Origin of the sequence: Mesorhizobium erdmanii (genome assembly GCF_013170725.1) — a bacterium.
GTDB lineage: Bacteria > Pseudomonadota > Alphaproteobacteria > Rhizobiales > Rhizobiaceae > Mesorhizobium > Mesorhizobium erdmanii.
This window is the reverse complement of the sequence record NZ_CP033361.1, coordinates 112,922-170,592: the sequence shown is the minus strand read 5'-3', so window position 1 is coordinate 170,592 and position 57,671 is coordinate 112,922. Positions and strand designations below refer to the sequence as shown.

Annotated in this window: 50 protein-coding genes (2 of these 50 running past the window's edge); 22 read left to right on the top strand and 28 right to left on the bottom strand. The window is 63.6% G+C overall.

Annotated elements, in window-relative coordinates:
- From fdhF to EB233_RS00785, 4 genes are all read right to left on the bottom strand, one after another.
- On the bottom strand, positions 1–34 hold the beginning of the coding sequence (fdhF, locus tag EB233_RS00800) for a formate dehydrogenase subunit alpha (protein ID WP_064990458.1). 2,879 nt of this gene lie to the left of the window's left edge; 34 of the gene's 2,913 nt are visible here — the first part of the coding sequence; its start codon is at positions 32–34; its stop codon lies beyond the left edge, outside the window.
- 10 nt (positions 35–44) lie between these two features.
- Entirely contained in the window at positions 45–1,601 is a 1,557-nt protein-coding gene (locus tag EB233_RS00795) for a formate dehydrogenase beta subunit (protein WP_064990459.1), read from the bottom strand.
- Positions 1,598–2,077, bottom strand: coding sequence for a formate dehydrogenase subunit gamma (locus EB233_RS00790; RefSeq protein WP_027052599.1), 480 nt, complete (start codon positions 2,075–2,077; stop codon positions 1,598–1,600). Before EB233_RS00790 ends, EB233_RS00795 begins: the two co-directional genes overlap by 4 nt.
- Before the next feature lie 134 nt (positions 2,078–2,211).
- Positions 2,212–3,111: a LysR family transcriptional regulator gene (locus EB233_RS00785; protein ID WP_027052598.1), complete on the bottom strand. Its 900-nt coding sequence runs from the start codon at positions 3,109–3,111 to the stop codon at positions 2,212–2,214.
- Between the two features lie 169 nt (positions 3,112–3,280).
- Here EB233_RS00785 and EB233_RS00780 point away from each other — a divergent pair, with 169 nt between their 5' ends.
- Together EB233_RS00780 and EB233_RS00775 are read left to right on the top strand one after the other, a co-directional pair.
- Positions 3,281–3,922 (top strand): DUF47 domain-containing protein, encoded by a 642-nt coding sequence (locus tag EB233_RS00780; RefSeq protein WP_064990460.1) that lies wholly within the window; start codon positions 3,281–3,283, stop codon positions 3,920–3,922.
- A 3-nt stretch (positions 3,923–3,925) separates the two neighbouring features.
- Positions 3,926–4,930, top strand: a complete 1,005-nt coding sequence (locus EB233_RS00775) for an inorganic phosphate transporter (RefSeq protein ID WP_064990461.1) — start codon at positions 3,926–3,928, stop codon at positions 4,928–4,930.
- A gap of 39 nt (positions 4,931–4,969) precedes the next feature.
- On the opposite strand, the gene EB233_RS00770 is transcribed toward EB233_RS00775, so the two are convergent.
- Positions 4,970–5,347, bottom strand: coding sequence for a VOC family protein (locus tag EB233_RS00770; protein ID WP_064990462.1), 378 nt, complete (start codon positions 5,345–5,347; stop codon positions 4,970–4,972).
- A 177-nt stretch (positions 5,348–5,524) separates the two neighbouring features.
- Between EB233_RS00770 and EB233_RS00765 the strand changes: the two genes are divergently transcribed.
- Complete coding sequence (locus EB233_RS00765) at positions 5,525–6,694, top strand: Mrp/NBP35 family ATP-binding protein (protein WP_244277738.1); 1,170 nt, start codon at positions 5,525–5,527, stop codon at positions 6,692–6,694.
- A 9-nt stretch (positions 6,695–6,703) separates the two neighbouring features.
- Here the strand turns inward: EB233_RS00765 and EB233_RS00760 are convergent, their stop codons facing one another.
- Entirely contained in the window at positions 6,704–7,153 is a 450-nt protein-coding gene (locus EB233_RS00760; RefSeq protein WP_027052593.1) for an SRPBCC family protein, read from the bottom strand.
- 149 nt (positions 7,154–7,302) lie between these two features.
- Between EB233_RS00760 and EB233_RS00755 the strand changes: the two genes are divergently transcribed.
- From EB233_RS00755 to EB233_RS00740, 4 genes are all read left to right on the top strand, one after another.
- A complete protein-coding gene (locus EB233_RS00755; protein ID WP_064990463.1) occupies positions 7,303–9,108 on the top strand; it encodes an IlvD/Edd family dehydratase in 1,806 nt (601 codons plus the stop codon).
- Positions 9,109–9,339: 231 nt separating this feature from the next.
- Complete coding sequence (locus tag EB233_RS00750; RefSeq protein ID WP_064990464.1) at positions 9,340–10,164, top strand: chromate resistance protein ChrB domain-containing protein; 825 nt, start codon at positions 9,340–9,342, stop codon at positions 10,162–10,164.
- Positions 10,161–11,552 carry a chromate efflux transporter gene (gene chrA / locus EB233_RS00745; protein WP_064990465.1) on the top strand — a complete coding sequence of 464 codons (1,392 nt, stop codon included), beginning with the start codon at positions 10,161–10,163 and terminating at the stop codon, positions 11,550–11,552. Before EB233_RS00750 ends, chrA begins: the two co-directional genes overlap by 4 nt.
- Before the next feature lie 65 nt (positions 11,553–11,617).
- Positions 11,618–12,016: a hypothetical protein gene (locus EB233_RS00740; RefSeq protein ID WP_081294159.1), complete on the top strand. Its 399-nt coding sequence runs from the start codon at positions 11,618–11,620 to the stop codon at positions 12,014–12,016.
- A 12-nt stretch (positions 12,017–12,028) separates the two neighbouring features.
- Here EB233_RS00740 and EB233_RS00735 read toward each other — a convergent pair whose 3' ends face one another.
- Together EB233_RS00735 and pdxR are read right to left on the bottom strand one after the other, a co-directional pair.
- Entirely contained in the window at positions 12,029–13,618 is a 1,590-nt protein-coding gene (locus tag EB233_RS00735; RefSeq protein ID WP_064990466.1) for a trimethylamine methyltransferase family protein, read from the bottom strand.
- A gap of 191 nt (positions 13,619–13,809) precedes the next feature.
- Positions 13,810–15,303 (bottom strand): MocR-like pyridoxine biosynthesis transcription factor PdxR, encoded by a 1,494-nt coding sequence (gene pdxR, locus EB233_RS00730; RefSeq protein ID WP_064990467.1) that lies wholly within the window; start codon positions 15,301–15,303, stop codon positions 13,810–13,812.
- Between the two features lie 300 nt (positions 15,304–15,603).
- Here pdxR and pgi point away from each other — a divergent pair, with 300 nt between their 5' ends.
- A complete protein-coding gene (pgi, locus tag EB233_RS00725) occupies positions 15,604–17,247 on the top strand; it encodes a glucose-6-phosphate isomerase (protein ID WP_064990468.1) in 1,644 nt (547 codons plus the stop codon).
- A gap of 5 nt (positions 17,248–17,252) precedes the next feature.
- Positions 17,253–17,975 (top strand): HAD family hydrolase, encoded by a 723-nt coding sequence (locus tag EB233_RS00720; RefSeq protein WP_064990728.1) that lies wholly within the window; start codon positions 17,253–17,255, stop codon positions 17,973–17,975.
- Here the strand turns inward: EB233_RS00720 and EB233_RS00715 are convergent.
- Entirely contained in the window at positions 17,972–18,661 is a 690-nt protein-coding gene (locus EB233_RS00715) for a class I SAM-dependent methyltransferase (protein ID WP_064990729.1), read from the bottom strand. The genes EB233_RS00720 and EB233_RS00715 overlap by 4 nt on opposite strands.
- A 56-nt stretch (positions 18,662–18,717) precedes the next feature.
- Positions 18,718–20,760 carry a long-chain fatty acid--CoA ligase gene (locus EB233_RS00710; RefSeq protein ID WP_064990469.1) on the bottom strand — a complete coding sequence of 681 codons (2,043 nt, stop codon included), beginning with the start codon at positions 20,758–20,760 and terminating at the stop codon, positions 18,718–18,720.
- 498 nt (positions 20,761–21,258) lie between these two features.
- Between EB233_RS00710 and EB233_RS00705 the strand changes: the two genes are divergently transcribed.
- From EB233_RS00705 to EB233_RS00685, 5 genes are read left to right on the top strand one after another with little or no spacing between them, the layout of a single operon-like run.
- Positions 21,259–22,857: an ABC transporter substrate-binding protein gene (locus EB233_RS00705; RefSeq protein WP_027052583.1), complete on the top strand. Its 1,599-nt coding sequence runs from the start codon at positions 21,259–21,261 to the stop codon at positions 22,855–22,857.
- A 45-nt stretch (positions 22,858–22,902) separates the two neighbouring features.
- The gene (locus tag EB233_RS00700) at positions 22,903–23,910 is read left to right on the top strand and encodes an ABC transporter permease subunit (protein ID WP_027052582.1); all 1,008 of its coding nucleotides are present in this window, start codon (positions 22,903–22,905) and stop codon (positions 23,908–23,910) included.
- Entirely contained in the window at positions 23,910–24,821 is a 912-nt protein-coding gene (locus tag EB233_RS00695; protein ID WP_027052581.1) for an ABC transporter permease subunit, read from the top strand. The genes EB233_RS00700 and EB233_RS00695 overlap by 1 nt, the downstream gene beginning before the upstream one ends.
- Entirely contained in the window at positions 24,821–25,687 is an 867-nt protein-coding gene (locus EB233_RS00690; protein WP_081294160.1) for an ABC transporter ATP-binding protein, read from the top strand. Before EB233_RS00695 ends, EB233_RS00690 begins: the two co-directional genes overlap by 1 nt.
- Entirely contained in the window at positions 25,684–26,511 is an 828-nt protein-coding gene (locus EB233_RS00685; protein ID WP_064990470.1) for a dipeptide ABC transporter ATP-binding protein, read from the top strand. The genes EB233_RS00690 and EB233_RS00685 overlap by 4 nt, the downstream gene beginning before the upstream one ends.
- Positions 26,512–26,547: 36 nt before the next feature.
- On the opposite strand, the gene EB233_RS00680 is transcribed toward EB233_RS00685, so the two are convergent.
- The 4 genes from EB233_RS00680 to EB233_RS00665 all read right to left on the bottom strand — a co-directional run bounded on the left by EB233_RS00680 (position 26,548) and on the right by EB233_RS00665 (position 30,681).
- Positions 26,548–27,837: a cysteine desulfurase-like protein gene (locus EB233_RS00680; protein ID WP_064990471.1), complete on the bottom strand. Its 1,290-nt coding sequence runs from the start codon at positions 27,835–27,837 to the stop codon at positions 26,548–26,550.
- 46 nt (positions 27,838–27,883) lie between these two features.
- On the bottom strand, positions 27,884–28,558 hold the full coding sequence (locus EB233_RS00675; protein WP_027052578.1) for an amino acid ABC transporter permease: 675 nt from the start codon (positions 28,556–28,558) through the stop codon (positions 27,884–27,886).
- 162 nt (positions 28,559–28,720) lie between these two features.
- Complete coding sequence (locus EB233_RS00670) at positions 28,721–29,518, bottom strand: ABC transporter substrate-binding protein (protein ID WP_064990472.1); 798 nt, start codon at positions 29,516–29,518, stop codon at positions 28,721–28,723.
- Between the two features lie 401 nt (positions 29,519–29,919).
- Positions 29,920–30,681, bottom strand: coding sequence for an HpcH/HpaI aldolase family protein (locus EB233_RS00665; RefSeq protein WP_064990473.1), 762 nt, complete (start codon positions 30,679–30,681; stop codon positions 29,920–29,922).
- Between the two features lie 121 nt (positions 30,682–30,802).
- Between EB233_RS00665 and EB233_RS00660 the strand changes: the two genes are divergently transcribed.
- Positions 30,803–31,894, top strand: a complete 1,092-nt coding sequence (locus EB233_RS00660; RefSeq protein WP_064990474.1) for an LLM class flavin-dependent oxidoreductase — start codon at positions 30,803–30,805, stop codon at positions 31,892–31,894.
- A gap of 10 nt (positions 31,895–31,904) precedes the next feature.
- Here EB233_RS00660 and EB233_RS00655 read toward each other — a convergent pair whose 3' ends face one another.
- The 13 genes from EB233_RS00655 to EB233_RS00595 form a co-directional block, all read right to left on the bottom strand.
- Positions 31,905–32,300, bottom strand: coding sequence for a RidA family protein (locus EB233_RS00655; protein ID WP_064990475.1), 396 nt, complete (start codon positions 32,298–32,300; stop codon positions 31,905–31,907).
- Positions 32,301–32,365: 65 nt separating this feature from the next.
- Positions 32,366–33,514, bottom strand: a complete 1,149-nt coding sequence (locus EB233_RS00650) for an acyl-CoA dehydrogenase family protein (protein ID WP_064990476.1) — start codon at positions 33,512–33,514, stop codon at positions 32,366–32,368.
- A 236-nt stretch (positions 33,515–33,750) separates the two neighbouring features.
- Entirely contained in the window at positions 33,751–34,563 is an 813-nt protein-coding gene (locus tag EB233_RS00645; protein WP_064990477.1) for an enoyl-CoA hydratase family protein, read from the bottom strand.
- The gene (locus EB233_RS00640) at positions 34,560–35,030 is read right to left on the bottom strand and encodes a MarR family winged helix-turn-helix transcriptional regulator (protein WP_027052571.1); all 471 of its coding nucleotides are present in this window, start codon (positions 35,028–35,030) and stop codon (positions 34,560–34,562) included. The genes EB233_RS00645 and EB233_RS00640 overlap by 4 nt, the downstream gene beginning before the upstream one ends.
- Complete coding sequence (locus EB233_RS00635; protein WP_064990478.1) at positions 35,024–35,797, bottom strand: SDR family NAD(P)-dependent oxidoreductase; 774 nt, start codon at positions 35,795–35,797, stop codon at positions 35,024–35,026. Before EB233_RS00635 ends, EB233_RS00640 begins: the two co-directional genes overlap by 7 nt.
- Positions 35,794–38,088, bottom strand: coding sequence for a bifunctional salicylyl-CoA 5-hydroxylase/oxidoreductase (locus tag EB233_RS00630; RefSeq protein WP_064990479.1), 2,295 nt, complete (start codon positions 38,086–38,088; stop codon positions 35,794–35,796). The genes EB233_RS00635 and EB233_RS00630 overlap by 4 nt, the downstream gene beginning before the upstream one ends.
- Before the next feature lie 265 nt (positions 38,089–38,353).
- Positions 38,354–38,953 (bottom strand): VOC family protein, encoded by a 600-nt coding sequence (locus EB233_RS00625; protein WP_064990480.1) that lies wholly within the window; start codon positions 38,951–38,953, stop codon positions 38,354–38,356.
- A gap of 78 nt (positions 38,954–39,031) precedes the next feature.
- Positions 39,032–39,868, bottom strand: coding sequence for an ATP-binding cassette domain-containing protein (locus tag EB233_RS00620; protein ID WP_064990481.1), 837 nt, complete (start codon positions 39,866–39,868; stop codon positions 39,032–39,034).
- Entirely contained in the window at positions 39,861–40,739 is an 879-nt protein-coding gene (locus EB233_RS00615; RefSeq protein ID WP_064990482.1) for an ABC transporter ATP-binding protein, read from the bottom strand. The genes EB233_RS00620 and EB233_RS00615 overlap by 8 nt, the downstream gene beginning before the upstream one ends.
- Positions 40,736–41,578, bottom strand: a complete 843-nt coding sequence (locus EB233_RS00610) for an ABC transporter permease (protein ID WP_064990483.1) — start codon at positions 41,576–41,578, stop codon at positions 40,736–40,738. The genes EB233_RS00615 and EB233_RS00610 overlap by 4 nt, the downstream gene beginning before the upstream one ends.
- Positions 41,571–42,578, bottom strand: a complete 1,008-nt coding sequence (locus EB233_RS00605; RefSeq protein ID WP_064990484.1) for an ABC transporter permease — start codon at positions 42,576–42,578, stop codon at positions 41,571–41,573. Before EB233_RS00605 ends, EB233_RS00610 begins: the two co-directional genes overlap by 8 nt.
- Positions 42,579–42,668: 90 nt before the next feature.
- Positions 42,669–44,198 carry an ABC transporter substrate-binding protein gene (locus EB233_RS00600; protein ID WP_064990485.1) on the bottom strand — a complete coding sequence of 510 codons (1,530 nt, stop codon included), beginning with the start codon at positions 44,196–44,198 and terminating at the stop codon, positions 42,669–42,671.
- A 108-nt stretch (positions 44,199–44,306) separates the two neighbouring features.
- Positions 44,307–45,881 (bottom strand): phytoene desaturase family protein, encoded by a 1,575-nt coding sequence (locus tag EB233_RS00595; protein ID WP_064990486.1) that lies wholly within the window; start codon positions 45,879–45,881, stop codon positions 44,307–44,309.
- Positions 45,882–46,000: 119 nt separating this feature from the next.
- Between EB233_RS00595 and EB233_RS00590 the strand changes: the two genes are divergently transcribed.
- The 7 genes from EB233_RS00590 (at position 46,001) to EB233_RS32320 (ending at position 56,953) form a co-directional block, all read left to right on the top strand.
- A complete protein-coding gene (locus EB233_RS00590; RefSeq protein ID WP_064990487.1) occupies positions 46,001–46,792 on the top strand; it encodes a cyclase family protein in 792 nt (263 codons plus the stop codon).
- Positions 46,793–47,074: 282 nt separating this feature from the next.
- Entirely contained in the window at positions 47,075–48,646 is a 1,572-nt protein-coding gene (locus tag EB233_RS00585) for a phytoene desaturase family protein (RefSeq protein ID WP_064990488.1), read from the top strand.
- On the top strand, positions 48,646–49,128 hold the full coding sequence (locus EB233_RS00580) for a MarR family winged helix-turn-helix transcriptional regulator (RefSeq protein WP_064990489.1): 483 nt from the start codon (positions 48,646–48,648) through the stop codon (positions 49,126–49,128). Before EB233_RS00585 ends, EB233_RS00580 begins: the two co-directional genes overlap by 1 nt.
- 44 nt (positions 49,129–49,172) lie before the next feature.
- Positions 49,173–51,326, top strand: a complete 2,154-nt coding sequence (locus tag EB233_RS00575; RefSeq protein WP_064990490.1) for a thiamine pyrophosphate-dependent enzyme — start codon at positions 49,173–49,175, stop codon at positions 51,324–51,326.
- A complete protein-coding gene (locus EB233_RS00570) occupies positions 51,319–52,908 on the top strand; it encodes an indolepyruvate oxidoreductase subunit beta family protein (RefSeq protein ID WP_064990491.1) in 1,590 nt (529 codons plus the stop codon). Before EB233_RS00575 ends, EB233_RS00570 begins: the two co-directional genes overlap by 8 nt.
- Positions 52,909–53,178: 270 nt before the next feature.
- Positions 53,179–56,586 carry an acyl-[ACP]--phospholipid O-acyltransferase gene (locus EB233_RS00565; protein ID WP_064990492.1) on the top strand — a complete coding sequence of 1,136 codons (3,408 nt, stop codon included), beginning with the start codon at positions 53,179–53,181 and terminating at the stop codon, positions 56,584–56,586.
- Between the two features lie 154 nt (positions 56,587–56,740).
- Positions 56,741–56,953 (top strand): GCG_CRPN prefix-to-repeats domain-containing protein, encoded by a 213-nt coding sequence (locus EB233_RS32320; RefSeq protein ID WP_425487732.1) that lies wholly within the window; start codon positions 56,741–56,743, stop codon positions 56,951–56,953.
- An 88-nt stretch (positions 56,954–57,041) separates the two neighbouring features.
- Here the strand turns inward: EB233_RS32320 and EB233_RS00560 are convergent, their stop codons facing one another.
- Positions 57,042–57,671 carry the 3' portion of a DUF1501 domain-containing protein gene (locus EB233_RS00560; protein ID WP_064990493.1) on the bottom strand. It continues 624 nt past the right edge of the window, so 630 of the gene's 1,254 nt are visible here — the last part of the coding sequence; its start codon lies off the right edge, out of view — the gene reads right to left on this strand; the stop codon is at positions 57,042–57,044.

The following is a 57,671-nucleotide window of genomic DNA, read 5'->3' as shown; positions in this document are numbered from 1 at the left end:
CGACGAGTGTCGGGAAGTCGGCCTTGATGTTCATCTGCCAGCTCCTATTCAGCAGCCACGCGCGCCGGCGCGGGCTTGAAATCCTCGGGGAAATGCGTGATCGAGCTCATCACCGGGTAGGGGGTGAAGCCGCCCAGCGCGCACAGCGACCCGAACTTCATCGTGTTGCAGAGGTCGGTGACCAGCGCGAGGTTCTTTTCCGGTTCGATACCCGCGGCGAGCCTGTCGATGGTCTCGACGCCGCGCGTCGAGCCGATGCGGCAGGGTGTGCACTTGCCACAGCTCTCGATGGCGCAGAATTCCATGGCAAAGCGCGCCTGCTTCAACATGTCTGCGGTGTCGTCGAACACGGTGATGCCGGCATGGCCGATCAGCCCGTCACGCTTGGCGAACTCCTCGTAGTCGAACGGCGTGTCGAACAGCGCGCGCGGGAAATAGGCGCCAAGTGGCCCGCCGACCTGCACCGCCTTGACCGCCCGGCCCGTTGCCGTGCCGCCGCCGATATCGTCGACAATCTCGCCCAGCGTCAGACCGAAAGCCGTTTCGAACAGGCCGCCTTGCTTGACGTTGCCGGCGATCTGGATCGGGATCGTGCCGCGCGAGCGACCCATGCCGAAATCCTTGTAGAAGGTGGCACCCTTGTCCATGATGATCGGAACGGACGCCAGCGAGATGACGTTGTTGATCACCGTCGGCTTGCCGAACAGCCCCTGGATGGCCGGCAGCGGCGGCTTGGCACGAACCACGCCCCGCTTGCCTTCCAGGCTGTTCAACAGCGAGGTCTCCTCACCACAGACATAGGCCCCGGCGCCGACGCGGATTTCCATGTCGAAGGCATTGGGCGAACCCAGCACGTTGACGCCGAGCACGCCAGCCTTGCGGGCGATTTCGACGGCCTTGTTCATGACGGCCACCGCATGCGGATATTCCGAGCGGATGTAGACGAAACCCTTGGTCGCGCCGGTGGCGACGCCGGCGATCGCCATGCCTTCGATCAGCACGAAGGGGTCGCCTTCCATGATCATGCGGTCGGCGAAGGTGGCGCTGTCGCCCTCGTCGGCGTTGCAGACGATGTATTTGCGCTCGGACGTCGTATCCAGCACCGTCTTCCATTTGATGCCCGTCGGGAAACCCGCGCCACCACGACCGCGCAGGCCGGACTCGGTCACCTGCTTGACGATCTCGGCCGGCGCCATGGCCACCGCGTTCTGCAGGCCCTTGAGGCCGCCGAGCGATTTGTACCCGTCGAGCGACAACGGGTCGTTGATGCCGCAGCGCGCGAAAGTCAGCCGCGTCTGCTTGGCCAGGAACGGGATCTTGTCGGGCGCGCCCAGCCAGCGCTTGTGATGGCCGCCGGTGAGGAAGCCGCTGTCGAACAGGCTCTTGACGTCCGACGGCTTGACCGGCCCGTAGGCGACGCGGCCGTTGGCGGTCGCCACCTCGACCATCGGTTCGAGGAAATAGGCGCCGCGCGAGCCATTACGGACGATCTTGGCCTCGATGCCACGCTCGGCGAGCTCGGCGCGAACAGCCTTGGCGACCTTTTCCGCACCCAGCGCCAGCGCGCCGGAATCGCCGGGAATGTAGATGCGCGGGATCATGAGCGTACCTCCGCGACGATCTCATCGATCTTTTCGTCATCGAGCCGCCCGATCACCTCGCCATCGAGCATTGCCGACGGCGAACAGGCGCAGAGCCCCAGGCAATAGACCGGCTCGAGTGTAACCGATCCGTCGCGGGTGGTCTCGTGAAAATCGATGCCGAGCAATTGCTTGACCTTGGCGGCGACCGCATCCGAACCCATCGACTGGCAGGCCTCCGCCTGGCAGAGCTTGAGCACATGGCGGCCGGCCGGGCGGGCCCGGAAATCATGGTAGAAGGTGACGACACCGTGCACCTCGGCCCTGGACAGGTTCAGCCCATCGGCGATGACGGGCACGGCGTCCTGTGGTACGTGGCCGAATTCTTCCTGGATGCCGTGCAGGATCGGCAATAGCGGGCCTTCAAGGCCCTTCATCTCTTGAACAATCGCGGCGGTGCGCGATGCGATCTCGGTACTTGCGGCCTGCATCGTCATGCAGTGCCCTCCCTGGGTCGTTGCGTCTGGCGCTAAGTGCTTAAGAAATCAGAGGAAACCTCTGAAATCAATAAAGCTGTTCCGTTGCTTGATAGAAATCTTCTATCAAGCGCCGTCAGCTATCCTGTGTAGCGCTAGCGGTGGGTACGGAAATCGTCTGCCAGCGCCATTGCCTCGTCCAGCAGCGCCTGCACCAGCGGCGTATGCGGCTCGCGTGGCGCCGCGACCAGGCCGACCGTGTGGCTGGCGTCGGGCTCGACGATCGGGATGGCCCGGATCGGCTCGGAAAAGCCGAATGTTTCCGCAAGGTTAAGCGGCATGATCGATGACCATTTGCCGGTCCGGATATGCGAGAACAGCACGATCATCGAGTTGGATTCGAGCGTCGGCCGCACTTGCACGCCAGCCTCCGCCAGGTGCTGGTCGATGATGCGGCGGTTCTGCATGTCCGGCGTCAACAGGCAAAGCGGCAACTGGCTGATCTCGGCCCATGTCACTTTGTCGCGGTCGGAATAGGGGTTTCCGATGGCGGTGATCAATTGATAGCGCTCGTCATAGAGCGGCACGCTGGTCACCCGCCCGAGCGGCTCGTTGTCGAGATAGGTAATGCCGGCGTCGACATCGAAATTACCGAGCAGCGACAGCACCTCGATCGAGGTCCGCGACAGGATCGAGAAGGTGACGCCCGGATGCTTGTCGCGAAACGGCGTCGTCAGACGCGCCACCATGGCCAGTGCCGTCGGGATGGCGGCAATGCGGATGCGGCCGGACAGGCCGTGGCGGGCCGCGCGCATTTCCTCGCGCATGGTCCTCGAATCGCCGACGATGCGGCGCGCCCACTCCAGCACCTGCTTGCCTTCTGGCGTCAGCCCCTGGAAACGCGATCCGCGGTTGACCAGCATGACGCCGAGCTGGCCCTCCAACTGCTTGATGCCGGCAGACAAGGTCGGCTGGGTGACGCCGCAGACTTCCGCCGCACGGCCGAAATGCTCCTCCTTGGCCAGCGCAATGAAGAATTCGAGTTTGTCGATCATGCCATCCATCCGGTCGTCACGTACAGGCTCGGGGAATTTGTCCTTTGCCGCAAGCGGCATACGCAATTGCTCCGCATCCACATCTTTCAGCTGGCTTACTGTTTCCCACTGCATCACGCGGCGCTATGTCAATGAAACGGTCGTGAACTAGGCGCGATGGGAGACTGACATGCTGGGCTGGTTCCGCAAGCTGTTGCCGCGCGAAGATCGTTTCTTCGAGCTGTTCGAGCGCCATTCCCGCACCGTGGTCGGCGGCGCGGAGGCGCTGCAGCAGCTTCTGCAGGGCAACGATATCGAGCGCTGGTGCCAGAAAATCGTCGATCTCGAGGACGAGGCCGATCATATCACGGCGGAAGTCCTGCTTGCGGTGCGGCGCTCGTTCATAACGCCTTTCGATCGGGGCGATATCAAGGATCTGATCCAGTCGATGGATGATGCCATCGACATGATGCACAAGACCGTCAAGACGGTAAGGCTGTTCGAGAAGCGTGAGTTCGACCCGCTGATGCAGGAAATGGGCGCCGTCATCGTCGACGCCGCCCGACTGGTCGCGGAGGCGATCCCGCTGCTTGCCAAGGTCGGCGCCAACAGCGCACGTCTCAATGCCCTCGCCGAGGAGGTGATGCGTGCCGAAGGCCGCGCCGACGATCTGCATGAGCAGGGCCTGAAGGATCTGTTCAGGCGGCATGGGCGCAGTGACGCGATGGCCTATCTGATCGGTTCGGAGATCTATGGTCAGCTGGAGAAGGTGGTCGACCGCTTCGAGGACGTCGCCAACGAGATCAGCGGCATCGTCATCGAGAACGTTTAGGCAATGGAAGCCACCATCGCCTTTCCTGTGCTGGCCGGCCTCGTTGTCGTCGCGCTGTTCTTCGATTTTCTGAACGGCCTGCATGATGCGGCAAATTCCATTGCCACCATCGTCTCCACGCGCGTGCTGAGGCCGCAATATGCGGTTTTGTGGGCGGCATTCTTCAACTTCATCGCCTTCATGTTCTTTGGTCTTCATGTTGCCGAGACCGTGGGCAAAGGCATTGTCGACGTTACTATTGTCACGCCGGCGGTGATCTTTTCAGCTCTCGTCGGCGCCATCGTCTGGAACATCGTCACCTGGATTGCCGGGATTCCCTCGAGCAGTTCGCACGCACTGATCGGCGGACTGGTCGGCGCTGGCATCGCAAAGGCGGGCATCGGCGCAATCGTCTGGTCGGGACTTGGCAAGACGGTTGCCGCGATCGTGCTGTCGCCGGCGACCGGCTTTGTCCTGGCGCTCGCCCTGATCCTGGTGGTTTCGTGGCTGTTCGTGCGCCAGACGCCGTTCGCTGTCGACAGCGCCTTTCGCGTGCTGCAGTTCTTTTCCGCTTCGCTCTACTCGCTCGGTCATGGCGGCAACGATGCGCAGAAGACCATGGGCATCATCGCCGTGCTGCTGTATTCGCAAGGCATGCTCGGCACCACCTTCTACGTGCCGCTCTGGGTCGTCCTGACCTGCCAGTCGGCGCTGGCGCTTGGTACGCTGTTCGGCGGCTGGCGGATCGTCCATACAATGGGTTCGAAGATCACCCGCCTCAATCCGATGCAGGGCTTTTGCGCCGAAACCGGCGGCGCCATCACGTTGTTCGCCGCCACCTGGCTCGGCGTTCCCGTATCGACCACCCATACGATCACTGGCGCCATCATCGGCGTCGGCGCCGCCCGCCGCGTCTCGGCGGTGCGCTGGGGCATCGCCGGCAACATCGTCATCGCCTGGATCGTGACCTTGCCCGCGACGGCGGCGATTTCGGCTCTCACCTACCTAGCCGTCAACCTCGCGGGGTGAGGTGGGCGGCACCCGGCGCGCCGGCAATCGCGATATGGCCTATCCGTTGACAAGATTGAGGATGTTGCCGTCCGGGTCCTTGAACCATGCGACCTTCATGCCTTGGCCGACATGGACATCGCCCTCGATTTTCAGTCCGGGCATTGCGTAATGCTCAAAGGCGACGCCTTTCGATTTCAACGATTTGACGACAGTCTCGATCTGGTCGCCGACCGTCCATGTGACCGCCGTCGCCTTGTTGGTCCTGGCAAACTCGGAATGATAGACATTGATGAAGGTGTCGCCGCTTTTGTAGACGATCAAGTCGCCACCTATATCGTCTACCTGCTTGAGGCCCAGCGTCCCTTCATAAAACGCCTTTGCTCTCGCCAGGTCTTTCACCGCCACATTGGCCGTTGCGTTGCTGTTCGCGAGCATGACCGTATCCTTCCTTGATTGTCTTCCCTCATGCTGCCCACTGAAATAGGTCGCGTGCCGTGTTTGGCGACGGCTATCCAACGAGGTTCTCGCTCGCGGAACCAAGGGTGCGTCGAGTCGGCTGCTTGGTTCTCCCCCAGAACTGCATTATCTGAAGTGCCGAACGCTGAGGAAAAGATCATGTCCGTCACCAAAGAAATCGTCACCGAGCGTCTGAAGACGGTCAACGGGCCGGACTTCACCGGCAATATCGTCGACCTCGGCATGGTTTCCGAGATTTTCATCGCCGATTCGAAGGTCTTCTTCTCGATCACCGTCCCCGCCGCCCGTGCGCAGGAGATGGAGCCGCTGCGCGCCGCCGCCGAGCGTGTCGTCAAGGCTATCCCCGGTGTTGCCGGTGCGGTTGTCGCGCTGACGGCGGAAAAGAAGGGCGGCGGCATGGAGGCCCCGGTTCCGGCGCGTCCCGCACCCAGGCCGGCTCCGCCCGCCGCGCCGCGACCGGCGCCGCATGCCCCGGCGTCGCACAGTCAAGGCAAGCGTGGCGTGCCCGGCATCGAGGCGATCATCGCGGTTGCTTCCGGCAAGGGCGGAGTCGGCAAGTCGACCACCGCCGTCAACCTCGCGCTTGGCCTTGCCGCCAACGGCTTGCGGGTCGGCGTGCTTGATGCCGACATTTATGGCCCGTCGATGCCGAAGCTGCTCGACATCCACGGCCGGCCGCAGACGGTCGACGGCAAGATCCTGAAGCCGATGGAGAATTACGGCCTCAAGGTGATGTCGATGGGCTTCCTCGTCGATGAGGAGACGCCGATGATCTGGCGCGGGCCGATGGTGATGTCGGCGCTGACGCAGATGCTGCGCGAGGTCGAATGGGGCCGGCTCGACGTGCTCGTCGTCGACATGCCGCCCGGCACCGGCGACGCGCAGCTGACCATGGCGCAGCAGGTGCCGCTGGCCGGCGCCGTCATCGTCTCGACGCCGCAGGACCTGGCGTTGATCGACGCCCGCAAGGGGCTCAACATGTTCAAGAAGGTCGACGTGCCGCTGCTCGGCATCGTCGAGAACATGAGCTACTTCATCGCGCCTGATACCGGCAAGCGCTACGACATTTTCGGCCATGGCGGCGCGCGCCGCGAGGCAGAGCGCCTCGGCGTCACCTTCCTTGGCGAAGTGCCGCTCGAAATGGGAATCCGCGAAAGCTCGGATGAAGGAGCGCCGGTGGTGGCCTCGAAGCCCGACAGCGCCGAGGCGAAAATCTATCGCGACATCGCCGCCAAGGTCTGGGACAGGGTCAATGAAGAGCGCGGCGCGGCGGAAGCGGCGGTGCCAAGCATCGTCTTCGAGTGACCGTGAGCGTCAGCCGCCGACCTTCTCGCCAAATTTGGAAAAGAACTGCCCCGCCAGTTTCTTCGACGTCGACTCGATCAGCCGGCTGCCAAGCTGGGCGATCTTGCCGCCAACTTCGGCCTTGGCGGCATATTTGAGCACCGTGGCGTCCGGTCCATCCGCCGTCAGCGTTACGTCGGCGCCGCCTTTGGCGAAGCCGGCGATGCCGCCCTTGCCTTCGCCCTGGATGGTGTAGGAATGCGGCGGCTTGAGGTTCTTCAGCGTCACTTCGCCGTTGAAGGTCGCCTTGATCGGCCCGATCTTCAGCACGACCGTCGCCGCCATCTCGGTCGGCGACTTCATCTCCAGGCTCTGGCAGCCGGGAATGGCGTCTTTCAGGATGACCGGGTCGTTCAGCGCTTCCCAGACTTTTTGCAGGGGTGCGGCAATGCGTTCCTCGCCTTCGATCACCAAAGCCATCAAGAACCTCCCAGAAACAATGGTTCGAAGCCCTAGCGCAGGGCCGCTGTTGTGTCTATCGCACCAAAGTGCGGGTTAGGAACGCGCGTGCCCCTTGCTTGCATTGACGCGTTGTCATATCGATTTGTCATACAAATACGGAGACCGTGATGGCCGGCGCCCCCACCAAGAAGAAAAAATTCCGCTCGCAGGAGTGGTTCGACAACCCCGACAATCCGGGAATGACGGCGCTCTATCTGGAGCGCTACCTGAATTACGGGCTGACGCGCGCCGAACTGATGTCGGGCAAGCCGCTGATCGGCATCGCCCAGACCGGCTCGGACCTGTCGCCTTGCAACCGGCACCACATCGAGCTCGCCAAGCGCGTGCGCGAGGGCATCGTCTCGATGGGCGGCATCCCCTTCGAATTCCCTTGTCATCCGATCCAGGAGACCGGCAAGCGCCCGACCGCAGCACTCGACCGCAACCTTGCCTATCTCAGCCTGGTCGAGGTGCTCTACGGCTATCCGCTCGACGGCGTCGTGCTGACCATCGGCTGCGACAAGACCACGCCGGCGCTGCTGATGGCGGCGGCGACCGTCAACATTCCGGCTATCGCGCTTTCGGTCGGTCCAATGCTGAACGGCTGGCACAAGGGCAAGCGTACAGGGTCCGGCACCATCGTCTGGGAATCGCGCCAGCGTCTCTCGGCCGGCGAGATCGACTATGACGAGTTCATGGATATCGTCGCATCCTCGGCGCCCTCCACCGGCTACTGCAACACCATGGGCACCGCCACCACGATGAATTCGCTGGCCGAGGCGCTCGGCATGCAGTTGCCCGGTTCGGCCGCCATCCCAGCGCCATACCGCGAGCGCGGCCAGATCGCCTACGAGACCGGCAAGCGCATCGTCGACATGGTGCATGAGGATCTGAAGCCCTCCGACATCATGACGCGCAAGGCCTTCGAGAACGCCATCGTCGTCAATTCCGCGATCGGCGGTTCCACCAACGCGCCGATCCATCTCAACGCCATTGCCCGCCATCTCGGCGTGCCGCTCGACAATGACGACTGGCAGGAGATCGGCCTCAAAGTGCCGCTGATCGTCAATCTGCAGCCGACCGGCGAGTATCTCGGCGAGGATTACCATCATGCCGGCGGCGTGCCGGCGGTGGTGGCCGAACTGATGAAGGGCGGGCTGCTGCCGCATCCCGATGCCCTGACGGTCAACGGCAAGGCAATTGGCGACAATTGCAAGGCGGCGGTCGTCGAAAACGCCGACGTCATCCACAGTGTCGACAAGCCGCTGAAGGCCAATGCCGGCTTCATCAACTTCAAGGGCAACCTTTTCGATTCGGCGATCATGAAGATGAGCGGCATCTCGCCGGAATTCCGCGAGCGCTATCTCTCCAACCCGAAGGACCCGGAAGCATTCGAAGGCAACGCCATGGTCTTCGACGGTCCCGAGGATTACCACGCCCGCATCGACGATCCGGCGCAAGGCATCGACGAGCATACGATCCTGTTCATGCGCGGCGCCGGCCCGGTCGGCTATCCCGGCGGTGCCGAGGTCGTCAACATGCAGCCGCCGGCTTACCTCATCAAGAAGGGCATCCATTCGCTGGCCTGCATCGGCGACGGCCGCCAATCGGGTACGTCGGGCTCGCCTTCGATCCTGAACGCCTCGCCGGAAGCCGCCGTTGGCGGCGGACTGGCGCTGCTCAAGACTGGCGACCGCGTTCGCATCGACCTGAACAAGGGCACCGCCAACATCCTGGTCAGCGACGACGAGATCGCCAAGCGGCGTGCGGCGCTGCAGGGCAATGGCGGCTACCACTATCCGCAGCACCAGACGCCATGGCAGGAAATCCAGCGCGGCATGGTCGATCAGTTCGACCAGGGAATGGTGCTGAAGCCGGCGGTGAAATACCAGGATGTCGCTCACACCAGGGGCGTCCCCAGGGACAATCATTGATTGCCCCGGGGGCAATCACTGATTGCTCCGGGGACAACCGCTGAGCGCCTGCTTGCGAGGTGTCGACATCAACGACAGACGGCGGCTTGACCCGGATCAAGTCGCCGCTCGCGATCCTTGACAAGCGCGCCCAACAAATTCACCATCGCGACCAAGGGGTGCATCGCGACGACCCCGTGAGGCGTCAGCCTAACGTTCGCGTCCAAGCTTCTCTGTCAGGAGGTGGACGCCATGCCGTCAACAACCGCTATCACCGTATCGCAACTGTCCCGTCTGGTCGGTTTGCCGGGTGCCCCGGTAATCATCGATGTTCGCATCGATGAGGATTTCGATGCCGATCCGCGTCTGCTGCCGACCTCGAGCCGGCGTGATTTCAAAACCGTTTCTACCTGGGCCGCCGAATTTGCCGGCAGGCAAGTTTCGGTCGTCTGCCAGCGAGGGCAGAAACTGTCGCAAGGTGTCGCCGCCTGGCTGCGGCACGACGGCATTCCCGCCGAGTCTCTCGAAGGCGGCTTCGAGGCCTGGCGCGGCGCCGGGGGGATTCTGGTCCGCATCGACAATTTGCCGACGCGCGATGAAAAGGGCCGCACCGTATGGGTGACGCGATCCCGCCCGAAGGTCGACCGCATCGCCTGCCCTTGGTTGATCCGGCGTTTCGTCGATCCTCACGCGGTCTTCCTGTTTGTCGAACCCGGTGAAGTGTCGGCTGTAGCCGACCGTTTTCAGGCCGTGCCGTTCGACATCGACAATGTGTTCTGGAGCCATCGTGGCGATCGCTGCACCTTCGACACGATGATCGAGGAGTTCGGGCTGGAATCCGCGGCGCTCGATCGCCTTGCCGGGATTGTGCGCGCGGCCGACACCGCAAACCTCGACCTGGTGCCCCAGGCCGCCGGCTTTCTGGCTGCCTCGCTTGGCCTGTCGCGGATGTTTCGCGATGATCTGGAGCAGTTGGAAGCGGGCATGCTGCTCTACGATGCTTTCTTCCGCTGGTGCCGCGACGCCACCGAAGAGACGCACAACTGGCCCGCCACGGGCACGGGCAAACCGTCATGAGCACGCTCGTCCCGGAAGAGAGAGCGGTGAACATCGAGGCTCCAGTTGCGCCGAGCTTTGGCGAAGCCTTCAAGTTGTGGGCGAAAATCGGGCTGCTCAGCTTCGGCGGGCCGGCCGGGCAGATCGCACTGATGCACAGGGAATTGGTCGAGGAGCGGCGCTGGATCGGTGAACAGCGTTTTCTGCATGCGCTGAACTACTGCATGCTGCTGCCCGGCCCGGAAGCCCAGCAGCTCGCCATCTACATCGGCTGGCTGCTGCACAGGACGCTCGGCGGCCTTGTCGCCGGCATCCTGTTCGTCGTGCCGGGCGCGCTGGTCATGCTGGTCTTGAGCAGCCTCTACGTACTCTATGGCGACGTACCGCTCGTCGAGGCGCTGTTTTTCGGGGTGAAGGCGGCGGTGCTTGCCATCGTCGTCGAGGCGGTGATCCGCATCGGACGGCGCGCCCTGAAAAACCGGGCCATGGTGTGGATCGCGGTCGCGGCCTTCATCGCCATCTATGCGTTGAATGTGCCGTTCCCGCTCATCATCCTGCTCGCTGGCCTGACGGGATGGCTGGGAGACCGCGTTGCGCCGGGCCTGTTTTCCAGCTCCGCGCATGGCAGTGGCGACACTGCCGACAGCAAGGGTGCGGTCGACCTGATGTTCGAGCGCGGCGAACTGACCCATGTCGAACCGACCAGATGGCATGCGCCGCGCACGATCGCGATCTGGCTGCCGATCTGGCTCGGGCCCGTTCTGCTCATCTGGTGGTTCACAGGGTCCGCCAGCGTGTGGACGGAGATAGGCCGGTTCTTCAGTCTGATGGCGGTCGTCACCTTCGGCGGCGCCTATGCCGTGCTTGCCTATGTCGCACAGGCCGCTGTGCAGTCCTTCGGCTGGCTTGCGCCTGGTGAAATGGTCGACGGCCTCGGGCTTGCCGAAACCACGCCGGGTCCGCTCATCCTGGTGTTGCAGTTTGTCGGCTTCATCGCCGCGTTCCGCCACTCCGGATCACTGAACCCGTTGCTTGGCGGATCGCTCGGCGCGCTGCTGACCTTGTGGGTGACGTTCACGCCGTGCTTCTTCTGGATATTCCTCGGCGCGCCCTACATCGAGGCCCTGCGCGGCAACAAGGCATTGTCAGCCGCGCTCGGTGCTGTCACCGCCGCGATTGTCGGCGTGATCATGAACCTCGCTCTGTGGTTTGCCTTGCACGTCGTTTTCCGCCAGGTGCACGCAATGAGCTTCGGTATGACCCTGCCGGTGATTTCGTCGATCGACTGGCGGGCGGCGCTGCTTTCCTGTGTCGCGATGGTCGCCATTCTGAGGCTGAAGATCGGCGTGCTGCCGACGCTCGCCGGATCAGCCCTTGCCGGTGTCTTGCTGTTGGCAGCGAGGGGATAGAGACTCGCCTGCCTTTGTATTCCGCTCGCCGACCACCTAAGTGGTCGAAAACGGATCGGAACATCATGGCGAAACGACGCTCTTCCCTCGGCTTCCTCGGCATGTTCGGCCGCTCGGGCGACCTGCGGCAGCTCGACATCGCTTTGCGTGGCGCCGACCTGCACCCCGCGCTCGTGCCGGAGGGCGTTAAACTCACCATCGTCAATCTGATGAAGGATCAATGGCCCGACGAGCCGCCGCCACAGGCCTATACTGCCGTGGCGCAATTGGTCGGCTACTGCATCGCCGGGTCGGACATTTTCGAGCGCTCGCATGGCCCGCAGCAGCGGCAGGAGATGGAGCGCCGTATCGAGGACGCTGTCGAAGCGGGCGACAGCTTCGATGCGCAAATCGTGCTGATGACGCTGCATGCCAAGCTGATCAACCCCGAGGTCGTCGAGCGTTACGGACTGAGCGCGGGTTGACGGGAAGCGAACCTACCCACCCATATTGGCGCGCGGCAGTTTGATCATATCACCAAAGCGGGTGCGCAGTTTGTCGTCGAGCAGTTTCGGCACGTGGCGCGGGAAACGCTCGGCAAGCACGCGCTTCTTCTCGATGATTGCCCGCTGCAATATGTCGGGCCGTCCCTTCTCGTTCCATTCCTTCGGCGAAAACCGGTCGCCGACGGCCGGATAGAAATATTCGGTCTGCATCAGCCGCAGCGTCTGCTCGTTGCCGAGATAGTGGCCCGGCCCCTTCAGGCAGACATCGCCGATGGTGTCGATCGACAGCGCTTCGTCGGTCACCTCGATGCCGCGCACGCAGCGCAGGCAGTGGCCGAGCATGTCATTGTCGATGATTAGGCTCTCCAGGCAGAAGCCGAGCAGGGAGGCATGCATGCCGGCCGATTCATAGACGAGGTTGAGCCCGGCAAGGCCGGCCATCACGTCGGTGATGCCCTTTTCGTAGCCGGACTGGATGTCGGGCAGTTTCGAATCCGTCATGCCGGCGGCCGAACCGCCCGGCAGATCGTAGAATTGCGCCATCTGCGCGCAGGCCGCGGTCAACACCGCCTGCTCGGCCGAGCCGCCAGACATGGCGCCGGTCCTGAGGTCCGACACGAACGGCCAGGTGCCGAAAATCGCCGGATGTCCCGGCTTGATGGCGTTGACATAGACAAGGCCAGCCAGCACTTCGGCCACCGCCTGCACCACCGCACCGGCAATCGCCGCCGGTGCGGTCGCGCCGGCCTGTCCGGCCGACAACAGCAGGATCGGGATGCCGCCCTCGACGCAGGCTTCGAGCACGCCACAGGCGTCCTCGGCGAATTTCATTGGCGGCACGACGAAGCAGTTGGAGTTCGATACGAACGGTCTGGCGCGGAAATTCTCCTCGCCGCCGGCAATGGCATAGAGCATTTCGAGCGCCGGCTGCACGTTCTCACGCACCGTGAACGAGGTGCCGACATGCTTGGACGTACCCATCACGCAGGCGTAGAGCGTGTTGAAGTCCATCTCGAGCGGATCGGGAATGTCGCGCGGCACCATCGGCCGCTGGAAGAAATGGATGTTGTCGAGCCCATCGACGATGCGGGCGGCATCGTAAATGTCCTGGAGCAGTGATTCGCGATATTCGCGCTTCTCGACATCGACCAGATGCACGGCGGCTCCGGCCGTGCCGTAATGCACGCGCTTGCCCTGGATCACCATGTCGTGTTTCGGGTCCTGGCCGTGCAAGGTGAAATTGCGCGCCGCTTTTCTGATGGTGTCTAGCACCAGCGCGCGCGGAAAACGGATGCGGCCGTCATCGCCATGGGTTGCGCCGGCCTTGGTCAGCGCCTCGATGCAGGAGGGGATGGCATTGGCGAAGCCGACCGTCTCCAGCAGCGTCAGAACCGCCTCGTGGATGCGTTCCTGGTCGTTGCCGCGCAACGGTCCGTAGCTGCCGCCCTCGAGGCCGGCGCGCACCGGCCTGATGTCGTCGGCCAAGGGCGCTGCCCTCATCGCACGGCGCGCTTCGCGTCCACCGGAACGGCGCGAGCGTTGATCCGCCGCCGTATCCTGCTTTTCAAGAACCACTGACATGGAGACACTCCACTTTCTCTCGGAAACAGGGCGGCGGTTGGTCCACCATCGGCTGCTTCTTCCCCTTTATGCTCCGACTATGCTGCCGGCATTGGTACAGCCTATGAGCCAGGCGATCCGGTTGCATATGCCAGAGCTAAAGGAGTCGGAGCCGCACATGGGCGGCTCCGGTCAGGAGTGGAGTGGGTGGATCAGGCAGCCGCCGGTCTGCGGCCGGCTGCGGTGGCGAGTTCGCGAATACCGGGCTCGATATGCTGCAGCGCGATCGAGGAGATGCCCAACCGCATGAAACGCGAAGGCTTTTCGGTGCGGTCGAAGAAGCGGTCTCCCGGCTCGATGATGACGCTGCGCGAGGCGGCGGCCTCGGCCAAACCGCGGGAATCGGTACCCCGCGGTCCTTCCAGCCACAGCGAGGTGCCGCCGGCCGAATCGGTCGAGCGCCATTCCGGCAGGAAAGCGGAAATCGCATGGACCAGGCGCTTGCGCCGTTCGTCGAAGGCACTCGACAGCCGCCGTACCAGGGCCTCGTGATGACCGAGCGACAGGAACAGTGCCACGGCGCGCTGATTGTTCGCCGGCGGATGGCGCAGCATGAAACGGCGTAGCGCCCTGAGCTCGGAGATTAGTCCAGCAGAGGCCACGATGTAGCCAAGCCGCAGGCCGGGAGCCAGCGTCTTCGACATCGAGCCGACATAGATGACGCGGCCGGAGCGATCGAGGCTCTTCAGCGACTGCTGCGGCGCCTCGTCGAGAAGCTGGCTGTCATAGCCGTCTTCGATGATGATCTGATTGTGCCGGTTGGCGCGTGCAAGCAGATCCTGCCGCCGCTCGGCCGACAACGGCACCATGGTCGGGCAATGATGGCTGGGCGTGACGAAGACGAAGCCGGAATCATTGGGGATAGAGGAGGTTACGATGCCCGACTGGTCGACCGGCACCGGCTGGATGTCAGCGCCGGCAAGGCGAAAGATCGAGCGCGCATCGGGGTAGCCGGGGTCTTCCATCGCCACTTTCGAGCCCTTGGTCATCAACAGAGACGCCAGCATGTAAAGCGCGTTCTGTGCGCCCAGCGTGACGATGATCTCGTCGGGATTGGCGAAGATGCCGCGCCGCGGCAACAGCCGCGCCTGGATCTGCTCGATCAACAGCGGATCGTCACGGTCGACCATGTCGGACGCCCAGTTGCGGATTTCGAGCACGGCCAGCGCCATGCGGTTGCACTCGCGCCACTCGGCGGTCGGGAACAGCGCCGGGTCGAACTGGCCGTAGACGAAGGGGTAGGACGACTTGATCCAGTTCTCGTGCTTGGCCGGCGGCGGCATGTCGCTGGCGGCGATCTGCCGGCGCGCCTTCCAGTCGATCTCGTTGGCCTGGTCGGGCGCCTTCTGGTGCGGCTTGGCCGGTGTCGCCAGCACGTCGGGATTGACGAAATGGCCACGCCGCTCGCGCGCTACCAGGAAACCCTGGTCGACGAGTTGCTGGAAGGCCAGCACCACGGTGCCGCGCGCCACGCCGAGTTTTTCGGCCAGGATCCGGCAGGAGGGAAGCGGCATCGAAGCGGCAATCTGGCGATCGAGAATGGCGGCCACGATGGCTTGGCGGATCTGCGCCTGCAGGGTCTGGCCGGATTCAGCCGAAATCCGGAACAGGCCGGACCATATCGCCGTGTCGTTTCTCTGTGGCATGGGAGATGTTCCTCGATGGCCAGCTTTTTTCGCTTGGCTGGACCAGTCGAATGTAACGGTGGCACAAGGGGTTGCGCCAATCAATTTTTCTGATCTTTGGGATTTATGCCAGTGATCCTTCCGCCGAGATCAGTCGGTTCCCGCCTTGCCGTGGGATGCATCGTGCCATGGCATTGTGATGCGATGCGGCATCACCGCGTATTGACCGCACGGAATTCGGCTCAATAGGTTTGTCGCGACGACACGCGACGGAAACATCCGGTCTGATAAAGTACGTCGAAAAAGCCAGGAGTCCCGCCAGTGGATAAATCAGCCTTCCAGAAACAGCTCGCCGCCTTGCGCGATCATCGCGCCGCGGCACCTGCCAGCATGCGCCAGGCCTTTGCCGCCGATCCACAGCGATTCCAGACATTCTCCGCCACCGACGGCGACCTGTTGCTCGACTGGTCGAAATGCGCGGTCGATGCCATCGCCATGGACTTGCTGCAAAAACTGGCCAGTGCCGCCGATCTCGAAGGCCGCCGCGCCGCGATGTTCGCCGGCAAGAAGATCAACATCACCGAGGACCGCGCCGTACTGCACACGGCGCTCCGTAATCTGAGCGGCAAGGGCGTCATCGTCGATGGCCAGGACGTCAAGGCCGATGTCCTTTCCGTGCTCGACGCGATGGGCGCTTTCGCCGATGCCATCCGTTCCGGCAAGGCGGTGGGCGCCACCGGCAAGAAGATCACCGACATCGTCAACATCGGCATTGGCGGCTCCGACCTCGGCCCGGCCATGGCGACGCTGGCGCTCGCCCCCTATCATGACGGGCCGCGCGCGCATTATGTCTCCAACATTGACGGCGCCCATATCCATGACACGCTCAAGGGCCTCTCAGCCGAAACCACGCTGTTCATCATCGCTTCCAAGACCTTCACCACCGTCGAGACGATGACCAATGCGCAGACCGCGCGCGACTGGGTGCAGAAGGCTCTCGGCAAGCAGGCGGTCGGCAAGCATTTCGCCGCGGTATCGACGGCGCTCGACCTGGTCGCCAAGTTCGGCATCGAGCAGGATCGCGTCTTCGGCTTCTGGGACTGGGTCGGGGGTCGCTATTCGGTCTGGGGCGCGATTGGCCTTCCCGTCATGATCGCCGTCGGCCCGAGGAACTTTCGCGCCTTCCTCGATGGCGCCCACGAAATGGACGAGCATTTCCGCACCGCCCCGCTGGAGAAGAACCTGCCAGCGCTGCTGGGGCTGGTCGGCTGGTGGCATCGTGTCATCTGCCAATATCCGGCGCGCGCGGTCATCCCCTATGACCAGCGCCTGTCCCGGCTGCCGGCCTATCTGCAGCAACTCGATATGGAATCGAACGGCAAGGGCGTCACTCTCGACGGCACTCCCGTGACGACACCGACCGGGCCATTGGTCTGGGGCGAGCCGGGCACCAATGGCCAGCATGCCTTCTTCCAGCTCCTGCACCAGGGCACGGACTTCATCCCGGTCGAATTCCTTGCCGCGGCTGTCGGCCACGAGCCCGATCTCAAGCACCAGCATGATTTGCTGCTCGCCAATTGCCTGGCGCAATCGGAAGCGCTGATGAAGGGCCGCACGCTGGACGAAGCGCGCGCGCAGATGCTGGCCAAGGGCATGAAGCCGGCCGATGTCGACAAAATTGCACCGCACCGCGTTTTCTCGGGCAACCGGCCGTCGATGACCATCCTCTACCGCAAACTCGACCCGCGCACCTTCGGCCGGCTGATCGCGCTCTACGAGCACCGCGTCTTCGTCGAGGGCACGCTGTTCAACATCAATTCCTTCGACCAGTGGGGTGTCGAGCTCGGCAAGGAACTGGCGACCGGCCTGCTGCCTGTCGTGGAAGGCAAGGAAAGCGCCGCAAATCGGGACGCCTCGACCAGGGGCCTTGTGGAACGCATCCATGAATTGCGTGGTTCGGAGTGAAAAGTTTGACAGACATCAAGGGCATATTGTTCGACAAGGACGGGACACTTGTCGACTTCAACGCGACCTGGCTCGGCGTTGCCGATTTCATGGCCATGGATGCCGCCGATGGCGATCGCTGGAAGGCCGACCGGCTGCTCGCCGCGGCAGGCTTCGATTTCGCCAACCGGCGCTTCAAGCCGGACTCCATCTTTGCCTCCGGCACCAATCTAGACGTTGTCGAACTGTGGTTTCCGCGCCTGTCGAACGAAGATCAGATGCTGGCCGTCGCCCGCTTCAACGAGATCACCTCGGTGCAGGGCTCGGCAATGGCGGTGGCGCTGCCTGATATCGTCGACACCTTGGCGGTGCTGCACAACAGGTCCTACCGGCTTGGCGTTGCCACCAATGATTCCACCAGCGGTGCGGAAAAAACCCTGGTCACGCTGGGCGTCGCGCAACTGTTCGACGCCGCTTACGGATATGACGCTGTCGCCAATCCCAAACCCGCGCCCGACACCATCCAGGCCTTTTGCGACCTTACCGGCCTGAAGCCGTCGGAGATCGCCATGGTTGGCGACAACCGCCATGATCTCGAAATGGCGCGCGCCGGTGGCTGTGGGCTGGCGGTGGGCGTGCTTTCCGGCACCGGTACGCGTGAATCGCTGGCCGAGATTGCCGACGTCATCCTGGATTCGGTTGCCGACCTGCCGGATTTCCTCTCGGCGCGGGTCAAGGAGACGGTCTAGCCGCCTGGTTCGGTTTCGAAACGAAAGACGCCGCTTGGTCTTGCGGCTGCGTCTTTCGCATCGCCGAAATCCGGCACATCATATTCGGCAAGCAGGCGCAACCGCGACCGGGGCAGATGGACCCTGCCCGGATCGCCAACCAGGATCTCGATGCCGGCGGCGAAGCAGCGGTTGAGGAAAGGCATGACGCGCTCGGCGACGTCTTGCCCGTAGAATACGTCACCGGCGAGTACGAGATCGACCGAGGGCGGCGAACCCTTGGTGATATCGTCATTTACCACGGCGATCGCGACGCCGTTGGCCGCCGCATTGAGGCCGATCGCGATAACGCCGTTGCGGTCGATCTCGGCGGCGATCACCTGGCGCGCGCCGACCTTCGCGGCGGCGATGCCGACAATGCCTGAACCCGCCCCGAGGTCGAGCACGCGGCGGCCCGCCACGGTCATCGGATGGTCGAGGATGTAACGCGCCAGCGCCGCGCCCCCGGCCCAGGCATAGGCCCAGTAGGGCGGCTGCGGTTCCGCAGCCGCCTCGTCGGCATCGTCTTCCCGATCGATGAGCCGACTCAACCCACTGCCAGGATGGGCGGTGTAGAACCGGATTTCGGCAAGCGCGGGCACCGGGACAAGGCGCATGTTCGCCTTGATGAATTCCGCCGGGTCGATGCGCCGCTGCCGGTCCGGCATAACGTTGCCCGGCAACTCATTGCATGGCGCGTTGTCGCCGGCGCAATCCTCTGCCACTAGGCGCGCAGCGCCCGCCGCAGGATCTTGCCGACCGGCGTCTTCGGCAACTCGGTCCTGAACTCGATGTATTTGGGCCGCTTGTAGCCGGTCAGGTTATCGCGGCAAAAAGCGGTGATGGCCTCGGCGGTGAGCGCCGGATCCTTCTTGACGATGAACAGCTTCGGCACTTCGCCGGAATGCTCGTCAGGCACGCCGATCGCCGCCACTTCGAGCACACCGGGATGCATGGCCACGACCTCTTCGAGTTCGGTCGGATAGACGTTGAAACCGGAGACCAGGATCATGTCCTTCTTGCGGTCGACGATCTTGGTGTAGCCGCGCTCGTCCATGAAGCCCATGTCGCCCGACTTGAAGAAGCCGTCCTTGGTCATCACCTTGGCGGTCTCGTCCGGCCGGTTCCAGTAGCCGGCCATCACCTGCGGCCCCCGGATGCAGATTTCGCCGACCTCGCCCAGCGGCAAATTGTTGCCGTCATCGTCGCGGATGGCGATTTCGGTCGACGGCAGCGGCAGGCCGATCGTGCCGGTGAAGTCGCCGGAAGTGAACTTGTTGGCGGTCGCCACCGGCGAGGTTTCCGACAGGCCATAGCCTTCCGAGACCGGGCAGCCGGTCAGCGCCTTCCAGCGCTCGGCAACGCCCTTCTGCACCGCCATGCCGCCGCCCAGCGTCAGGATCAGCGGCTTGAAGTCGAGCTTGCGGAAATCCTCGTTGTTGAGCAGCGCATTGAACAGCGTGTTGAGACCGGGAAAGATGTGGACCGGATATTTCGCGAGCTCCTTGGCGAAGCCTGGAATGTCGCGCGGGTTGGGAATGAGGATATTCTGGGCGCCTTGCTGCATGCCCATCAGCGCGTTCACCGTCAGTGCGAAAATATGGTAGAGCGGCAGCGCGCAGACGAAGTTGAGATGCGCGGGCTTCGGCTTGACCGTGTAGGCATCCTCGACCCACAGCGAGTTCTGCGCGACATTGGCCAGCACATTGCTGTGCAACAGGGTCGCGCCCTTCGAAATTCCCGTCGTGCCGCCGGTATATTGCAGGAAGGCGACATCATTGGCGGCGACCGTGGCCGGCTTGAAATTCATGCCGCTGCCAGCCTTCAGCGCCGCGTTGAACTTGACATGGCCAGGCAATGACCAGGCCGGCACCATCTTCTTGACGCGCCGCACGACCAGATTGACGATCGTGCCTTTCAGTCGGCCGAGCATGTCGCCCATGGCGGCGACCACCACATGCTTGACCGAAGTCCTGGCGATCACGGCTTGCAGTGTGCCGGCGAAATTTTCGAGGATGACGATGGCCTGCGCGCCGGAATCCTTGAGCTGATGTTCCAGTTCGCGCGGCGTGTAGAGCGGATTGATATTGACCACCGTATAGCCGGCGCGGGCCACGGCCATCATGGCCACCGGGTACTGCAGCACATTCGGCATCATCAGCGCAACGCGCGCGCCCTTCTGCAGTCCCGTCGATTGCAGATAGGCGCCGAAAGCCGCCGAGAGCCGCTCGAGCTCCGCATAGGTGATCGACTTGCCCATGCAGGTGAAGGCCGGCTGACCGGCAAACTGCTTGCAGGCGGCGACGAGGAAGTCGCCGATGGAACTGTAGGGAAGGGGCCCGATCTCGGCCGGCATGTTCTTCGGATAGCTTTTCAGCCATGGTTTTTGCGGCAGGCCGGCGGCGAGTTCGGTGAGCGCCTTTGGCAGCCGCTGGCCTGTCGACGGTGCCGGTTTTGGTGCCGCCGTTGCCTTCGTTGGTGATGCAGCCTTGGCCGTCGCGGCCTTGTTTGCCCCAGCCTTTGTCGGAGGCGTCTTTGCCGGCGAAGTCCTGGTTGGCGAGGTCTTTGCGGGGGCGGCCTTCGCGGCCGGCTTCGTGACAGCCTTGGGGATGGCCACAGGCTTTGTCGCGGGTGCCTTGCCGGCAGGCTTGGCGTCTGCCTTGGCGGTCACGGCCTTGGCGGCAGCCTTGCGTTGCCCGCTGGCGGCGGCTGGTTTCGAGACTGCCTTTGCCGGCTCCTTCACCGGCGTCTTCGATGCTTTTGCCACCCGTTCCTCCCTAGCAATTCTTGTTCGCCCAATTCTTGTTCGCCCATTTCTGGTCGCCCATTTCTGGTCGCTTGTGCCGCGACCGCCTCCAGATGACAGAGACGTCCTCCGCTGCCGCCAGCATATCCATCTATGTATTGCCTCTATCGGCGGCGGTGCAAGTCTTGCCCTTGCGGCAAGGCGCCGAAAGATTTGCCGTCGAAAATCTTCCCCGTCGGCGGCACTTCCAACCGGTATCTTTTCGCATCCGTGGCCCGATGAGGGCACGACGCGGGATCGCTGTCGCCAGATGCCGGATCAATAAAAAAATGAGGTCGTTAACAATCTCGTGAATGGAAAAAACTGCTAATTTTTTCTGCAATTTAGCAAAATTGCGGATTTTTTTCCTGCTTCCCGAGGGGTAAGCAAACGGGGTGTTCCAAAGCCGGAAAAACGGTGCTTATATGCGCGCTTCGCGAGCCTGATAGAGGGGCTTGGAAGAACATCAGGGAGTGCTCAATGAAAAAGAAACTCGCTTTTGCGGCCGCGTTGTTGGCTGCAAGCGTCCTGGGCGGCGTGGCCAACGCCAAGACGCTTGTCTATTGCTCGGAAGCGTCGCCGGCCAATTTCGACCCGGGTACGACGACCGGTGGCAACGATTTCGATGCCTCGTCGCGCACCGTCTATTCGCGTCTGGTCGAGTTCAAGCATGGTGGCACCGAGGTTGAGCCCGGCCTCGCCGACAAGTGGGAAATCTCCGACGACGGCCTGGTCTATACGTTCCACCTGCATCCGGGCGTGAAGTTCCAGACCACGGACTATTTCAAGCCGACGCGTGATCTCAATGCGGACGACGTCGTTTTCTCCTTCGATCGCCAGTTCAACAAGCAAAACCCCTGGAACGGCGACAAGTATCTGCCGAACCTGACCTGGGACTATTACACCGGCATGGACATGCCGAAATACGTCGCTAAGTGGGAAAAGGTCGATGATCTGACGGTCAAGCTGACGCTGACCGAGCCGAACGCGCCGATGCTGGCCAATCTCGGCATGGACTTCGCGTCGATCGTCTCGAAGGAATATGCCGACCAGTTGGCGAAGGACGGCAAGATGGCCGATTTCTCGACCAAGCCGATCGGCACCGGCCCGTTCCAGTTCGTCGACTACCAGCTGGATTCGGTCATCCGCTATGCGGCCAACCCGGACTATTTCAAGGGCAAGGAAAAGATCGACGATCTCGTCTTCGCCATCACGCCTGACGCCACCGCCCGCATCCAGAAGGTGCTTGCCGGCGAATGCGACATCGCGCCCTATCCGAACCCGGCCGACATCGGCACGATCAAGGCCAACAAGGACGTGACCCTGATGGATCAGGCCGGCCTGAACATCGGCTATATGAGCTACAACACCACCATCCCGCCGCTCGACAAGCCTGAGGTGCGCCACGCGCTCAACCAGGCGATCGACCGGGAAGCTCTGATCAAGTCGCTGTTCCAGGACGCCGGCGCCACGCCTGCCGAAAACCTGATCCCGCCGACCATGTGGTCGTGGAACAAGGACGTGAAAACGGACGCCTACGATCCGGATGCGGCCAAGAAAGTTCTGTCCGCTGCCGGACTGACCGAAATCCAGCTCTGGGCTTCCGACCGTGTTCGCCCGTACAACCCGAACTTCCAGCGCGCTGCCGAACTGATCCAGGCCGACTGGGCCAAGGTCGGCGTCAAGGCAGAGATCGTCAACTACGAGTGGACCAAGTATCGCTCGGAGGGCAAGAAGAAGGACCGTCCGGGCGCCTTCCAGATTGGCTGGACCGGCGACAATGGCGATCCGGACAACTTCTTCGCCACCCTGTTCGCCTGCTCCGCCATCGGCGTCTCGAACTACTCCAGCTGGTGCGACAAGGACTTCGAAGACCTGATCCAGAAGGCCAAGAAGACCAGCGACCAGGCTGAGCGCGCCAAGCTCTATGGAGAGGCGCAGGTCGTCTTCCAGAAGCAGGCTCCGGCCTTCCTGCTGGCGCATAGCCAAGTCTACGCGGTCGTGCGCAAGAATGTCAGCGGTTTCATGATGGACCCGCTCGGCATCCACCGCTTCGACGGCGTTGACAAGGCCGAATAAGACTATAGAGCGGGGCGGCGCAATGAAGCGCCGCCCCCCTACATCATGCTAAAATATATCCTCCACCGAATTGCACTTTTGATCCCGACGCTTGTCGGCATCACGATCTGCGCCTTTGCGTTCGTCAGATTGCTGCCCGGCGATCCTATCCTTGCCATGGCCGGCGAACACGGCGTGGCGCCGGCGCGTTACGAAGAGCTCAAGGAGCAGTTCGGCTACAATCTGCCGATCTGGCAGCAATATACGCGCTATGTCGGCGAGGTCGTGACCGGCGATTTCGGCGTTTCGATTTCGTCCAAGCGCCCGGTGCTTGAAGAGTTCAAGACGCTCTTCCCGGCGACGCTGGAGCTGTCATTCTTCGCCATGATCTTCGCCATGGTGCTCGGCATTCCGGCCGGCATCTTCGCGGCCATCAAGCGCGGCTCCTGGTTCGACCAGTCGCTGATGGGCACGGCGCTCGTCGGCTACTCCATGCCGATCTTCTGGTGGGGCCTGCTGCTGATCATCTTTTTCTCCGGCTATCTCGGCTGGACACCGGTCAACGGGCGTATCGACCTGCAGTACTTCTTCAAGCCGATCACCGGCTTCATGACCATCGACACCTTGCTCTACGGCAAATTCGATGCATTTCGTTCGGTATTGCGCCATCTGGTGCTGCCGACAATTGTGCTCGGTACCATTCCGCTGGCTGTGATAGCGCGCCAGACGCGCTCCGCGATGCTTGAGGTGCTGGGCGAGGACTACGTGCGGACGGCCCGAGCCAAAGGGCTTTCGTCGGCCCGAGTCATCGGCGTGCACGCTCTGCGCAACGCACTCATCCCGGTGGTCACCACCATCGGCTTGCAGGTTAGTACGCTGCTCGCCGGCGCCATCCTTACCGAAACGATCTTCTCCTGGCCTGGCATCGGCAGGTGGATGGTCGAATCCATATCCAAGCGCGACTATGTCGTCGTGCAGTCGGGCCTGCTCTTGATCGCCCTTATCGTCATGGCCGTGAACCTGATCGTCGATGTACTCTATGCCGTTATCAACCCGCGCATAAGGGCGGCGTGATGAGCCAGTCGACCGAAATCGCCCCGATGGCCGCCGGCAACCCGGACCGCCTCACTGGTCTCAGGACCTTCTGGTATTATTTCTCGGTGAACCGCGGCGCCGTCATCGGCCTGTTCGTCTTCATCCTGCTGGTGCTGGCGGCGCTGTTTGCGCCGCTGCTGGCTCCCTACGCACCTGACGTCCAGGACAAGACCGCGTTCCTGCGGCCTCCGGCCTGGCAGGACGGCGGCTCGACACAATATCTGCTCGGCACCGATCCGGTCGGGCGCGACATCCTCTCGCGCCTTCTCTATGGCGCGCGCTTCTCGCTGCTCATTGGCGCGGTCGTGGTCTCGCTTGCGCTCACCGGCGGCATCACGCTCGGCTTGCTGGCCGGCTATTTTCGCGGCTGGGTCGACGTGGCGATCATGCGCGTCATGGACCTCATCCTGGCCTTCCCGTCGCTTCTTCTGGCACTGGTGATGGTCACCATCCTCGGCCCCGGCCTGTTCAATGCGATGCTGGCCATCGCGCTCGTCCTGCAGCCGCATTTTGCCCGGCTGGTGCGCGCGGCCGTCATGGCGGAGAAGAGCCGCGAATATGTCGTGGCCGCAAAGGTCGCGGGCGCGGGCCATACCAGACTGATGCTTCGCACGATATTGCCCAATTGCCTGGCACCGCTCATCGTCCAGGCGACCTTGTCGTTCTCGAATGCCATCCTCGAAGCGGCAGCCCTTGGCTTCCTCGGCCTCGGCGCGCAGCCGCCGACACCCGAATGGGGTACCATGCTCGCCACGGCGCGTGAATTCATCCTGCGCGCCTGGTGGGTGGTGACTTTCCCCGGCCTTGCCATCCTGATCACCGTGCTTGCCATCAACCTTGTCGGCGACGGCCTGCGCGACGCGCTCGATCCCAAGCTCAGGAGGTCGTGATGGCGTTGCTCGACATCCAGAACCTCGTCGTCGAATTCCAGACCGCATCCGGTTCCTTCCGCGCCGTCGATGGCGTTTCGCTGCATGTCGATGAACGCGAAGTGCTCGCCATCGTCGGCGAATCCGGCTCCGGCAAGTCGGTATCGATGCTGGCCGTGATGGGCCTGTTGCCGTGGACGGCCAAGGTCACCGCCGACAGGATGAGCTTTGGCGGCCGCGATCTTCTGAAATTAGGCCCTGCCGAGCGGCGCAAGATCGTCGGCAAGGACATGTCGATGATCTTCCAGGAGCCGATGGCCAGCCTCAATCCGTGCTTCACGGTCGGCTTCCAGATCGAGGAAGTGCTGCGCTTCCATATGGGCATGGACAAGACCCAGCGCCGGGCGCGCGCCATCGAATTGTTGAAGCAGGTCGGCATTCCGGAGCCGGCGGAACGGCTGAACTCGTTCCCGCACCAGATGTCGGGCGGCCAGTGCCAGCGCGTGATGATCGCCATCGCCATTGCCTGCAATCCGAAGCTTTTGATCGCCGACGAGCCGACGACGGCATTGGACGTCACCATCCAGAAGCAGATCCTTGATCTTCTGGTCTCGCTGCAGGCCAAATACGGCATGGGCCTGATCATGATCACCCACAATATGGGCGTGGTGGCGGAAACCGCCGACCGCGTCATCGTCCAGTACAAGGGCCGCAAGATGGAAGAGGCCGACGTGCTGTCGCTGTTCGAAAGCCCAAAGAGCAACTACACGCGCGCGCTGCTCTCGGCGCTACCCGACAACGCCGTGGGCGACCGCTTGCCGACCGTCTCCGACATGCTGTTCGAGCCGGCGCCCCAGGACGTTGGTACGACTGGAGCCAGCGCATGACCAAGGTCGTCGAAGGCAAGGACATCAAGCGCGACTACCATGTCGGCGGCGGGCTGTTTCGCGGCGCGCGCACCGTGCATGCCGTGAAGGGCGTTTCCTTCAGCGTCGAGAAGGGCAAGACGCTGGCCATCGTCGGCGAATCGGGCTGCGGCAAGTCGACGCTCGCCCGCATCATCACGCTGATCGATCCGGCGACTTCGGGCGAACTGTTCATCGACGGCAACAAGGTCGACATCGCCAGGGGCGGCTTGACCAGGGAGATGCGCCGCAAGGTGCAGATCGTCTTCCAGAATCCATACGGATCGCTCAATCCGCGCCAGAAGATCGGCGACGTACTTGGCGAACCGCTGCTCATCAACACCGACAAGCCGGCCGAGGAACGGCGCGACCTCGCCATGAAGATGCTGAAGAAGGTCGGCCTCGGACCCGAGCACTACAACCGCTACCCGCACATGTTCTCGGGCGGCCAGCGCCAGCGCATCGCCATCGCCCGCGCGCTGATGCTGAACCCGAGCCTCTTGGTGCTCGACGAGCCGGTCTCGGCGCTCGACCTGTCGGTGCAGGCGCAGGTGCTCAACCTGCTCGCCGACCTGCAGGACGAATTCCAGCTGACCTATGTCTTCATCAGCCACGATCTGTCCGTGGTGCGCTACATCGCCGACGACGTGATGGTGATGTATTTCGGCGAGGCGGTCGAATATGGCTCGCGCGACGAGGTCTTCTCAGACCCCAAGCACAGCTACACCAAGACGCTGTTCGCCGCGACGCCGCGCGCCGACGTCGCTTCGATCAAAGCGCGGTTGGCGAAGAAGGCGGCCGCCTGAGGCTGCAAGCGGCAGCCGTCAGGCACCCTTCGTCCATCAGGACAGCTTGGCGATGATCGCGCGCAGCGCTTCTCCGAAACGGTGGATTTCCTCGACCGTGTTGTAGTGCACGAGCGAGGCGCGGATGGCGCCGCTGTCCATCGACAGGTTCAGGCGTTTCATCAGCCGTGGCGCGTACATGTGGCCGTCGCGGATGCCGATCTGCATCTCGGCCATTTCCTCGACGATGCGTTGCGGCGACAGTTTGCCGATGTTGAAGCAGAAAGTCGGCACGCGCTCGTTGAGGCGGGCCTCGTCGGCGACGCCGTAGATCGTCGCACCGCAATCCTTCAGCACCCTCATCATCTCGCGTGCTAAAAGCAGCTCGTAGTCGCGAATGGCGCCCATGCCGGCGACGATGTTTTCGCGACGCGAGCGGTTGTTGGAGGGCGCCAGATTGCGGCCGATCAGCTCCAGGTACTGCACAGCGGCGTCCATGCCGGAGACATTCTCGTAGATGAAGGTGCCGGCCTCGACCTTGTAGGGCGGCTCGTCGGGGATGAAATCCTCTCGAAAAGTCGGCAGCCGCTTCAGCGTGTCGAAGCGGCCCCACAGGAAGCCCATATGCGGCGAGAAGTTCTTGTAGCCGGAACAGACGAGGTAGTCGCAGTCCCAGGCCTGGACGTCGATCAGCCCGTGCGGCCCATAGTGCACGCAATCGAGGAACACTTCCGCGCCGGCCGCGTGCGCGATCTCAGCCACCGAAGCGACATCGACGATCGAGCCGATCGAATGCGCGGTCACCGTGCAGGCGACGAGACGGGTGCGATCGGAGACAAGCGGGCGCAAATCGTCGACATGCAGGTTGCCGTCCTCGCGCATGCGCCACCATTTGAATTTCGCCCCGGCCGATTCCAGCGCCAGCCAGGTAGCGATGTTGGCGTCATGGTCCATGTCGGTGATGATGATCTCGTCGCGTTCTCCCTCTGAATCCCTGGCGAGCATCTGGCCAATGCCGAGGCTGACGAGGCGGATGAAAGAGGTGGCGTTCATGCCGAAGCAGATTTCGGCCGGGCTGTAGGCATTGATCAGCAGTGCTACGCTTGTCCGGGCATCGGCGACCGACTGGTCGACGGTGACGCTGCGGCCATAGCGGCCGCCGCGCTGCACATTGTGCGAGACAAGGTGGTTGGTCACCGCGTCGAGCACGCTCTGCGGGATCTGCGCGCCGGCGGCATTGTCCATGAAAATGAAGTCGCCGGCCCGCTGCAGGGCGGGAAACATGGCGCGGATGGTGTCGACGGGGAACGCTGCGGCGTTCGCATTGCCGGTTTGATGCTTGTTCACGGATACGCTCCTGCGAAGAATTTGGCGGGTGGATCGGTTGGGAATGTCAGCGCGTCTTCTCGGTCTTGAAGCGGTCTTCAAGCAGGCTGACGAGGCGCACCATCGGCCAGAGGAAGATGAGATAGACCAGCGCCGCGCCGATCAGCGGCGACGGGTTGGCGTAGAGCGACTGCGCGTTGGTCGCTTCCTTCAAGAGTTCCGGCAGCGCCACGGTGGAGGCCAGCGAGGTGTCCTTGAACATCGACACGCAGTTGCTGGTCATCGGCGGAATGACCACGCGGATTGCCTGCGGCAGCACCACCTTGCGCAACGTCAAAAGGAACGGCAGGCCCAGCGCCTGCGACGCCTCGAACTGGCCGCGCGGAATGCTTTCGATGCCGGAGCGGAACACTTCCGCCGAATAGGCCGACATGATGAAGGCGAACGCCGTCACGGCGGACGCCCAGGACGACAGGCGTATGCCGAGGAAGGGCAGCGCGTAGTAGATCAGGATCAGCACCACCAGCACCGGCAGCGCGCGAAAAATATCGGTGTAGCCGACCGCCAGCCAGCGTACCGGCTTCGGCGCATAGAGCCGCAGCAGGCTGATCACCAGGCCGATGGGAATGCCGATGCTGATGCTCAGGATGCCGAGCAGCAGCGTGTTCAGGAAACCGCGCAGCAGCGCCGGCAGGCTGGACATGATAACATCGGGATTGAAGAAAGTGTCGATCAGCGACATGGGAGCGTTCCCGAACCGTTTTGCGTCCCGTGACGCTGGAGCAGGGCCCGGAAACACCGAAAGCGGTTTTGCCGCGCTGACCTGTGGTTCCGGGGAAGGATCATCAGTGAAAACGAGGCGTGCCGGCCTTTGAGCCGGCACGCCCCTGTTCTGAGTTGCCGCTCAGGCCTTCGGCAGCGGCATTTCCTTGACCGTCGAGGAATCGGCCGGAGCGTCGCTGCCGAACCACTTCTTGTGGATCGCGGCCAGTGTGCCGTCCTTCTTCATCGCGGTCAGCGCGTCGTTGAGCTTGCCAAGCAGCGGATGGTCCTTGGTCATCATCAGACCGTACTGCTCGCCCGTCTTGATGCGCTGCTTGACCTTCAGGTCCTTCATCTTGGTGAAGGAGTATTCCATGCCCGGAATGTCGCTGACGGCGGCGTCGACGCGGCCGGCGCTGAGGTCGAGCAGCAGGTTCTGCTGGGTATCATAGCCCTTCACGTCGCTGAAGCCGTCGGCTTCCTGATGCGCCTTGACCCAGGTCTCGCCGGTCGAGCCGGACAACACGCCTACGATCTTGCCCTTGAGGTCGGCCTCGGCGTTGATAGCGCTGTCGGTCTTGGTGGCGATGCCCATGTCGGAATCATAGTAGGGCTGGGTAAAGGACTGCGACTTCAGGCGCTCCGGGGTGATGGTGATCGAGGAGATGGCGACGTCGATACGCTTCGAGGTGGTGGCCGCGAACAGCGCCTGGAAGCCGAGGTCGGCGATGTCGGTGGTCATGCCGATGCGCTTGGCCGCCTCATTGACGATGTCGACTTCAAAGCCCTCGAAGGTGCCGCTCTCGTTCTTGTATTCGAAGGGCGGATTGGTCGGATAGGCGCCGACATTAAGCACATCGGCGGCGTGAGACGTGGCCGGGCCGGCGGCGATGCCGATGGCGGCGGCGAAAAGGATGAGGTTGCGACGGTTGAGCTTCATTTGGTGTTCCCTCTGGGGTGTTCCCTCTGGTTGTTGATCGGACGGGGCTGTCCCCGCACGGTTTCTTGCCGTCCCACCTCCCAGCGGGGCGTCAATTCATGGCAGCGACCATCCGCGTTCGGCGAAGGTCCCTGTATGCAGGTCATGGATTTGGCCGCGCACATCGAGAGCAGAGCGCACGCTGGATGACGACTGGGGCAGCATGAACGACAAGGACTGAACCCCTTCCACCCGAAGCACTACGATGGACTGCACGGCAAGCCCCGCCGGCACGGCAGTCACTATCGGTTTTGAATGCTTATCCAAAGTGGGACGCTTTTCAAGGCGAAAGTTTTAAGCTTAAAAAGCTTGGCGGGTCTGTTGCTCCGGCGATACGCCTTTTTTTGCCAGGCCGCGCCCGTCTAAGCCAATTCGTCGCGTGCGGCTGCAGCGTTGGCCGCGGCGCCGGCGCCCAGAAACATCGTGTCGCTGGCCAGCACGAAGAAACTCGCGCCGATGGCTGCCCAGCGGCTGATGGTCTGTGGGCTGGCGCAAAATATGCCCGCGGCTTTGCCATGCGCGATCGTCGCGCCGATGATCGTCCTGATCGCCGCATTCAGCTTGTCGGCGCCTTGCGCTCCGATCGCGTCGATCGACACCGAAAGGTCGCCGGGGCCGACGAAGATCACGTCGACGCCATCGACGGCCGCGATCGCGTCGATGTTGGCGAGCCCCTCGGCTGTCTCGACCTGGACCGCGACGACGGTTCTGTCATTGGCGCCGGTAAGATACTCGGGAATGCGATAGCCATAGCCGGCGGCCCGGCCAGGCCCGACGCCGCGCTCGCCCAGTGGCGGATAACGCGAGGCTTTGACGGCCGTCGCGGCTTGCGCGGCGGTTGACACGCGCGGCACCAGCACGCCTTGCGCTCCGCTGTCGAGTGCCGCCTGGATGGCTTCCGCCGCATGGCCGGGAACGCGCACCATCGCCGGCACGCGATGGACGTCCGCCGCGCGCACCATGGTCTCGATCATGTCGCGCGAGATCTGGGCATGCTCCCAGTCGATGCAGAGGAAGTCGAGGCCGGCCAGCGCCATCACTTCGACCGCGACGGGATGGGGAATGGCGGCAAAGGAGCCGACGAGGTTTGCCTTGCCGATGCATTTCTGGCGGAATTCGTTCATGCCGGTCCCTTTTTGTCTGGCCCAAAGTCATATCCGCAAACGACACCCAGGCGAAGCTATTTCAGGCTTGAAATATTCTGGCGCGGGCCTAGCGTGTGGCCTCCCGCCGCGAGTTCCCGAGATGATCAAAGCGCATCCCTTGCACGGCCCGAACAAACTGAAGCTCGGCGTCTTTTCAAGCAATGCCGATGGCGGCCTTGCCATCACCGATGTGCCGGAGCGCTGGACGGCGAGCTGGCAGGACAATCTGACGGCGGCGCAAATAGCTGACCGCGCCGGGCTGGAGTTCATGCTGCCGATCGCGCGCTGGCGCGGTTTTGGCGGCCGCAACAAGGTTCGCGAATGGTCGTTCGAGACCTTCACCTGGGCAGCGGCGCTTGGCGTCGCCACTGACCGGATCGGGCTGTTCATGACCGTGCACGTGCCGCTGGTGCATCCGCTCTACGCCGCCAAGGCGCTGGCGACGGTCGATCACATCAGTAAGGGCCGCGCCGGCCTCAACATCGTCTGTGGCTGGAACCCGAAGGAATTCGGTATGTTCGGCACGCCGCTGGTCGAGAAGGGATATGAGCAGGCCGCGGAGTGGATCGAGATTCTCGAGAAGCTTTACGCGTCGACGGAGCCTCTGGACTACGAAGGCACCTATTATCGCCTCAGGGAAGCCGTCAGCCGGCCGGCGAGCCTGCAGCTTCCACGCCCGGTGACCATGAACGCCGCTTTCGGCGGTCCGGGCCGCGATTTCGCCGCCGCCAAATGCGATTACCTGTTCACGACCTTTTCCGAACTGAACGATGCCGGCAAGCATGTCGCCGACATCCGCGAACGGGCCGACAAGGTCGGCCGCGACGTCGGTGTCTATACGGTGGCGCACGTTGTCTGCCGCCCGACGATGGAAGAGGCGCAGGCCTATTACAACAGATATGCCGTCGATATGGCCGACCACGAGGCGGTCGACGCCCATATGGCTGGCAAGAAGGAATTCTCGCAGTCGCACGACCCGCACGCCTATGACCGTTACCGCCAGCGCTTCGCCGGCGGCGCCGGCACCTATCCGTTGATTGGCACACCGGAAACGATCGCTGCCGACATGGCCGCCATATCGGGGCATGGCTACCAGGGCATCGCGCTCTCCTTCGTCAACTACACCAGGGAATTGCCCTATTTCTGCGATCAAGTGTTGCCGCTGCTGAGGCAGGCAGGCCTTCGCGGGTAATGACGACAGATCAATCCGGAATGACGGCCGTCGCCTGAATCTCCACCTTGGCGCGGTCCTCGACCAGCGCCACCACCTGCATGGCGGCCATCGCAGGAAAATGCCGGCCGATCACCTCACGATAGGCTTCGCCGATGCCCCTGAGGTTGGCCAGATATTCGGTCTTGTCGGTGAAATACCAGGTCATCGAGGTGATGTGCCGCGGTTCGGCCCCGGCCTCGGTCAGCACCGCGACGATGTTTTGCAGCGTCTGCCGCACCTGGCCGACAAACTCGTCGGTCTCGAACTGGCATTGCCCGTTCCAGCCGACCTGTCCGCCGACGAAGATGAGCTGCCCACGCGCCGCGACGCCATTGGCGTAGCCGACCGGCTTGGCCCAGCCTTCCGGCTGCAGAATCTCGTGCATGTCTAGCCTCCCGGTATTCCTGAAAACCAACTCTCGAAATTGTAATGCTCGTCAATGTCTAGCCGTCAGGCCGCGCCCATCATTTGCCGCGCGATGACCACTTTCTGCACGTCGGAAGCGCCCTCGTAGATGCGCAGCGCGCGGATCTCGCGATAGAGGCTTTCGACGATATGGCCCTTGCGCACACCGTCGCCGCCGTGCAGTTGCACCGCCTTGTCGATCACCTCCTGCGCCTTGTCCGTGGCAAACAGTTTGGCCATCGCCGCTTCGCGCGTTACCCGGGCGGCACCCATGTCCTTGGTCCATGCCGCGCGATAGACCAAAAGAGCGGCCGCGTCGACGTCGAGCGCCATGTCGGCGATGTGGCCCTGGACCATCTGCAACTCGCCCATCGGCGCGCCAAACAGTTTTCGCTCGGCCACCCTTTTGAGGCTTTCGTCCAGGGCGCGGCGGGCAAAGCCAAGCGCCGCCGCCCCGACGGTCGAGCGGAACACGTCGAGCACCGACATGGCGATGCGGAAGCCGTCGCCCGGCTTGCCTATCAAGGCGGCAGCCGGAACGCGGACATTGTCGAAGGACAGCCGCGCCAGTGGGTGCGGCGCGATCACCTCAAGCCGTTCCGCGATGCCGAGGCCCTTCGTCTCGGCCGGCACGATGAAGGCGGAAAGGCCCTTGGCGCCTGGCGCCTCGCCGGTGCGGGCAAAGACGATGTAGAGATCGGCAATGCCACCATTGGAGATCCAGGTCTTCTCGCCGGAAAGCACGTAGCCATCGCCGTCGCGGGTCGCCGTCATTTCCATATTGGCGACGTCCGAACCCGAACGAGGTTCGGAGAGCGCAAAGGCGGAAATCGTCTCGCCGGCCCGCGTCCTAGCCAGCCAGTGTTGCTGCTCCGGCGTGCCGAATAGCGTGATGGCCCCCGTGCCCAGCCCTTGCATGGCGAAGGCGAAGTCGGCGAGCCCGTCATGCCGCGCGAGAGTCTCGCGGGTGATGCAGAGCGTGCGGACGTCGAGAGGGCCGGGATTGTCGGTGTCGAGTGCTGTTGGCTTCAGCCAGCCGTCACGCCCGAGTTTTTGCACCAGCTCGCGGCAGGCGGCATCGATGTCATGGTGGTCGACAGGCAGGTTTTTGGCGCACCAGATTTCGAGGTGCTCGGCGAGCTGGCGGTGGTGGTCTTCGAAGAAGGGCCAGTTGAGGAAGGAACGGTCAGGCATTTGCGCCTCCGCGGTACTCGGAGCGTTGCGCTCTACGGCGCCCCCCTCTGTCCTGCCGGACATCTCCCCCACGAGGGGGGAGATTGCCAGCTTCGCCGCCGGCGCTTTTCCTGCGACGTTGGTGATTGGCGAAAGCGGCAACAACAGCTGATCTTCCTCCTCGTGGGGGAGATGTCCGGCAGGACAGAGGGGGGCGCTGTCCCGCCGGTATGTCCTTCCAGAGCGAAACCAACATCTCAATTTCCCTCGAACACCGGCTTTTCCTTGGCCACGAACGCCTTGTAGGCACGCTCGAAATCGCGCGTCTGCATGCAGATCGCTTGCGCCTGCGCTTCGGCCTCGATGGCCTGGTCGAGGCCCATCGACCATTCCTGGTTGAGCTGCGTCTTGGTGATGCCGTGGGCGAAGGTCGGGCCGGAGACGATGCGAGCCGCCATGTCGAGCGCGTCGGCTTCGAGCGAAGCAGCATCGACCAGCCTGTTGTAGAACCCCCAGCGCTCGCCCTCGGCGGCCGTCATGATGCGGCCGGTATAGAGCAGTTCGGCGGCGCGGCCCTGGCCGATGATGCGCGGCAGGATCGCGCAGGCACCCATGTCGCAGCCGGCGAGGCCGACGCGGGTGAACAGGAAGGCGGTCTTGGCTTCCGGCGTGGCGATGCGGATGTCCGAGCTCATGGCGATGATGGCGCCAGCGCCGACCGCGACACCGTCGACGGCTGCAATGATCGGCTTGCCGCAGTTCAGCATCGCCTTGACGAAATCGCCGGTCATGCGGGTGAAAGCCAGGAGCTCTTTCATGTCCATCTTGACCAGCGGGCCGATAATGTCGTGGACATCGCCGCCCGAGCAGAAATTGCCGCCATTGGAGAGGAACACCACGGCCTCGACATCGTCGGCATAGACGAGGTCGCGGAAGGTGTCGCGCAGCTCCGCGTAGCTGTCGAAGGTCAGCGGGTTCTTGCGCTCCGGCCGGTCGAGCCGAACCTTGGCGATCCTGCCCTCGACCTCCCAGAGAAAATGCTTCGGCTTGCGGCCGGCCATCCCGGTCATTCCCGTCCCTCCCAATTGCTGCGGAACGAGGTCAGCATGCCGGTCAGCCGGCGCGCGTCCTCCTCGCTGACCTTGCCCAGCAATTCGCCGATCCAGCCCTCATGCGCGGCGGCGATGGTGGCAAAGGATTTGCTACCTTCGTCGGTGAGCCGCACCATTGACGTGCGGCGGTCGCCATTGCGGCGCGCACGCGCCACCAGCCCTTCCGAGACCAGCCGGTCGACGATGCCGGTGACATTGCCGTTGGACACCAGAAGGAAGCGCGACAGGTCGCTCATCAGCATGCCTTCCGGCGCGCGGTAGAGCGCAGCCATCACGTCGAAGCGCGGCAGCGTCGTATCGAATTCCTTCTTCAGGCGCTCGCGCAACTCGGCCTCGATCGTGCGCGAGGCCCGCAGCAGCCTGATCCACAGGCGCAGCCGGTCCTTGCCGGGTCCCGACGGCACGGGCAGGGGACCGGCTACCATGTCTCGCCTCCTGAGATGGAAATTGCCTGTCCGGTGATCGATGCCGCCGCATCGCCGCACAGCCACAGCACGGCGGCGGCGACCTCCTGCGGCTGGATGAAGCGGCCTTGCGGATTGGTCGAAGCAAGGCTCGCCCGCGCCTCGCCGGCCGAACGCCCGGTCTTCTCGACAATGCGCTGGATGGACTCTTCCAGCATATCGGTTTCCACAAACCCCGGACACACCGCATTGACGGTCACCCCGGACTTCGCCGTCTCCGCCGCCAGTGCCCGCATCAGCCCGACGACGCCATGCTTGGCCGCCACGTAAGGCGCGACATAGGCGTAGCCTTTCAATCCGGCGGTGGAGGCGATGAACACAATCCGCCCCGATTTCCGCGCGGCCATGCCGGCCAGCGCCGGCTTCACCGTCAGGAAGGCGCCGGTCAGATTGACGTCGAGCGTCTTCTGCCAGTCGGCCAGCGCGGTCTTGTGCGCCGGCGTGCTGCCGGCCATGCCGGCATTGGCGACGACGATGTCGAAGGTTCCGCGCGCTTTCTCTGCTGTTTCGTAAAGTGACGCCATCGCCGCCTCATCGGTGACGTCGGCGGCGATGCCATGGATGCGGTCACTTTCGCTGGTCACCTTGGCAAGTCCCGCTTCGCGTCGGCCGCAGATGGTCACATTGACGCCAGCGCCAGCCAGCGCCAGCGCGATGACCCGGCCGACACCGGAGCCGCCGCCGGTGACCAGCGCATGCTTGCCGGAGATCGCCGTTGCGGCCGTCATACTTTCAGCCCCGCGACGGCATCACGCTCGGCCAGCCTGTAGAGCTGGTCGCGTCCGGGCAGGTAGGGATCCGGCCATTTGACGCCGCGGTCGTTAAGTGTCACCGCCGCATGCAACGTCCAGTACGGGTCGGCGAGATGCGGCCGCGCCAGCGCCACCAGGTCGGCGCGGCCGGCCATCAGGATCGAATTGACATGGTCCGGCTCGTAGATGTTGCCGACCGCCATTGTCGCCATGCCGACCTCGTTGCGGATGCGGTCGGAAAACGGCGTCTGGAACATGCGGCCATAGACCGGCTTTGCCAATGTCGAAGTCTGGCCGGCCGAGACGTCGCATATATCGACTCCCGCCTCATGCAGCAGCCGCGCGATCTCGACCGCGTCGGCGGGCGTCACGCCTTCGATGCCGACCCAGTCATTGGCCGAAATGCGCACCGAGATCGGTTTGTGCGCCGGCCAGGCCGCACGCACCGCGTGGAAGATTTCAAGGGGATAGCGCATGCGATTCTCAAGCGAACCGCCATAGTCGTCCGTGCGCTGGTTGGTGACCGGGGTGATGAAGGACGACAGCAGATAGCCGTGTGCCGCGTGGATTTCCAGCATGTCGAAGCCGCAGCGATCGGCCATCTCGGCCGAAGCGACAAACTGGTCGCGTACCCGATCCATATCGGCGCGGTCCATCGCCTTTGGCACCTGATTCTGCGGTGACCATGCGACGGCCGATGCCGCCATGACAGGCCAGTTGCCCGAGGCCAGCGGCACGTCGGTGCCTTCCCAGCCCAGTCGGGTCGAGCCCTTGGCGCCGGAATGGCCGATCTGCGCGCAGATCTTGGCCTCGGTCTCGGCGTGGACGAAGCCGACCAGTCGCTTCCACGCCACCTCGTGCTCGGGCGCGTAGAAGCCGGGACAGCCAGGCGTGATTCGCCCTTCGGGACTGACGCAGGTCATCTCGATATAGACGAGGCCGGCGCCGCCCTTGGCCCGCTCGGCGTAGTGGGTGAAGTGCCAGTCGGTCGGACAGCCGTCGACGGCCTTGTACTGCGCCATCGGTGAGACGACGACGCGATTGTTGAGCCTGAGGTCGCGCAACTTGAACGGCGCGAACATCGGCGCCCGGCGCAGCCTGTTGCCGCCGGCGCCGGCCTGGCGCTGAAACCATTCTTCTGCGCTTTCAAGCCATTGAGCGTCGCGCAGCCGCAGATTCTCGTGGCTGATGCGCTGCGAGCGAGTCAGCAGCGAATAGTTGAACTGCACCGGATCGAGGCCGAGATAGCGCTCGACCTCCTCGAACCATTCCAGCGAATTGCGCGCCGCCGATTGCAGCTTCAACACCTCGGTGCGGCGCGCATCCTCATATTTGCGGAAGGCGGCATCGAGGTCCGGCTCGGTTTCGACGTACTCGGCCAGCGCGACGGCACTTTCCAGGGCGAGTTTGGTGCCTGAGCCGATCGAGAAATGCGCCGATGCCGCCGCGTCGCCCATCAGCGCCAGGTTCTTGTACGACCAGCGCTCGCACAGCACGCGCGGAAAATTGATCCAGGCCGAGCCGCGGATGTGGTTGGCATTGGTCATCAGCGCGTGGCCGCCAAGATGCTTGGCGAAGATGCGCTCGCAGGTGGCGATCGATTCCTGCTGCGACATCGAGCCGAAGCCGAAAGCCTGCCATGTCCGCTCGCTGCACTCGACGATAAACGTCGCGGTCTCGCTGTCGAACTGGTAGGCGTGCGCCCACACCCAGCCATGCTCGGTCTTCTCGAAGATGAAGGTGAAGGCGTCGTCGAATTTCTGGTTGGTGCCGAGCCAGACGAACTTGCATTTGCGCGTGTCGATGTCGGGCTTGAAGATATCGACGAAGGTGTTGCGCGCCCGCGAATTCAGCCCGTCGGCGGCAACCACCAGATCATGCGTCTCCATATAAGGCTTGGGATCGGCGATGTCGGTCTCGAACATCAGCTTGACACCGAGTTCGCGGGCGCGGCGCTGCAGCAGGATCAGCAAACGCTTGCGGCCGATGCCGCAGAAACCATGCCCTGAAGAAACCGTGCGCACGCCGTCATGGATGACGGCGATGTCATCCCAATAGGCAAAATGCTTCTTGATCCATACGGCGCTGACCGGATCGTTTTTCGCGAGGTTATCGAGCGTTTCGGCCGAAAGCACCACGCCCCAGCCGAACGTATCGTCGGCGCGGTTGCGTTCGAACACCGTCACATCGTGCGCGGCGTCCCTCAGCTTCATCGAAATGGCAAAGTAGAGGCCGGCTGGTCCGCCGCCGAGAACCGCAACCTTCATCCGTGCGATCTCCTCTTCGCTTGCTGTTTTGTGAGTATCGCGCCGGCGGCAAGATATTTCAAGCTTAAAGTTTTATATCGAAATCATTGTGCGGACACTGGGGTGGCGCGCTTGCGTGCCGACGCGCAAGCGCGCGCTAGAGCAATTCCAGGAAAAGTGTGAACGGTTTTCCCGGGAGAAGCGCATGGCGCTTCCCCTTGGGAATTGCGTCATAACAAAGAGCTAGAGCAGTCCGCCGTTTCCGTGAAATGGCGGACTGCTATAGTCATTTGTCCGGGTTCTTCGGGCTCCACAGGACGGTCTCGGCTCCCTTCTCATAGGCCATGCCGTCGGGGTAGCTGATCGCTTCCAGTTGCAGTCCCCAAGGCGCCTGGAAGTAGAGAATGGTCTGGCCGGCGGCAGGCCCTTCCTTGACCGGTAGCGGCCCCATCCTCGTCTTGACGCCCTTGCCGTCGAGATAGGCTTTCGCCGCGGCGACATCGTCGACATAGAAGGCAATGTGAAAACCGCCAATGTCGCTGTTCTTCGGCGTCAGGTCCTTCTGGTCGGGCGCGGTGTATTTGAACAGCTCGATGTTCGATCCATAGCCGCAACGCACCATGGTGATCTGCTCGATGACAGCCTTGGGATCAACGCCCAGAAGATCCTGCATGAAGGTGCCCTTGTCGTCGGCGAACGGCCCGAACGACATCGCCTTCTTGCAGCCGACCACCTCGGTGAAGAAGTCGACCGCCTGCTTCATGTCGGGGACAGTTATGCCGGTATGATCATGGCCGCGCATGCCGGGGATCGAATCGGCCGAGGCCAATCTGGCGCTGCCAAGGACAGCGGCGGCGAGCGCTGCAGTGCGAAGTATGGTCTTCATGTCAGTCCTCTCCATTGGCGGGACCTGGGTCTTGTCCGTCACACGTCCGAGGCCCGCTTGTCGGCGTGCGCATGTATTTCATGGCGGCGCCTTGGCGGCGGCAGGATTATCCAGCCAGCCGGCATCGATCTCGGGCAGCGGAATGGCTGCGATGAGATCGCGCGTGTAAGCCTCTGTGGGATTGTCGAACAAAGCGTCGGTGGCGCTGGCTTCGACGATCCTGCCCTCGCGCATGACGATCACTTGCTTGCACAGCCGTCGGATGACCGAAAGATCGTGGCTGATGAAGGCGACGGTCAGGCCCATCTCCGCGGCGAGCTTCTCCAGCAGCGTCAGGATCTGCGCCTGCGTCGACACGTCGAGACCCGAAACGATCTCGTCGGCCAGCACGAATTTCGGCGACAGGGCCAGCGCGCGCGCAATGCCAACGCGCTGGCGCTGGCCGCCCGACAATTCGTGGCGGTAGCGGCTGGCGAACCTCTGCGGCAGGCCGACCCGCTGCAGCGCTTCGGCGATGCGTTCCTTGAGCCTGTCGCCAAGCCCGTTCTGCTTGAGCGGCGCGGCGATGATGCTGCCAATGGTGCGGCGCGGGTTGAGCGACGACATCGGATCCTGGAAGATCATCTGCAGATCGCGGCGCAGTGGCCGCAGTTCCGCCTCCGGCAGATGGGTAATATCTCGGCCGTCGAAGGCGATGCTGCCGGCGCTGGGCTCCAGCAGCCGCACCAAGGCTCGGCCCAGCGTCGATTTACCGGACCCGGATTCGCCGACGATGCCAGTCACCGAACCCCTGGGCAGATCGAAATCCAGGCCTTTCAAAATCTCGGCCAGCGGCGCCCGGCCGATCAGCGGCTTGCGCGTCATGTCGGGCAACGCCACCTTCAGCCCGCGCACGGAAAACAGCGGCTCAACCATGCGGCCGCCTCCAGGCCTGATCGGCCGCGGCGATTTCGGCGGCAAGTCCTGCCAGCACAGCCTCGTCCACCGGCTTCAGCGAGGCGAACGGATCGGTGTAGCGCGGCGTCGCCGCCATCAACGCCCGTGTGTAGGGGTGTTGTGGCGAGGCGAAGAGAGCAACTGTGTCGGCCTCCTCCACCACTTTGCCGGCATAAAGCACCGACACCTTCTGGCTGATCTTGGCGACGACGCCTAGGTCGTGGGTGACGAACAGGATCGCCGTGCCGTGCTCGCGCTGCAACGCGGCGATGAGGCGCAGTATCTGCTTCTGAACGGTGACGTCGAGCGCCGTGGTCGGCTCGTCGGCGACGATCAGGCGTGGCTCGGCGGCGAAGGCGGCGGCGATCAGCACGCGCTGGCGCATGCCGCCGGAGAGTTCATGCGGATAGCTTTTCAGCACACGGTCCGGATCGCGGATCTGCACCTCGTCCAGCAATTGCCGGATGCGGGTGTCGGCCTTCTCGCCGCTCCAGCCGAGAATGCGCACCAGCCGGTCGGTCATCTGTGGGCCGATGCGGCGTGACGGATTGAGCGCGGTCAGCGGGTCTTGCGGGATGAGCGCCGTACGCGCACCGATCAGCGTGCGTCGTGCCTTCGGCTGCAGCTTGCCGAGGTCTTCGCCCTCGAGCTTCATATCGCCTTCGACGATGCGCACGCTCGACGGCAAAACGCCGAGCACCGCCTTGCCGATCATCGTCTTGCCGGCGCCGCTCTCGCCGACCAGCGCGCGGACCTCGCCGGGCTGGACGGAAAGCGAGACCGAGCGCAGCACGCGCTGGCCGTTCGGCAGCACGGCGCTAAGATTGTTTATTTCGAGACAGGCGTTCATCGCAGCACCGGATCGAAACGCGTCTTCAGCGCTTCGCCGAACTGGCTGAACGACAGCACGGTGAGGATCAGCGTGATGAGCGGGAACACCAGCACCCACCAGGCCTGATGGATCGAAAGCCTTCCTTCGGCGATGAGGCCGCCCCAGGTCGGATCGTCGGTCGAGATCGACAGATTGACGAAGGACAGGATCGCCTCGACGATGACGGCAATGCCCATCTCCAGCGACAGCAGCGCCACGATCGATGGCACCACGTTGGGCAATACTTCACGCAGCATGATGCCGATGCGGCCATAGCCGGCGATGCGCGCATTCTCGACATAGTCCATGCGCGACTGACCCATCGTTTCGGCGCGGATCACCCGGCAGAAGCGCGTCCAGTCGATGATGGCGATTGCAAGGATGACGGAACTGAGGCCGGTGCCGAGCACGGCCACCAGCAATATGGCGAACAGCACCGGCGGAAACGCCATCCAGATGTCGACGATGCGCGAGATGATGCGGTCGGCCCAACCGCCGAAATAGCCCGCGATAAGCCCGAGCGTCGAGCCGACAAGACAGGCGGCGATGGCTGCCGCAAAGGCGACCATGAAGGCGATGCGGCCGCCGAAGATCAGCCGCGAGAGCAGGTCGCGGCCGAGACTGTCGGTGCCCAGCCAATAACCGGGCTCGGCGCCGTCGAGCCAGAAGGGCGGCAGCCGCTCCAGCATCAGATCCTGCGCCAGCGGATCCTGAGGCGCGACCAGCGGCGCGAAGATCGCCGCCAGCAGCGCCAGCAGCAGCCAGCCGCCGGCGAGCCACAACCTTGGGCTCAGCCCACGCCTCGAGGCCTTATCCATGGCGCAGCCTCGGATTGAGCAGCGCATACATCATGTCGACGACAAGGTTGATCAGCACGAAAAGCAGCGCGAAGACCAGCACGATGCCCTGGATAAGCGGCAGGTCGCGGTTGATGACCGCATCGATCGCCATGTTGCCGAGGCCTTCATAGGAAAACAGCCGCTCGACGATGACGGTGCCACCGATGAGGAAGGTGAATTGCACGCCGACCAGCGTCAGTGTCGGCAAGGCAGCGTTCTTCAGCGCTTCGCGCAGGATGACCTGCGTCTCCGAAAAACCCTTCACCCGCGCCAGCACGACATAGTCGAGGTCGAGCACTTCCTTGAGCGACTGTTTCAACAGTTGCGCGATGATCGCCGCCAGGGGCAGCGCCAGCGCCACGGCCGGCATCAACATGTGTTTCAGCAGGTCCCAGGTCAGGTCGAAGCGCAGCCGAAGCAGGCTTTCGAAGAAATAGAACTGGGTGACGAAGGGCAAATCGAGCTGCGGCGACACCCGGCCGGAAATGTCGAAGATCGGCACTAGCACGCCGAACAGCAGGATCAGCACCAGGCCCCACAGGAAGTCGGGAATGGACAGCGCCGCACCGCTGGCGATATCGATGCCGGCCTCGACCGCCGTGCCGCGCTCGCGCGCGCCGAGGATTGCCGTCGTGCCGCCGAGCAGAACCGCCATGATGAGGGCCACGATGGCCAGTTCCAGCGTCGCCGGCAGCCGGTTGAAGACGAGGCCGAGCACGTCCTGCCTGAGTGAGATCGAGGTACCGAAATCGCCCCTGACAACGCCGGACAGCCAGATGAAGAATTGCTGCACGATGGTCTTGTCGAGCCCATAGAGCGCGCGCAGGCGGGCGATGTCGTCATCCGTGGCGCCGGGCGGCAGCATCATGGCGATCGGATCGCCGGGCGCGACGCGGATCACGACGAAGACGACGACGGCCACGCCGAACAGCGTGATCAGCATCGTCAGCAGACGGATCAGGAATCGTTGCAGGAGCATGTAAATCTTTGCGGGAGCCCGTGGGCTCGTATGCCCGATGGAAAATGCGCGCCGTCATTGGCGACGGCGCGCGGCAATTCCAGGCCGATATCAGGCCGGGGTCATCAGGGCCGGCAGCAGCGCGCCGGAAATGTGCTGCACCACGTTGACGCCCTTGGCATGGACGATCGGTTGCGCGAACTGCAGCAGCGGCAGAACATAGGCCTGCTCGGCAATGTACTTGTCGACCGCTTTCCAGCCGGCGATGCGCTTGGCCTCGTCCTTCTCTCCCCACAGCGGACCGATCTTGGCGTCGAGGTCGTCGGTTTTCCACGACGAGTGCGGCGAGGGGCCGAACATGGCGAAACCGGTCGAGGTGGTCGGATCGCCGATGGCATTACCCCAATTGTAGAACGCCGCGGGCGCCAGCTTGTGGGCGGCGCGCAACTCATAGTGCTTGGCGATCTCGTAGACCTCGATCGTCGCCTCGATGCCGACCTTGCGCCACATGCCGACGATCGCCTGCACCATCTCATAGTCCTTGGGCTTGAAGCCCTTGGTGGTCTGGATGGTGATCTTGGCCGGCTTCTCCGGCGAATAGCCGGAGGCCTTGAGCAACTCCTTGGCCTTCTCCGGATTGTGCTCGACCTTGATCGATGCATCGAAGGCCGCGTATTCCGGCGTCTCCAGCGTGTCGATCGGCTGGCCGTAGCCGCGCAGCAGCCGCTTGACCAGAAGCGCCTTGTCCACCGACATCACGGCCGCCTGGCGGACATTCTTGTCCAGCATGGCGTCCTTGTTGTTGAAGAAGATCATGCCAATGTCGGAGACGTTCTTGCACGAGCCGGCCAGTCCGTCCTTGGCGATCAGCCGGTCATACTCCTCGTACGGAATTTCCAGCGTCACCTGCGAAGATCCGGACTCGATTTCGGCAACGCGGCTGGCGGCATCGGTGACGAACTTGATCGTCACATTCTCGAAGGCCGGCTTGCCGCCCCAATAGTTCGGGTTGGCCTTCAGCCGCAGGAAGGCATTGCGCTCGAATTTTTCCACCATGTACGGACCGGTGCCGATCGGCGCCTTCTCGAAGCCTTCGGCGCCGACTTTCTCGTAATAGGCCTTGGGCAGGATGTAGCCGGTCAGGAACGACATCCATTTGAAATAGACCGGGTCGAACTGCACCACGTCGCCGGTGATCTTGTTGCCGTCGATCTTGAAGTTGTTGACGTTCTTCCACACGAACTGGATCGGGTTGCCGGTCTTTTCGTCGCCGGCCCGCTGCAGCGACCAGACGACGTCCTCGGGCGTGAAGGGCGAGCCGTCGTGCCATTTCACGCCCTCGCGCACCGTCATCATCACTTTGGTGCGGTCGTCGTTCCAGCCCCATTCCGTGAGCAGGCCCGGCGCGAAGGACAGGTCCGGCTTCTGCGGGATGAACTGGTCGAAGACGGATTGATAGAGACCCTGGATCGTCGGGTTGACGGCGGAAGGTCCCGTGGTCGGATCCCAGGACGGCAGGTTGACATTGTAGGCGATGGTCAGTTCGCCGGCGGCCGCCTTGGCTATATCAGGCAGGCCAACGGCCGCCACGCCGAGTGCCGCGGCACTGTATCCGAGCAATTCGCGTCTGTTGATTGTCATGGTCGTTCCCCTTGTTGGTTATTGTCTTCGCGCTTCGTCAGGTCTTTGGTCCGGGCTTCGTGGGCAGCAGCGCCTTGCCTCTCGTCGCCCCTGTCAAATCTTCGGCTCCTACCTCCCGCCAAGCTGTTGCGCGAGCATGAAGCCCGAGGCCGCCCCGGTGCCGGCGCCCGGCCATGTCGCGGCGCCCGTCAGATGCAAATTGGCGACCGGCGTGTTCCAGCCGGCATAGCCGCGTGCCGGGCGGAACAAGAAGTTCTGCGCCAGATGATGGCTGCCGCAGACCTGGTCGCCGCCGACCAGGTTCGGGTTCTCGCGCTCGAGATCGAGGGGCGAGAACACCGCCCGGCCAAGGATCTTCGCGCGCAACCCGGGGGCATAGGTCTCGATGATGTCGAGCACGCGCTCGGCGTAGGCCTCCTTGACCTGATCCCAATGCGCGGGCGTGATCTTGCCCGCGGCATCCCCCAGGATTTCGGCCGGCAGCATGCGCACCTGCACCCACAGCACATGCTTGCCCTGCGGCGCGCGCGACGGATCGACTGCGGTCGGCTGGCCGACGACCAGCACCGGCTCGTCCGGAAGCAGACCTGCCATGGCCTGCTGATAGGTACGCGACATGGCGTCGAGCGAGGGCGACAGATGCACATAGGCGAACTGCCGCAACTCGGCCCCGGCCCGCCAGTCCGGCAGGTCGTCGAGTGCCAGGTGGATCATCATCGTGCCCGGTGCATGGCGGAATTTCAGCATCGCCGTGTCGAAGCCGGCGTTGCCGGAACCACTGGGCAGCAGCTTGCCGGCCAGCGCGCTCGGCGCAACGCCGGCGATGACGGCCTTGCTGGCGACGTGGAAGTCCCCGGAAGCAAGCCGCACGCCGGTCGCCCGGCCGCCTGAAACCGTGATTTCGGCCACCTCGGCCCCGGTGGCGATCTTGCCTCCTGCTGATGTGACCATGCCAGCCAGCGCGCTGATGATGGTGTCGGCGCCGCCCTTGCCCAGCACCATGCCGAAGCTCTGGTTGGCCATCGATTCCAGATAGGGGAACACGGCACCGCCCGCGATGTCAGGCGCGAAATCGAGATGCATGCCCCAGGTGGCGAGCGTCGCCCGGACATGCGCGGACTCGAAAGTCTCCTCCAGCCAGGCGCGAGGCGATGACAGCAACAGCCGGCCGGTGTCGAGCGCGCCGGACATGCCCTTCTTGCGCCACAGGTTCCACGCGGTGCCGGCAAGCGCGCGGGCACTCATCGGCGAGCCCAGCAGGCGGAACAGATGCTCGGCTTCAGCTGGAAAGGCGGCAACCAGTCGACGCCATGTCGCGGCATCGGCGGGGGAGAAGGCGGCCATGCGGCTCGCCGTCTTTTCCAGGTCGTTGCTGACCCCGAACCAGCGTCCGTCCGGGAAGGCGCTGGCAAAACAGTCGGCCACCGGCGCGAACTCCAGCCCCTTTGCTTTCAATTCATTTGCATATTTCCGGTGGAAGGCCGAGCCGGCAAACAGGCTCAGATTCATCGCGCCGAAATCGTGACGGAAGCCTGGGAGGGTGAATTCGCGGGTCTGCACCGCGCCGCCGATTGTTGCATTACGCTCGAAAATGCCGGTTTTCCAGCCTTTGAGCGCCAGATGCGCGGCGCATGCCAGACTGTTGTGGCCCGCCCCGACAAAGATGGCGTCGAACTCGCTCACGCCCCGTTCCCATTTCCTTTATGCTTAAAGATAATTGCAGATGCATATGTTTTCGTCTAGTAGGATATTAAGGGCCGAGACGAGCCTTGATCATCACTAGAAAGAGGGAACTTCAGACCATGGACACCCAAAAACTCCTCGGCGAGGTCGCCGGCCAGCTGCTCTCGGGCGCCATCAAGGTGGTCGATCTGTCGGCTCCGCTTGGGCCCGACACACCGCTGATCAAGCTGCCGCCGGAACTCGCCGTCGACACGCCGAAGGTCGAGATTCATAACATCTCCCGTTACGACAAGAACGGTCCCTGGTGGGCGTGGAACTGGCTGAAGCTTGGCGAGCATTCGGGCACGCATTTCGATGCGCCTCAGCACTGGATCAGCGGCAAGGACTATCCGGACGGCGCCACCGACACCATTCCGGCACAGAACTTCGTCGGCCCGGTCAACGTTATCGACTGCTCCAAGGAAGCCGCGGCAGATCCCGACTTCCTGCTTACCGTCGACCACATCAAGGCGTGGGAAACCAAGCATGGCGCCATTAATGCCGGCGAATGGGTGGTGATGCGCACCGACTGGTACAAGCGCAATGGTTCGGAAGCCGAATTCCTCAACGCCAACGAGACCGGCCCGCACACGCCTGGCCCGACGGCCGAAGCCATCCAGTTCCTGATCAGCAAGGACATCAAGGGCTGGGGCTCGGAGACGATCGGCACGGATGCCGGTAAAGCAGGAGGGATGGAGCCGCCATTCCCGGCGCACACGCTGATGCACAAGGCCAACCGCTACGGTCTCGCCAGCCTCTGCAATCTCGACCAACTGCCGCCGAAGGGCGCGATCCTGATCGCCGCACCGCTCAAGATCGAGCACGGCACCGGCAGCCCGATCCGCGCGCTGGCGCTGGTGGTGGGCAAGTAAGGATCTTCGGGAGAAGATCATGCGCGCAGATGAGGCGGTTGGAAGGCAGGTTGGCAGCGCTGGCACTCTACGGCGCCCCCCTCTGCCCTGCCGGGCATCTCCCCCAGTTGGGGGGAGATCGGCAGCTTCAGCGACGGCTCCTTTCTTGCAGCGTAGAAAATTGGCGAAAGCCGAGATGACAGCCAATCTCCTCCCTTGTGGGGGAGATGTCCGGCAGGACAGAGGGGGGCGCCGTAGGGCGCTGACTTCGCAAGCCTACCCGCTGCCCACAGGAAGCCCACAATGAAAGCCCCCGATCACATCATTGTCGGCAGCGGCATCAACGCGCTGGTCTGCGCGGCGATGCTTGGCGGCAAAGGGGCGCGGGTGCTCGTTCTCGAGCGCAACGACCGCATCGGCGGCTGCATGCGCACCGAGGAGATCACCGCGCCCGGCTTCATCCATGATGTGATGGCGACGACCTTCGTGCTGTTCATCACTTCGCCGGCCTTCGCCGCCCTTGGCGGCGACCTCGCCCGACATGGGCTGGAGTTTTGCCATACGGCAACGCCGACCGGCGTGCTGCGGCCGGACGGCAGCCATGCCACGCTAAGCACCGACCGCGCAGCCAACATCGCCGCGCTCAACAGGATAGCGGCGGGTGACGGCGATCGGCACGCGGACGATGTCGGCGGCATCGAGCACAATGCCGGCCTGCTGTTCGGCCTGCTCGGTGGCGCGCTGTGGTCTTATCCGACGGCCAAGCTTTTGGCCGGCGACGCGTGGCGGCGAGGTTCGCGCGGACTTGCCGCCTTTCTCGGCGACGCCTTGGTGCCGGCGCGTGGCTGGCTGGAAAGCACCTACCAGTCCGAAACCATCCGCGCGCTCTGGGCGCCTTGGGTGCTGCATGCCGGGCTTGGACCGGAGGATGCATTTTCCGGCCAGATCGCCAAGGTTGTCGCCTTCGCGCTCGAAGCAGCGGGCGCCCCGATCGTCAAGGGCGGGGCTAAGAACCTGCTGTCGGCTTTCGAGGCCTTGATCACCGAGCGAGGCGGCGTCATTTCCACGGGAGCGGACGTTGCTTCTATCATCCTGGCTGGGGGCCGCGCGACCGGCGTGCGGCTGGCCTCGGGCGAAACGGTTCATGCCAGGAAGAGCGTTATCTGTTCGGTCACGCCGACGCAGCTTTATGGCCGCCTGCTTGGCGCGGATGCGCCCAAAGCCGATGTCGAGGCGACACGAAAATATCGCTACGGCAAGGGCAATTTCCAGATCCACTATGCGCTGAACAAGCCGCCGGCATGGCGCGGCGAAGGGCTGGACAAGGTCGCGCTGCTGCATCTGACGCCGGGCCTCGACGGCGTCTCGAAGGCCTGCAACGAGGCGGCGCGCGGCATGCTGCCGGAAGTGCCGACCATCTGCGTCGGCCAGCCGCATGCGCTCGACCCGTCTCGCTGTCCGGAAGGCAAGGCGATCCTCTGGCTGCAACTGCCCGAGGCGCCGCGCCACATCAACGGCGACGCCGCCGGCAAGCTCGAGGCGCCCGCTGACGGGCAATGGACGGAAGCGCTGCGCGAGGCCTATGCCGATCGTGCCGAAGCCATCCTCGCCAGCCACATCGACGGCTTCAAGGACAGCGTCATCGCGCGCCGCGCCTATTGCCCGGCCGATCTCGAGGCGATGAACATCAATCTGGTCGGCGGCGACCCTTATGGCGGCTCATCCACGATCGATCAATCGTTCCTGTGGCGACCGTTCAAGACCAGCCGCAACCATCAGACCGGTGTAAAGGGCCTCTACCATATCGGCGCCTCGACCCATCCGGGCGCCGGCCTCGGCGGCGGCTCCGGCTTTCTCCTTGCGGGGAGGCTGTGATGGAACAGAAGGTCGCGGAAAAGCGCCAGCGCATTTCGACCCTCGGCCAGATCGGCCTGCAGCAATTCGCGCCCTATCTGATGAACCGCATCATGGGCCGCTACAACGCCACCTTGCGCGACGATTTCCGCAAACAGGGGCTGACCATTTCGCAGGTTCGCACACTGGCCGTGCTGTCGGTCACCGATGGCGTCACCGTCAACGACCTCTCGGTGTACACAGTGATTGAGCAGTCGACCTTGAGCCGGACGCTCGACACGCTGGAGGGACAAGGCTTCGTGCGGCGCGAGCAGGGCGTCACCGACAGCCGCATCCGCCACGTCTTCCTGACCGATGAAGGCCGCGCCGAATTCACTAGCGCCTGGCCGGCCATGCACGACGCGTTCGAGGCGATGTTCGACGATATCGACGACGCCGAATATGCCGCGCTCATCGCCACGCTTTTGAAGATGCTGAAGAACATTCGCAAGCACGACATCTAGATGTACGCGCCGCCGGCTGTCGGCGGCAACGGAAGGAGGCAGAGATGGCCGAACGGTCTTTTGCCAAGGAAGTCGAAAAACTCAGGCTCGGTGCCGGCGAGGAATTCGCGGGCGAGGGCATTCTCGCCATCACCAAGGCGCTGCTGCAATGTGGCGTCGGTTATGTCGGCGGCTATCAGGGTGCGCCGATCAGCCATCTGATGGATGTGCTGGCCGACGCGCAGGACATTTTGGGCGAGCTCGGCGTGCATTTCGAGGCGAGCGCCTCGGAAGCCACCGCCACCGCCATGCTCGCCGCCTCGGTTCATTATCCGATCCGGGGTGCCGCGACCTTCAAGTCGACCGTCGGCACCAATGTCGCCTCCGATGCGCTGGCCAACCTGGCGTCCGGCGGCGTCACCGGCGGCGCGCTGATCATCGTCGGCGAGGACTACGGCGAGGGCTCGTCGATCATGCAGGAGCGCAGCCATGCCTTCGCCATGAAGAGCCAGGTCTGGCTGCTCGACCCGCGCCCCAATCTGCCGTCGATCGTCAAGGCGGTGGAGGATGGCTTCGAGTTGTCGGAGATTTCCAACACGCCTGTCATGCTGCAGGTGCGCATCCGTTGTTGCCATGTCCACGGCCATTTCATCGCCAAGGACAACAAGCGCCCGCCGATGACGGTCGCCGATGCGCTGGAAGCCCCGCGCCGCGACACCGGCCGCATCGTGTTGCCGCCCGCCTCCTTCCTGCACGAGAAGGAGAAGGTGGCGAAGCGCTGGCCGGCTGCGGTGGACTTCATCCGCAAGAATAGGATCAACGAGTTCTTCGGCTCGGACCACGGCTCGGTCGGCATCGTCATGCAGGGCGGCATGTACAATTCGGTCATCCGTGCCTTGCAGCGTCTCGGCCTCGCCGACACCTATGGCGACACCGATGTGCCGCTCTATGTGCTCAACGCCGTCTATCCCCTGATCGACGACGAGTTTCTCGCCTTTTGCGAGGGCAAGCAGGCCGTGCTCATCGTCGAGGAAGGCCAGCCCAACTACATCGAACAGGCCTTTGCTGCGATGCTGCACAAGGCCGGGCGCGGCACCAGGCTTGTCGGCAAGGAATATCTGCCGATGGCCGGCGAATACACCGGGCAGGTCATGCTCGATGGCCTCGGCGCTTTCCTGCGCGCCGAGGCGCCGCATCTCTTGCCGGGCGAAGTGCGCGCGCCCAACAAGGTCGGCGACGGCGTCGACACGGCGGACCTGATCAATGTCGTGCCAGGCCGCCCGCCGGGCTTCTGCATCGGCTGTCCGGAACGGCCGATCTTTGCCGCGACAAAACTGGTCGAGCAGGAACTCGGCAAGCACCACATCGCTTCCGACATCGGCTGCCATCTGTTCTCGATCATGCCGCCTTTCGAACTGGGCGCCACCACGATGGGCTATGGTCTCGGCCCGGCCTCGGCCTCGGCGTTCAATTCGCCCGACGCCAAGCGCCGCTCGATCTCCTTCGTCGGCGACGGCGGCTTCTGGCACAACGGCCTGACGTCCTCGATCGGTAATGCCGTGTTCAACAAGAATGACGGCGTCATCGTCATCGTCGACAATTTCTACTCGGCGGCGACAGGAGGCCAGGACATTCTCTCATCCCGCGCGGGCAACAAGACCAAGTCGACAAAGCATCCGATCACCGAGGCGGTGAAAGGCATGGGCGTCAAATGGCTGCGCCATGTCGACCGCACCTACGATGTCGGCAAGATGCAGGACACGCTGCGTGAGGCGTTAACGACGGAAGAGAAGGGCCCGAAGGTGATCGTCGCCTCGTCGGAATGCATGCTCAACCGACAGCGTCGTGAAAAGCCGCTGGTCGACAAGGCGATCAAGGGCGGCGAGCGGGTGATCAAACCGAAGTTCGGCGTTGACGAGGACATCTGCACCGGCGACCACGCCTGCATGCGGCTGTCGGGCTGCCCGTCACTGTCGGTGAAGTCGCTCGAGGATCCCTTGCGCGACGATCCGGTGGCGTCCATCGACCAGAACTGTGTCGGCTGCGGCAATTGCGGCGAGGTGGCGGACGCCGCTGTGCTCTGCCCGTCATTCTATCGTGCCGACGTCGTCCACAATCCGAGCCGCTGGGACCGCTTCCTCGAATCTGCGCGCCGCGCCGTCATCAGCCTGCTGCAGCGTCGCCGCGAAAGCCGGCGCCTGACCTTTGCCGATGCTTGACGCCGTCCCGCCATTCCGCGCCAAGGCTGGCGCCCAGGACGACGAGCGTGTGATAAAACTCGCCGTGCTGGCGGTCGGCGGCCAGGGCGGTGGCGTGCTCGCCGACTGGATCACCGACGTTGCCGAGCGCAATGGCTACGTCGCGCAATCGACCTCGGTCGCCGGCGTCGCCCAGCGTACCGGCGCCACCATCTACTATATCGAGATGGCCCGCGACACCGGCCGCTTGCCGGTCTTCGCGCTGTCGCCGTCACAGGGCGATGTCGACATCCTCATCGCCGCCGAACTGATGGAAGCCGGCCGCGCCATCATCCGTGGCTTCGTCACGCCCGAGCGGACCACGCTGATCGCCTCCTCGCACCGCATCGCCGCCGTGTCGGAAAAGATCGAGCCGGGCGATGGCCGGGCCTCGTCGCCCAAGGTGCATGCGACGGCGGAAGCGGCATCCAAACGCTTCATCGCTTTCGACATGGAAAAGATCGCCGCCGACAATGGCTCGATGATCTCGGCCAGCCTGCTTGGCGCGCTGGCAGGATCCGGCGCGCTGCCGTTCAACCGCGAAAGCTATGAGCGGTCGATCGGTGCCGGCGGTCGCGGTGTCAAGGCCAGCCTTGCCGCGTTCGGCGCCGCTTATGACCGCGCGCGCGGCACTGCCGCACCGGCGGCAAAGCCGGCTGAGACGGTAATTGTTGGATCCGCCCTGGGTGCAGGGCGCGTAAGCGGCCCGCAAGACCTGCTGCAAGGCTGGCAGGCGCTCGCCGCCCGCGTCGACCTGATGCCGGTGGCGGTGCGCGACATGGCGCTCCGGGGCCTGAAAAAGGTCGTCGACTATCAAGACATCGCCTATGGGCGCGACTATCTCGACCGGGTGGACAAGGCCGTCGCGCTGGACAGCGCCGACCATGCCCATGCGCTGTCCATTGCCGCCGCCAAGCATCTCGCCAACGCGCTCTGCTATGACGACATGATCCGCGTCGCCGACCTGAAAACGCGCTCGACGCGCGACAGGCGCGTGCGCAAGGAGGTCGGCGTCAAGGATGGCTCGATCCTGCAGGTGACGGAGTATTTCCATCCGCGCATCGAGGAATTCTGCGGCACGTTGCCGGTGGGGCTCGGCAGTTATATCGAAAGCCGGCCGAAACTCGCCGCCTTCCTCGACCGCCGCATCAACCATGGCCGCCGCATCCGCACCGATAGCTTTGCCGGCTTCGCCGCACTCTGGTTCATCGGCGGCCTGCGTCGCTGGCGTCGCAGCCTTCTGCGCCACAGGGTCGAGATGACCCATCTCGATCGCTGGTACGCGCTGGCGCTCGGCCATGTGCCAGTGGACTATGCGCTATCAGTCGAAATCCTCAACTGCCGCCGGTTGATCAAGGGCTACAGCGACACTCACGTCCGGGCGCAATCGAAATTCGACCGCGTGCTGTCGGCGCTTCCCATGCTCAAGGGCCGCTCCGATGCCGCCGATTGGATCCGCCGCCTGCGCGAGGCCGCGTTGAAGGACGAGAAGGGCGACATGCTCGACGGCGCTCTGAAGACCGTGGCGACGCTCGGACCAACTCCCGCAACCCGATCCCCCTGACACTGACCGAGGTCAATCGTCACCTGCCTCGTTGGCAGGCTCTGTGAACGCCGTTCATTTTTCTCTTGAACGATGTTCAAAATGTAGTACAGTGCGCCTGTGAACGATGTTCATTTCCGACTGGCGGCCGATAGGCGGAAAGCCAGGGATGATCATCAAGCACAGTAAGGAAGTTTAACCAGCTCAAGACTATCACTGAGACTGAAACAGCGCCTGCAACCTGCGGGCCCTACCGGCACGGTCGTAGGGTCCCGCCAAATGGAAATCGCCATGAACACGCATCTGATGTTGTCCCGGCGCTTCGCGCCTCTGTTCTGGACGCAGTTCCTCTCCGCTTTCAACGACAATTTCCTCAAGAACACACTGGTGTTCCTGATCCTTTTCACGCTGGCCGCCGATCAGGCCGCGTCACTGGTCACCCTCGCCGGGGCCGTCTTCATGGCCCCCTTCCTTCTCTTGTCCGCGCTTGGCGGCGAGATCGCCGACCGCTTCGACAAGGCCTTGATCGCCCGGCGGCTGAAATTCGCCGAAATCGCCGCAGCGGGGGTCTCCGTCGTCGGCATCGCGCTGTCGTCGATCCCGGTGCTGATGACGGCGCTGCTGATGTTCGGCATCATCTCGGCACTGTTCGGCCCGATCAAATACGGCATCCTGCCGGATCACCTCGAGCGCAAGGAACTGCCCAAGGCCAACGCCTGGATCGAGTCGGCGACCTTCGCCGCCATTCTCGGCGGCACCATTGCCGGCGGCGTCGTCTCGGCCGATGGCATCGGCGTCATGGTGTTCGGACCGATCATGATGGCCTTGGCCGTCGGCTGCTGGTTCGTCAGTCGCTATATTCCGCCCACCGGTTCGGCGGCGCCCGACCTCGTCATCGACAAGAACGTCTTTCGCTCGACTTGGCGCCAGGTCAGCGAATTGCGCACCGACACGCGTATCTGGCGCGCCGGCCTGATGACGTCGTGGTTCTGGCTGATCGGCGCCATCGTGCTTTCGATCCTGCCGACGCTGATCAAGGATTCGCTCGGCGGCAACGAGATCGCCGTCACTGTCTATCTCGCCGTCTTTGCCGTCTCGATCGCCATCGGCTCGGCGATTGCCGCATGGATGTCGCAAGGGCGCATCGTGCTTTTGCCCGCGCCGGTCGGCACGGCGCTGCTGGCGCTGTTCGGCCTGCATCTGGCCTGGACCATCTGGAGCATGCAGCCTTCGCCGAAGGCGGAAACCCTTGGCCTGTTCTTCGCCGGGCCGAATACGATCCGTGTCGCGATCGACCTCGCCGCGATGGCCATTGCCAGCGCCTTCCTCGTGGTGCCGACCTTCGCCGCGGTACAGGCCTGGTCGCCTGAAGCGCGCCGCGCCCGCGTCGTCGCCGCAGTCAGCATCGTCAATGCCGGCTTCATGACGGTCGGCGGTATTGTTGTCGCCGCGATCCAGACCAAAGTCTCCACCGGCGGCATCCTGTTTGGCCTCGCCGCGGCCAACGCCGTCGCCGCCTGGCTGATGCTGAAATTCCTGCCCACCAATGCGTTCCGCGATTTCGTCTCCATCCTGTTCCGCGCCTTCCTGCGCCTGGAGGTCGAGGGCATGGACAACCTCAAGGCGGCCGGCAAGGCGCCGATCCTGGCGCTCAACCATGTCAGCTTCCTCGACGGTCCGCTGGCGCTGACGCTGACCGATGAGGAGCCGGTTTTCGCCATCGACTACACCATCGCCCAGGCCTGGTGGATGAAGCCGTTCATGAAGCTCGCGCGCGCCATGCCCCTCAACCCGGCCAAGCCGATGTCGACCCGCACGCTGATCAAGGTCGTGCAGGGCGGCGATCCGCTGGTCATCTTCCCCGAAGGCCGCATCACTGTCACCGGTGGGCTCATGAAGGTCTATGACGGCGCCGCCATGGTGGCGGACAAGACCGGCTCGATGGTAGTGCCGATCCGCATCGACGGGCTTGAGAAAAGCCCGTTCTCCCGGCTGACGTCGCAGCATGTGCGCCGCCGCCTGTTCCCGAAGGTCAAGGTCACCATCCTGGAGCCGGTCAAGCTGCAAGTCTCGTCCGAGCTGAAAGGCCGCCAGCGTCGCTCCGCGGCGGGTGCTGCCCTCTATCAGGTCATGTCGGATCTCGTCTTCCGCACCCAGGACATCGACAAGACGGTGCTGGAAAAGATCATCCTGACGGCGAATGAGCGCGGCATGAAACGGCTCGCCGTGCAGGATCCGGTCACCGGGTCGCTCAGCTATGGCAAGCTGCTGACGGCGGCCGCCGTACTCGGTGAGAAATTCCAGAACCTTTATGCCGACCAGCCGACGCTCGGCATCATGCTGCCCAACGCCAACGGCTCATGCGCCACGCTGCTCGGCGTGATGTCGGCGGGCAAGGTGCCGGCGATGATCAACTTCACCGCAGGCGCCGCCAACATCCTCTCTGCCTGCAAGGCGGCCGAGGTAAAGACCGTGCTAACATCGCGTGCCTTTGTCGAACAGGCCAAGCTCGGCCCGGTGGTCGAGGAGATCGGCCGATCTGTCGAGATTGTCTGGCTCGACGATCTGCGCAAGACCATCGGTCTCAAGGACAAGCTGCTCGGTCTCTTACGCAAGAGCACGCCGCGTGCTCCGCGCAAGCCCGACGATCCGGCGGTGATCCTGTTCACCTCGGGTTCGGAAGGCACGCCGAAGGGCGTGGTGCTCACCCACCGCAACATCCTGGCCAATGCCGCGCAGGCGGCCTCGCGCATCGACTTCCATTCCGGCGACAAGGTGTTCAACGTATTGCCGATCTTCCATTCCTTCGGCATGACGGCCGGCACGGTGCTGCCGCTGATCTCCGGCGTGGCGGTCTATTTCTATCCGTCGCCGCTGCACTACCGCATCGTGCCCGAACTGATCTACGCATCCAACGCGACGATCATCTTCGGCACCGATACGTTCCTCAGTGGCTATGCACGCAGCGCGCACCCTTACGACTTCCGCTCGATCCGCTATTGCTTTGCCGGCGCGGAACCGGTCAAGGCTTCGACGCGCATGACCTATATGGAAAAGTTCGGCGTGCGCATCCTGGAAGGCTATGGCGTCACCGAGACCGCGCCGGTGATCTCCATCAACACGCCGATGTACAACCGCTCCGGCAGCGTCGGCAAGATCATGCCCGGCATGCAATATCGCCTCGATCCGGTGCCCGGTGTCGAGGAGGGCGGGCGGCTGCATGTCCGCGGGCCCAACGTGATGGCGGGCTATCTGCGCGCCGAGAAACCCGGCGTGCTCGAACCGCTGCCTGACGGCTGGCATGACACTGGCGATGTCGTCTCGGTCGACGAGGGGGGATTCATCACCATTCGCGGCCGCGCAAAGCGTTTCGCAAAGATCGGTGGCGAGATGATTTCGCTCGCGGCCGTCGAGGCGCTGGCGGGTGAATTGTGGAAAGGCTCGCTGTCGGCCGTCGCATCCGTGCCGGATGCGCGCAAGGGTGAGAAGCTCGTTCTCATCACCGAGGCTCCCGGCGCCGCGCGCTCGGACTTCCTGGCCTTCGCCAAGGCGAATGGCGCCATGGACCTGATGGTGCCTGCCGAAGTGCGTGTCGTCCAGAAAGTCCCGGTGCTCGGCTCCGGCAAGCTCGACTTCGCCGGCGTCACCAAGCTGGTGCGTGGAGAGGACGCGCCGGCCACCAAGGTCGAGGCTGCCTGATCAACCGTGCCGAGAAGGCGCCGCGGCGAAGGCCGTGGCGCTGCTTTGGCGAGCGCCTTGCCCGCTGACGAATATGTGATCGGGCCCTCACGCGGCTTTGGCCGGCTGAGTGCTATGCTGTTCTCGTGAATGTGGAACCATGGAGGACATGATGATGCTGACCAGATACATTCTGCCTATCGCGGTCGCGGCAGGTACGTTGGTGCTATCGAGCGTTGGTTCCCAGGCCTTGCCCGTGGCAAAGCCAACCGCCAGTCCGTCGCAAATCGAACGCGTCGGTTGGAGATGCGGCCCTCGCTGGCACATGAACCGGTGGGGACGTTGCGTGCCCAACCGGCACCACCACCGCTGGCATCGCCGCTGGTGATCACCGTGCGGACCGACACGGCCTCCGCTGCGAAGCCGTGTAGGCGTTTTCGCTAGAGCTGGCGTCCCGGTGACGCCATCAGACTTCGTCAGGCGACAAGATCGCGCATTGGCTTCACCGCGGCGGAATCCGGAAACACCTTGTCGCCGAGCACGGCGGGCGAGAGTCCGAACTGGTCGGCGAGCAGGCCTTTCAGCACCGCCCTGACATCGCTGGTCGGCGCCAGGTCGCGCTGTTGGTAAAGCTGGGCGGGCTTCAGGCCCGGCCAGTCGGCGATGACGCGGCCGCCCTTGATCGCGCCGCCGGCGAGCAGCACCACCGTCCCGGTGCCGTGATCGGTGCCGACCGTGCCGTTGATCTGCGCCGTGCGCCCGAACTCGGTAATGGCGACGACCGCCGTGTCCTTCCAGCGCTCGCCAAGACCCTTCTCCAATTCCTCGAAGGCGCCGTCGAGGCCACCGAGCAGCATGGCAAGCCGGCCAGTCGCGCCGCCTTCGTTGACATGCGTGTCCCAGCCGTCGAAAGCGAGTGCCGCAACGCGCGGTCCGTCATCGGCCGCGATCAGCCTGGCGGCGCCTTGCGCGGCCTGCCGCATGCCGGCGGCGCTGTCGAGACCGCCCTTCGGCTTCATTGCCCCGCCCTTCATTGCATTAGCGCCCATCTGGTCGTCGAGGGCCATGCGATCGGCGTCGAGGCCCTTTTGCAGGGCTACCGCCAG

Bases quoted from the DNA above. Each gene is read 5' to 3' on its own strand.
- EB233_RS00760 (WP_027052593.1), bottom strand. From the start codon at position 7,153: ATGGCTTTGGTGATCGAAGGCGAGGAACGCATTGCCGCACCCCTGCAA.
- EB233_RS00750 (WP_064990464.1), top strand. From the start codon at position 9,340: ATGCCGTCAACAACCGCTATCACCGTATCGCAACTGTCCCGTCTGGTC.
- EB233_RS00600 (WP_064990485.1), bottom strand. From the start codon at position 44,198: ATGACAATCAACAGACGCGAATTGCTCGGATACAGTGCCGCGGCACTC.
- EB233_RS00715 (WP_064990729.1), bottom strand. From the start codon at position 18,661: ATGCCGGACCGGCAGCGGCGCATCGACCCGGCGGAATTCATCAAGGCG.
- EB233_RS00570 (WP_064990491.1), top strand. From the start codon at position 51,319: ATGCTTGACGCCGTCCCGCCATTCCGCGCCAAGGCTGGCGCCCAGGAC.
- EB233_RS00590 (WP_064990487.1), top strand. From the start codon at position 46,001: ATGGACACCCAAAAACTCCTCGGCGAGGTCGCCGGCCAGCTGCTCTCG.
- EB233_RS00585 (WP_064990488.1), top strand. From the start codon at position 47,075: ATGAAAGCCCCCGATCACATCATTGTCGGCAGCGGCATCAACGCGCTG.
- EB233_RS00700 (WP_027052582.1), top strand. From the start codon at position 22,903: ATGCTAAAATATATCCTCCACCGAATTGCACTTTTGATCCCGACGCTT.
- EB233_RS00665 (WP_064990473.1), bottom strand. From the start codon at position 30,681: ATGAACGAATTCCGCCAGAAATGCATCGGCAAGGCAAACCTCGTCGGC.
- EB233_RS00640 (WP_027052571.1), bottom strand. From the start codon at position 35,030: ATGGTAGCCGGTCCCCTGCCCGTGCCGTCGGGACCCGGCAAGGACCGG.
- EB233_RS00635 (WP_064990478.1), bottom strand. From the start codon at position 35,797: ATGACGGCCGCAACGGCGATCTCCGGCAAGCATGCGCTGGTCACCGGC.
- EB233_RS00670 (WP_064990472.1), bottom strand. From the start codon at position 29,518: ATGAAGCTCAACCGTCGCAACCTCATCCTTTTCGCCGCCGCCATCGGC.
- EB233_RS00610 (WP_064990483.1), bottom strand. From the start codon at position 41,578: ATGGATAAGGCCTCGAGGCGTGGGCTGAGCCCAAGGTTGTGGCTCGCC.
- EB233_RS00780 (WP_064990460.1), top strand. From the start codon at position 3,281: ATGCTGGGCTGGTTCCGCAAGCTGTTGCCGCGCGAAGATCGTTTCTTC.
- EB233_RS00605 (WP_064990484.1), bottom strand. From the start codon at position 42,578: ATGCTCCTGCAACGATTCCTGATCCGTCTGCTGACGATGCTGATCACG.
- EB233_RS00755 (WP_064990463.1), top strand. From the start codon at position 7,303: ATGGCCGGCGCCCCCACCAAGAAGAAAAAATTCCGCTCGCAGGAGTGG.
- EB233_RS00705 (WP_027052583.1), top strand. From the start codon at position 21,259: ATGAAAAAGAAACTCGCTTTTGCGGCCGCGTTGTTGGCTGCAAGCGTC.
- EB233_RS00790 (WP_027052599.1), bottom strand. From the start codon at position 2,077: ATGACGATGCAGGCCGCAAGTACCGAGATCGCATCGCGCACCGCCGCG.
- chrA (WP_064990465.1), top strand. From the start codon at position 10,161: ATGAGCACGCTCGTCCCGGAAGAGAGAGCGGTGAACATCGAGGCTCCA.
- EB233_RS00625 (WP_064990480.1), bottom strand. From the start codon at position 38,953: ATGAAGACCATACTTCGCACTGCAGCGCTCGCCGCCGCTGTCCTTGGC.
- pdxR (WP_064990467.1), bottom strand. From the start codon at position 15,303: ATGCCACAGAGAAACGACACGGCGATATGGTCCGGCCTGTTCCGGATT.
- EB233_RS00690 (WP_081294160.1), top strand. From the start codon at position 24,821: ATGGCGTTGCTCGACATCCAGAACCTCGTCGTCGAATTCCAGACCGCA.
- EB233_RS00645 (WP_064990477.1), bottom strand. From the start codon at position 34,563: ATGACCGGGATGGCCGGCCGCAAGCCGAAGCATTTTCTCTGGGAGGTC.
- EB233_RS00735 (WP_064990466.1), bottom strand. From the start codon at position 13,618: ATGTCAGTGGTTCTTGAAAAGCAGGATACGGCGGCGGATCAACGCTCG.
- EB233_RS00775 (WP_064990461.1), top strand. From the start codon at position 3,926: ATGGAAGCCACCATCGCCTTTCCTGTGCTGGCCGGCCTCGTTGTCGTC.
- EB233_RS00655 (WP_064990475.1), bottom strand. From the start codon at position 32,300: ATGCACGAGATTCTGCAGCCGGAAGGCTGGGCCAAGCCGGTCGGCTAC.
- EB233_RS00630 (WP_064990479.1), bottom strand. From the start codon at position 38,088: ATGAAGGTTGCGGTTCTCGGCGGCGGACCAGCCGGCCTCTACTTTGCC.
- EB233_RS00675 (WP_027052578.1), bottom strand. From the start codon at position 28,558: ATGTCGCTGATCGACACTTTCTTCAATCCCGATGTTATCATGTCCAGC.
- EB233_RS00660 (WP_064990474.1), top strand. From the start codon at position 30,803: ATGATCAAAGCGCATCCCTTGCACGGCCCGAACAAACTGAAGCTCGGC.
- EB233_RS00575 (WP_064990490.1), top strand. From the start codon at position 49,173: ATGGCCGAACGGTCTTTTGCCAAGGAAGTCGAAAAACTCAGGCTCGGT.
- EB233_RS00795 (WP_064990459.1), bottom strand. From the start codon at position 1,601: ATGATCCCGCGCATCTACATTCCCGGCGATTCCGGCGCGCTGGCGCTG.
- EB233_RS00785 (WP_027052598.1), bottom strand. From the start codon at position 3,111: ATGATCGACAAACTCGAATTCTTCATTGCGCTGGCCAAGGAGGAGCAT.
- EB233_RS00565 (WP_064990492.1), top strand. From the start codon at position 53,179: ATGAACACGCATCTGATGTTGTCCCGGCGCTTCGCGCCTCTGTTCTGG.
- EB233_RS00685 (WP_064990470.1), top strand. From the start codon at position 25,684: ATGACCAAGGTCGTCGAAGGCAAGGACATCAAGCGCGACTACCATGTC.
- EB233_RS00620 (WP_064990481.1), bottom strand. From the start codon at position 39,868: ATGGTTGAGCCGCTGTTTTCCGTGCGCGGGCTGAAGGTGGCGTTGCCC.
- EB233_RS00615 (WP_064990482.1), bottom strand. From the start codon at position 40,739: ATGAACGCCTGTCTCGAAATAAACAATCTTAGCGCCGTGCTGCCGAAC.
- EB233_RS00740 (WP_081294159.1), top strand. From the start codon at position 11,618: ATGGCGAAACGACGCTCTTCCCTCGGCTTCCTCGGCATGTTCGGCCGC.
- EB233_RS00695 (WP_027052581.1), top strand. From the start codon at position 23,910: ATGAGCCAGTCGACCGAAATCGCCCCGATGGCCGCCGGCAACCCGGAC.
- EB233_RS32320 (WP_425487732.1), top strand. From the start codon at position 56,741: ATGCTGACCAGATACATTCTGCCTATCGCGGTCGCGGCAGGTACGTTG.
- EB233_RS00580 (WP_064990489.1), top strand. From the start codon at position 48,646: ATGGAACAGAAGGTCGCGGAAAAGCGCCAGCGCATTTCGACCCTCGGC.
- EB233_RS00650 (WP_064990476.1), bottom strand. From the start codon at position 33,514: ATGCCTGACCGTTCCTTCCTCAACTGGCCCTTCTTCGAAGACCACCAC.
- EB233_RS00770 (WP_064990462.1), bottom strand. From the start codon at position 5,347: ATGCTCGCGAACAGCAACGCAACGGCCAATGTGGCGGTGAAAGACCTG.